The organism is Kitasatospora sp. NPDC059408 (assembly GCF_042751525.1).
Classification (GTDB): Bacteria; Actinomycetota; Actinomycetes; order Streptomycetales; family Streptomycetaceae; genus Kitasatospora.
In genome coordinates this window covers 1-41,619 of record NZ_JBHYWI010000037.1, presented here as the reverse complement: position 1 = coordinate 41,619, position 41,619 = coordinate 1, and the positions used below count along the sequence as shown (strand labels likewise).

The 41,619-nt window shown below is 75.5% G+C and carries 30 protein-coding genes and 1 tRNA gene; 14 read left to right on the top strand and 17 right to left on the bottom strand.

Annotated elements, in window-relative coordinates:
• Positions 1–141: 141 nt before the first annotated feature.
• The gene (locus ACFXDE_RS24025) at positions 142–2,922 is read left to right on the top strand and encodes a M4 family metallopeptidase (RefSeq protein ID WP_380496826.1); all 2,781 of its coding nucleotides are present in this window, start codon (positions 142–144) and stop codon (positions 2,920–2,922) included.
• Here ACFXDE_RS24025 and ACFXDE_RS24020 read toward each other — a convergent pair.
• Positions 2,892–3,215, bottom strand: a complete 324-nt coding sequence (locus ACFXDE_RS24020) for a DUF1330 domain-containing protein (protein ID WP_380443326.1) — start codon at positions 3,213–3,215, stop codon at positions 2,892–2,894. The two genes, ACFXDE_RS24025 and ACFXDE_RS24020, sit on opposite strands and share 31 nt — an antisense overlap.
• Positions 3,216–3,579: 364 nt before the next feature.
• Between ACFXDE_RS24020 and ACFXDE_RS24015 the strand changes: the two genes are divergently transcribed.
• The gene (locus ACFXDE_RS24015; protein ID WP_380496825.1) at positions 3,580–5,751 is read left to right on the top strand and encodes a trypsin-like serine protease; all 2,172 of its coding nucleotides are present in this window, start codon (positions 3,580–3,582) and stop codon (positions 5,749–5,751) included.
• 85 nt (positions 5,752–5,836) lie between these two features.
• Here the strand turns inward: ACFXDE_RS24015 and ACFXDE_RS24010 are convergent, their stop codons facing one another.
• The 4 genes from ACFXDE_RS24010 to ACFXDE_RS23995 form a co-directional block, all read right to left on the bottom strand.
• Entirely contained in the window at positions 5,837–6,763 is a 927-nt protein-coding gene (locus tag ACFXDE_RS24010; protein ID WP_380496824.1) for a hypothetical protein, read from the bottom strand.
• Between the two features lie 208 nt (positions 6,764–6,971).
• Positions 6,972–7,994, bottom strand: coding sequence for an SPFH domain-containing protein (locus ACFXDE_RS24005; protein ID WP_380496823.1), 1,023 nt, complete (start codon positions 7,992–7,994; stop codon positions 6,972–6,974).
• 83 nt (positions 7,995–8,077) lie between these two features.
• Positions 8,078–10,873, bottom strand: coding sequence for a penicillin acylase family protein (locus ACFXDE_RS24000; protein WP_380496822.1), 2,796 nt, complete (start codon positions 10,871–10,873; stop codon positions 8,078–8,080).
• Positions 10,874–10,987: 114 nt separating this feature from the next.
• The gene (locus tag ACFXDE_RS23995) at positions 10,988–11,899 is read right to left on the bottom strand and encodes a hypothetical protein (protein WP_380496821.1); all 912 of its coding nucleotides are present in this window, start codon (positions 11,897–11,899) and stop codon (positions 10,988–10,990) included.
• A gap of 162 nt (positions 11,900–12,061) precedes the next feature.
• On the opposite strand from ACFXDE_RS23995, the gene ACFXDE_RS23990 reads away from it, so the two are divergent.
• A complete protein-coding gene (locus ACFXDE_RS23990; protein WP_380496820.1) occupies positions 12,062–12,370 on the top strand; it encodes a hypothetical protein in 309 nt (102 codons plus the stop codon).
• 67 nt (positions 12,371–12,437) lie between these two features.
• Here ACFXDE_RS23990 and ACFXDE_RS23985 read toward each other — a convergent pair whose 3' ends face one another.
• Both ACFXDE_RS23985 and ACFXDE_RS23980 read right to left on the bottom strand, forming a co-directional pair.
• Entirely contained in the window at positions 12,438–12,752 is a 315-nt protein-coding gene (locus ACFXDE_RS23985) for a hypothetical protein (RefSeq protein ID WP_380496819.1), read from the bottom strand.
• A gap of 161 nt (positions 12,753–12,913) precedes the next feature.
• Positions 12,914–13,750 (bottom strand): hypothetical protein, encoded by an 837-nt coding sequence (locus ACFXDE_RS23980; RefSeq protein WP_380496817.1) that lies wholly within the window; start codon positions 13,748–13,750, stop codon positions 12,914–12,916.
• A 255-nt stretch (positions 13,751–14,005) separates the two neighbouring features.
• Here ACFXDE_RS23980 and ACFXDE_RS23975 point away from each other — a divergent pair.
• The 5 genes from ACFXDE_RS23975 to ACFXDE_RS23955 all read left to right on the top strand — a co-directional run bounded on the left by ACFXDE_RS23975 (position 14,006) and on the right by ACFXDE_RS23955 (position 18,503).
• A tRNA-Arg gene (locus ACFXDE_RS23975) sits at positions 14,006–14,082 on the top strand.
• Positions 14,082–16,316: a hypothetical protein gene (locus tag ACFXDE_RS23970; RefSeq protein ID WP_380496815.1), complete on the top strand. Its 2,235-nt coding sequence runs from the start codon at positions 14,082–14,084 to the stop codon at positions 16,314–16,316. The genes ACFXDE_RS23975 and ACFXDE_RS23970 overlap by 1 nt, the downstream gene beginning before the upstream one ends.
• 109 nt (positions 16,317–16,425) lie before the next feature.
• Positions 16,426–17,901, top strand: coding sequence for a hypothetical protein (locus ACFXDE_RS23965; protein ID WP_380496814.1), 1,476 nt, complete (start codon positions 16,426–16,428; stop codon positions 17,899–17,901).
• Positions 17,902–17,939: 38 nt separating this feature from the next.
• Positions 17,940–18,266 (top strand): hypothetical protein, encoded by a 327-nt coding sequence (locus tag ACFXDE_RS23960; RefSeq protein WP_380496813.1) that lies wholly within the window; start codon positions 17,940–17,942, stop codon positions 18,264–18,266.
• An 81-nt stretch (positions 18,267–18,347) separates the two neighbouring features.
• Positions 18,348–18,503, top strand: coding sequence for a hypothetical protein (locus ACFXDE_RS23955; protein ID WP_380443348.1), 156 nt, complete (start codon positions 18,348–18,350; stop codon positions 18,501–18,503).
• 99 nt (positions 18,504–18,602) lie between these two features.
• Here ACFXDE_RS23955 and ACFXDE_RS23950 read toward each other — a convergent pair whose 3' ends face one another.
• A complete protein-coding gene (locus tag ACFXDE_RS23950) occupies positions 18,603–18,986 on the bottom strand; it encodes a hypothetical protein (RefSeq protein ID WP_380496812.1) in 384 nt (127 codons plus the stop codon).
• A gap of 62 nt (positions 18,987–19,048) precedes the next feature.
• Between ACFXDE_RS23950 and ACFXDE_RS23945 the strand changes: the two genes are divergently transcribed.
• Positions 19,049–23,773, top strand: a complete 4,725-nt coding sequence (locus tag ACFXDE_RS23945; protein WP_380496811.1) for a hypothetical protein — start codon at positions 19,049–19,051, stop codon at positions 23,771–23,773.
• A 173-nt stretch (positions 23,774–23,946) separates the two neighbouring features.
• On the opposite strand, the gene ACFXDE_RS23940 is transcribed toward ACFXDE_RS23945, so the two are convergent.
• Genes ACFXDE_RS23940 through ACFXDE_RS23925 form a run of 4 tightly spaced genes read right to left on the bottom strand, consistent with a single transcriptional unit; the run spans position 23,947 to position 26,966 of the window.
• Positions 23,947–24,813 (bottom strand): biotin-dependent carboxyltransferase family protein, encoded by an 867-nt coding sequence (locus ACFXDE_RS23940; protein WP_380496810.1) that lies wholly within the window; start codon positions 24,811–24,813, stop codon positions 23,947–23,949.
• Between the two features lie 10 nt (positions 24,814–24,823).
• Positions 24,824–25,447 (bottom strand): allophanate hydrolase subunit 1, encoded by a 624-nt coding sequence (locus ACFXDE_RS23935; RefSeq protein WP_380496809.1) that lies wholly within the window; start codon positions 25,445–25,447, stop codon positions 24,824–24,826.
• A complete protein-coding gene (locus ACFXDE_RS23930) occupies positions 25,444–26,223 on the bottom strand; it encodes a LamB/YcsF family protein (protein ID WP_380496859.1) in 780 nt (259 codons plus the stop codon). Before ACFXDE_RS23930 ends, ACFXDE_RS23935 begins: the two co-directional genes overlap by 4 nt.
• 53 nt (positions 26,224–26,276) lie before the next feature.
• Complete coding sequence (locus tag ACFXDE_RS23925) at positions 26,277–26,966, bottom strand: GntR family transcriptional regulator (protein WP_380443358.1); 690 nt, start codon at positions 26,964–26,966, stop codon at positions 26,277–26,279.
• 159 nt (positions 26,967–27,125) lie between these two features.
• On the opposite strand from ACFXDE_RS23925, the gene ACFXDE_RS23920 reads away from it, so the two are divergent.
• Genes ACFXDE_RS23920 through pcp form a run of 3 tightly spaced genes read left to right on the top strand, consistent with a single transcriptional unit; the run spans position 27,126 to position 29,486 of the window.
• Complete coding sequence (locus ACFXDE_RS23920; protein WP_380443360.1) at positions 27,126–27,848, top strand: DUF969 domain-containing protein; 723 nt, start codon at positions 27,126–27,128, stop codon at positions 27,846–27,848.
• A complete protein-coding gene (locus tag ACFXDE_RS23915) occupies positions 27,845–28,813 on the top strand; it encodes a DUF979 domain-containing protein (protein WP_380496807.1) in 969 nt (322 codons plus the stop codon). The genes ACFXDE_RS23920 and ACFXDE_RS23915 overlap by 4 nt, the downstream gene beginning before the upstream one ends.
• A gap of 28 nt (positions 28,814–28,841) precedes the next feature.
• Positions 28,842–29,486 (top strand): pyroglutamyl-peptidase I, encoded by a 645-nt coding sequence (gene pcp / locus ACFXDE_RS23910; RefSeq protein WP_380496806.1) that lies wholly within the window; start codon positions 28,842–28,844, stop codon positions 29,484–29,486.
• Positions 29,487–29,551: 65 nt separating this feature from the next.
• On the opposite strand, the gene ACFXDE_RS23905 is transcribed toward pcp, so the two are convergent.
• The gene (locus ACFXDE_RS23905) at positions 29,552–30,568 is read right to left on the bottom strand and encodes an SDR family NAD(P)-dependent oxidoreductase (protein WP_380443366.1); all 1,017 of its coding nucleotides are present in this window, start codon (positions 30,566–30,568) and stop codon (positions 29,552–29,554) included.
• 30 nt (positions 30,569–30,598) lie between these two features.
• Entirely contained in the window at positions 30,599–31,792 is a 1,194-nt protein-coding gene (locus ACFXDE_RS23900) for a glycosyltransferase (RefSeq protein WP_380496805.1), read from the bottom strand.
• A 63-nt stretch (positions 31,793–31,855) separates the two neighbouring features.
• Here ACFXDE_RS23900 and ACFXDE_RS23895 point away from each other — a divergent pair, with 63 nt between their 5' ends.
• Positions 31,856–32,578, top strand: coding sequence for a response regulator transcription factor (locus ACFXDE_RS23895; protein ID WP_380443370.1), 723 nt, complete (start codon positions 31,856–31,858; stop codon positions 32,576–32,578).
• Positions 32,575–33,978 (top strand): ATP-binding protein, encoded by a 1,404-nt coding sequence (locus ACFXDE_RS23890; RefSeq protein WP_380496804.1) that lies wholly within the window; start codon positions 32,575–32,577, stop codon positions 33,976–33,978. Before ACFXDE_RS23895 ends, ACFXDE_RS23890 begins: the two co-directional genes overlap by 4 nt.
• Positions 33,979–34,623: 645 nt before the next feature.
• On the opposite strand, the gene ACFXDE_RS23885 is transcribed toward ACFXDE_RS23890, so the two are convergent.
• The 3 genes from ACFXDE_RS23885 to ACFXDE_RS23875 form a co-directional block, all read right to left on the bottom strand.
• Complete coding sequence (locus tag ACFXDE_RS23885) at positions 34,624–35,310, bottom strand: hypothetical protein (RefSeq protein ID WP_380496803.1); 687 nt, start codon at positions 35,308–35,310, stop codon at positions 34,624–34,626.
• A 345-nt stretch (positions 35,311–35,655) separates the two neighbouring features.
• On the bottom strand, positions 35,656–36,810 hold the full coding sequence (locus tag ACFXDE_RS23880) for a DUF6183 family protein (RefSeq protein WP_380496802.1): 1,155 nt from the start codon (positions 36,808–36,810) through the stop codon (positions 35,656–35,658).
• Positions 36,811–36,923: 113 nt separating this feature from the next.
• Positions 36,924–41,405 (bottom strand): polymorphic toxin-type HINT domain-containing protein, encoded by a 4,482-nt coding sequence (locus ACFXDE_RS23875; RefSeq protein WP_380496800.1) that lies wholly within the window; start codon positions 41,403–41,405, stop codon positions 36,924–36,926.
• Positions 41,406–41,619 lie beyond the last annotated feature (214 nt).

Sequence of the window (41,619 nt, the reverse complement as noted above, 5' to 3'; positions counted from 1 at the left end):
GGGGGGGGGCCCGCCGGGTTTTTGTTTTTGTAAAAAATTATAAATCGATTTTTTTTTTTTTGGTTGGGGGGCGGGGGGGGGCCCCCCCCGCGGGCCCCCCCACCGCCGATTCCCGTGTTCCCGTTCCGTGAGAGGAGCGCAGTGCACCGTCACGCCCGCACGCCCCGGACGCTCGGCGCCGGCATAGCCGCCGCCCTGAGCCTGGCCGCCCTGGCCGCCTACGCCGCCCCGACCGCCACCGCCGACACCGCGCCCGCCCAGGCCCCCGGCGACCCCGTCCCCGGCGTCGTCGCCGGCCAGGACACCGCCGCCCCGCAGCTGGTCACCGGCCTCGCCGACCCCGCCCCCGGCAACCCGGCCGACGCCGCCCGCGCCCACCTGGCCGCCCACCGCGACCGCTACCAGGTCGACCCCGCCCAGCTCGCCGAGGCCGGCACCGAGAGCGCTCCCGACGGCCGCCGCACCGTCCGCTTCCAGCAGAACGAGGGCGGCGTCCCGGTCCTCGGCGCCCAGTACCTCGTCCACCTCGCCGGCGACGGCGCCGCCCAGCACGTCGAATCGGCGGGCGGCAAGTACTTCACCGGCCTCACCGCCCCCACCACACCCACCGTCCCGGACGACCTGCTGCGCACCGCCGCGCTCGGCGCCCTGCCCGACGCCGCCCGCGCCAAGGCCACCGCCGACGACGCCGGCCTGGTGATCCTGCCCGACGGCGCCGGCCGCCTGACCCGCCACTACACCGTGCGCGGCGCCGGCGCCGACGGCACCCCGCTCACGCGCGACGTCTACGTCGACGCCACCGCCGGCGTCGTCGCCCTCGCCCACGACGCCCGCACCCCGTCCACGGCCACCGCCGCCGCCCGGCCCGAGGCCGTCGCGCCCAACGCGGCCGCCCCCGACCCGGCCCCGGCCACCGTCACCCCCGCCACCGGCACCGCCCCCGACGTCCACGGCAAGAGCGCGAACGTCAACATCGGCAAACTCCCCGACGGCACCTACCAGTTCACCGACCTCACCCGCCCCGCCGCGATCACCACCTACGACGCGGCCGGCCGCGACGTCGGCGACTTCGGCACCATCCCCGCCGACGCCCGCCCCGCGAGCTCCCCGACCCCCGACTTCCCGGCCGCCACCGGCACCGACGGCGCCACCGACGCGCACCTCAACGCCGGGATCGTCTACGACTTCTACCGCGACCGCCTGGGCCGCCTCGGCCTGGACGGCAAGAACGGCCCGATCGTCTCCGTCGTCGACGTCACCGCCGGCGGCCGTCCCTACCCCAACGCCTACTGGGACGGCAGCAAGATGATCTACGGCAGCGGCAACGACACGTACTACCCGTTCTCCGCCGCCCTCGACGTCTCCGCCCACGAGATGACCCACGGCGTCATCGCCAACAGCGCCAACTTCGCCTACCTCGGCCAGTCCGGCGCCATGGACGAGGGCCTCGCCGACTACTTCGGCAACGCCATCGAGGTCACCACCCGCGGCATCGCGATGAACGACCCCAGGGCCGCGCTGCTCGGCGAGGACCTGTGCCGCACCGGCACCCCGCAGGCCTGCGCCACCCGCCACCTCGACGACCACCACACCACCGTCGACGACTACGTCGGCGCCTCCCTGGCCTCCGACAACGGCGGCGTGCACCTCAACTCCACCATCTTCAGCGGCGCCCTGTGGGACATCCGCCGCACCCTCGACCCGCTCACCGCCGACCGCGTCGTCTACCGCGCGCTCACCGAGTACATGACCCCGCTCGACGACTTCGTCGCCGGCCGCAACGCCGTCCTGGCCGCCGGCCGCGCCGACGGCCTGACCCGCGCCCAACTGCGCACCGTCGCCGCCGCGTTCGACGCCCACGGCATCAAGGCCGGCTGGCAGCACCGGCTCGGCCTGGACAGCCGCACCCTGCTGCGCGACATCACCTCCACCATGGCCGCCCCGGTGGCCGCCGACGGCCACTGGGTGATGCTGGGCAACACCGACGCCACCCGCAGGACCACCGCCCTGTACACCGGCACCGTCACCGGCGGCGGCACCCCCGTGCGCCTGAGCCCGGACGACGGCCGCTACCACAGCTGGGCCGCCACCGACGGCACGAGCGCGGCGTGGCTGGCGGTCGGCAAGGACGCCCAGGGCGTCTTCGGTTTCGAGGTGCTGGCCGCGCCGCTGTCCGGCGCAGGACCGGTGCGCAGCGTCTACCGCTCCACCAACCAGCAGCCCGGCAACATCCGGACGGCCGGCGGCGACGTCGCCTTCACGCTCCGGGACTTCGCCACCGACACCACCCGGATCCACGTCGTCCACGCCGACGGCTCCCCGGAGACCGTGATCCCGCTGCCCGCCGGCCACCACGCCTCCGGCCTCGACCTGCGCGACGGCGTCCTCGCCTGGTCGGAGGACTGGACGTCCGGCCAGGACTACGTCACCGCGCCGACCGCCTACTCCCTGGCCGAGGGCAAGGTCACCGCCCAGTACGTGCCCGCCGACCCGAAGAACCTGGCCGACTCCGTCCACCTGGCCGGCGGACGCGTGCTGTGGGTCCAGAGCCCCGCCGCCGGGCGCGCCACGATCCGCTCCGGCGCCCTGGACGGCTCCGGCGTCACCGACCTCCTGCCGGCCGCCTCCACGGCCCCCGAGCCGGCCACCCTGACCGTCTCCGACCGCGCGGTCACCTACGTCTCGCGCACCGGACGGGTCACCGACAACTGGACCAACGCGCAGACGGCCAAGCTGTGGCAGCTCCCGCTCACCGGCGGCACCCCCGAGCGCGTCTCCTGCGACCGCGGCTCCCAGGACGCGCCCGCCGCCGACCGCGGCACCCGCGTCGTGTGGCTCGACGCCACCGCCGGGCGCACCGACCTCGTCACCCGCGAGCGCCCCGCCGGCGCTCAGTGCGCCAGCGAGTCCGCGCCCCGGTAACCCTCCGGGACCCCGTCGGCGAAGATGGCGTCGGCGTCCATGTGGCGGGTGCGCAGCGGGAGGATCTCCCGGTACGCGGGGGAGTCGTACCACGCGCGCACCCGCTCCCGGTCGGGGAACTCGATGACGATGACGTCGGTCCCCCAACTCCCCTCGACCACCTCGACGTTCCCGCCGTGCACCACGAACCGGCCCCCGAACGGCTCCAGGGTGGCGTCGATGCGCTCCAGGTACTCCACGATGTCGGGCCCGAACTCCACCGACCTGACCTGGGCGATCGCGAACGCGCTCATGAATTCCTCCTCGGCCTACCGCTGTTGTCGTCTGCTGTTCCGCGCTGACGTCGACGACGGTAGGCCGTGGCGTACCGTGCCCGAATCCGTCACGCATAGGTAGGGCGACCGGTCATGGCCCCCGTCGTCGGGACACCCGAGGCCCCGCCGGGACGCCCCGCGGAGCCCGCGCGGCACGTCGGGTTCGGCCCCGGTTCACCCGAGGTTGCCGATGTGGCGCTTTGGTGTCGATTTGCGCTTTGACGTGCAGGGATGGAGTCGATACCGTCCGGTTGATCATCTTCACGGCCGGCTCTGGGGGGCGTTGGCGTCTCCCCCGGCGTGTCCTTCCTCGGGAGAGTTCGTGCAGCGCAGATTGCGAAGAATGGCCTGGCCCGTGGGCCTGGCAGTGGCGATACCGGTGGTGGCCGGGTCGGTTCCGGCGGTGACGGCATCGGCTGCGGATGCCGTCGCACCGGCGGTGGTGGAGGACTACTCCTACCCGGGCGCCGCGAAGGTCCTGGCGGACCACAACATCACCCTCAAGGCGGGCGACGGGCACATCGTGCTCGCCGACTGCGCCTCGGGCCCGGGCCTGGTGGAGCTGTACAGCCGCTCCGCGAACCCGAGCCAGGTCTGCTTCAAGATCACCGGGCGGACGGGGTACCTGTCGCTGGAGATCCCGCAGATCTACAACATCAAGGGCGACGACCACGCGATCAAGGCCACGCTGAACACCGCGGGCACGGTCACCAGCGTCGACGTCAACAAGAACGCCTGGACCCCGGTCGGCGAGGGCGGCACCAGCGGCTCGACCACGCTGCTGGAGCTCAACGCCACCGACGGCCCCGCCGCGACGGCCCCCGCCGGCGCCTACCCCGCGGTCGGCGCCCTGACGATCGGCCAGCCCGGGCGCCCCGGATCGCGCGCCTGCACCACGACCCTGGTCGACCCGCAGTGGGTGCTCACCGCGGCCGCGTGCTTCGGCGACAAGCCCGCCGCCGGCGCGCCTGCGGCCCAGAGCAGCGTGACGATCGGCGGCCGCACCATCCCGGTCGTCGAGATCGCCCCGCGCACCGACCGCGACCTGGTGATGGCCCGCCTCGGCGCGCCGGTCTACGACATCACCCCGGTCGCCGTCTCCGCCACCGCGCCCGCCACCGGCGAGGACCTCACCGTCGCCGGCTACGGCCGCACCGCGACCACCTGGGTCCCCGCCGCGCCGCACACCGCCGCGCTCACGGCCGCCGCCGTCAGCGCCGGCGCAGTCGACCTCACGGCCAAGACCGCCGCCGACACCGTCTGCAAGGGCGACTCCGGCGCCCCGGCGCTGCGCGCCAAGAACGGCGGCTTCGAGCTCGCCGCCGTCACCAGCCTCGCCTGGCAGGGCGGCTGCCTCGGCGAGACCGAGACCCGCACCGGCGCCTCCGAGGCCCGCGTCGACGACCTCGCCTCCTGGGTGACGGCCACCGCCGCGTCCTCCGGCACGCTGATCAAGCCCGGCACCAAGCTGACCGCCGGCCAGTCGATCACCGGCCCCGGCCTCAAGCTGACGATGCGCGCCGACGGCGACCTCGTCCTGACCCACCGCCAGGCCGACGGCGGCGTCCTGTGGGACACCGCCACCGGTGGCAACAACGGCGCCTGGGCCTACATGCAGCCCGACGGCAACTTCGTCGTCTACAAGGCCGACGGCAACCCGGCGGCCGGCACCGGCGGCCTGTGGGCCACCGGCACCTACTTCAACAACGGCGCCTACCTGAAGCTGCAGAACGACGGCAACTTCGTCCTCTACAAGGGCAACGGCGGTGAGGGCGCCGGCGGTGCCCTGTGGTCCACCAGCACCTTCCGCGGCGACGCCACGATCAACGGCAACACCCGCATCTCGGCCGGCCAGTGGCGCGAGGGCCCCGCCTCCGTCCTGGAGGTCCAGAAGGACGGCAACGTCGTCCTCTACCGCCGCAGCGACGGCGCGGCCCTGTGGGCCAGCGGCACCGCGAACAACCCGGGCGCCTGGGCGTTCATGCAGACCGACGGCAACTTCGTGGTCTACAAGGCCGACGGCAACCCGGCGGCCGGCACCGGCGGCCTGTGGGCCAGCGGCACCTACATGTTCGGCGGCAGCCACCTCAAGCTCCAGGACGACGGCAAGCTCGTCATGTTCAAGAGCGGTGACGAGACCCTCGCCACCACCGTCTGGAGCAACGCCACCCTGCGCCCGATCAGCCAGCTCAACCCGGGCTACCGCCTGAACGCCAAGACCACCTGGCTGGAGATGCAGTGGGACGGCAACCTCGTCCTGCACCGCAACAGCGACGGCGCCGCCCTGTGGCAGAGCAACACCAGCGGCTGGGGCAACTTCCTGAAGATCCAGCAGGACGGCAACGCCGTGGTCTACAAGCTCGACGGCACCACCGCCCTGTGGAACTCCGGCACCTTCTGGTCCGGCGGCTCCTACCTGAAGCTCCAGGACGACGGCAACCTCGTCGTCTACAAGGCCGACGGCGGCGAGGGCATCGGCGGCGCCATCTGGAGCAGCAACACCTTCGTGAAGTAGTGCGGTAGTACCGGGCCCCGTTCCTCCCGCTCCGGCCGGGGGAGCGGGGCCCTCTTTTTCCTTCCGACTCAGCCCGGCAGGCGCATCAGCCCAGCAGGCGCAGCCTCGTGGCGGCGATGCCGACGCGCACGGTCTGGCCCCACGTGAGGCCGAGGGCGTCCGACTCGATGCCGTCGCCGAAGGCCACCAGGTGCTCGGACTCCACCGTCAGCGCCAGCCGCCGCCCGCCGTCCAGCAGTCCGTGGACCCGGCTGGTGCCGGTGGCCGGGGACGGCCAGGCCTCCCGGACGAACCAGGCCAGCACCGGGGCACCGGGCTCGGGCAGGGCCAGCGGCGCGCCGCGCTCCAGCCACGCCGAGCGGCACCAGCCGGTGGCGCCCGTCCCGGTGCCCACCAGGACGCCTGACGACGCCTGCGCCTCGGCGGCGTCCCCGGCGCTCCCGGCGCCCTCGGCGTCCCCGGCGCCCCCGACCGCCAGGCGGTAGCGGGCCGTCTGGTGGCCCGGCTGGCCGACGTACACCTCGTTGAGCGCGAGCAACCGCTGGCCGTCGTCCGCGACCGCCTCGACCATCGTCCGCTCCTCCACCGCCCCGCCCCCGCCCGGCACCGCCCGCAGCAGCGGCCCCAGCACCCGGGCGCGGTGGCGCACCAGCACCCCCGGATTGCGCCCCGGATCGGCGTCCACGCCGATCACCGGCTGCCCGGCCAGGTACTTCGCGGCGTTCGCCACCAGCCCGTCCTGGCCGACCACGACCACCACGTCCCCCGGCTCGAACAGGAACCGCGGCAGGTCCGCCCGCTCCACCCGGGTGCGCCGCCACTCCAGCGGCACGGCCGCCGCCGCCTCGGCCAGCGCAGCGCCCTGGCGCAGGTGGCGCTCCTCGACCTCCTCGGCCGAGCGGCCCCGGGAGGCCAGGAAGAACGCCGCCTGCCCGGGCGTGCCGTGCCGGGCCACCAACTCCTCGTACTCGGTGCGCCGGTGCACCAGCACCACGCGCGGGGCGAGCGTCACCGGTCCACCCCCGTCGTGGCTGCCTCGGCCGTGTCCGACCCCGTCGCGTCCGTCCGCGCCGTGTTCGCCCTGGCCGTGGCAGCCCCCGCCGCGTCCGCCCCCACCGCGTCCGCCCCCGCCGGGCCGGCCCCGCCTGGGCCACCGCCGCCGGGTGCGCCCGGCCGGGCGGGCGGCGCGTCCGGGGTGGCCGGCGCGCCCGGAACGGGCGTCATCGCTGCGCCCCCGCGGCTCCCGGGGCCCCCGCGCCCAGGCGGGCCAGCAGTCCGGTCAGCACGTCCGGGGTGAGCGTCACGCTGTCGATGCGCGGCAGGTGCTCGGCCAGCCGCATCAGCGCCAGCGCCCGCAGCACCGCCGGGTCCGCCTGCTGGTGGGCGCCCAGCCACGCGGCCTCCGCGGCCGCCCGGGCCTCGCCCAGTCCGCGCGCGGCCTCGGCCTCGGCGGTGGCCAGGCGGGTGCGGCGCAGCGCCTCGGCGTCGGTGCGCACCCGGTCGGCGGCCGCCTCCTCCTCGGCCTCCAGGCGCCGGTTGGCGCCCTGCCGGGCGAGCAGTTGCTCCTCGCGGCGGGCGAGTTCGATGCGGTTGGCCAGCTCGTTCTCGGCGATGCCGCGCTCGTGCTCGACGGCCACCGCGCGGCGCTCGAAGGTGGCCCGGTCGGCCTCCTGTTGGACGAGTTCGCGGGCCGGGGTGCGCAGCGCCCGCTCGACCTCGGGTTCGGGCCGCAGCGCCACGACGCGTACGGCGATGACGGCCAGTCCGGTCTCGGTCAGGCGCGGTTCGCCGGCCAGTCCGTGCGCCATGCGCTCGCGCACCGCGTCGACGCCGTCGGCGAGGGCGGCGGCGAGCGGGGTGCGGGCGAGCAGGCCGAGGGCGTGCTGCTGGGCGGTCTCGGTGAGCAGGGTGGCCAGCTGGTCCAGGGGCGCGGCCCGCCAGGCGCCGGTGTCGGGGTCGATGCCGAAGTCGACGCGGGTGGCGGCGGTGGCGGGTTCGGCGATCCGGTAGGTGAGGGTGGCCTGGACGGTGACGTCCTGGAAGTCGGCGGTGCGGGCGTGGAACAGCATGGCGAGCTCGCGGTCGTCGACCGGGACCTCGGAGATCGCGGCGGTCAGCGGCCGGAACCAGAACGCCAGGCCCGTGCCGTCGTGCGCGACCTTGCCGCGGCGCAGGTGGCGGATGTGCGCGGTGGGAACGGCGCGCAGGTGGCGCATGCCGAAGCGCCTGGTGATGTCGGCCATCGTGGAACCCCTTTTCGTCGTCTTGACGATATGGGGCGACCCCGCTTCTCGTCAATGCGACGAGAAGCGGGGTGGGGGGCCGGTCAGCGGTGGGCGGGGAACTGCACCACCTGCTGGTAGGTCGGGCGGTTCTGCCAGGTGGTCTTGGCGTCGGTGACGCCGCCGAGCGGGCGCTGGATGACGGTGTCGGCGCACCACTGGTCGCCGGCCGCGCAGTCGCCGTCGCCCGGGTAGACCTGGGACGGGCTCTGGGCCGCGGCCTGCTTGAGGGTGTCGGTCAGGACGGTGCGGCAGGCCGCGAGGTCGCCGCCGCCGCAGAACGGGCGGGCCAGCGGGCCCGCGACGCCGTCGCCGAGGACGGCGCGCAGGTCCTTGTCCAGGTAGCTCCACCAGCCGTACTGGAACGACGAACCCTTGTGCGGGATCGCCTCGTTGGCGCTGACCGGGCCGCTGCCGCCGCTGCGGCCCGAGGGGGACTCGTCGATCTGCAGCGCCCCGGTGAGCGCGGTGAACAGCTGGTCGCCCAGGCCCGGGCGCATCACGCCGTCGGCCAGCAGCGGCCACCACGCGTCCATGACGCGGATCGCGTCCGCGTCCGCGTACGCCCCGCTGCCGGGCGAACTCTCGTGCCGCGTACCGCCGTCGGCCAGCCACGCCTCCAGGTTCTGCAGCGCCGCCAGGGCGGCGGGGTCGGTGACGGGGGCGCTGCGCAGGACGCGGATCAGGTCGGGCAGGACGTCCTCGGCGCGCAGGTCGGTCAGGGCCGCGCCCTCCATGGCCCGGGTGAGCGCGACCCGGCTCACCTTCCCCTGCTGCACCAGGGACTTGACGCGGGCGTCCAGCAGGTTGGCGCGGTGCACCGAGCCGTTGCCGAAGCCGGCCGCCGTGTAGCCGGTGGCCTGCTTGTTGTTCCACGAGACGTAGTAGTCCTGGTTCACGGACTGCGGGTGCTCGGCCGGCGGGGTGTACCGCGCGGTGTTGCCCGCCGGGTCGAAGTCGGCCCACTCGTAGGCGGGTTGCGCGAGCACCGGCAGGCCAGGGTCGACGCCCGGGGCGCGCACCGGGTTGGACCCGGAGTTGTAGTAGGCGATGTCGCGCGAGTCGGCGTAGAACCAGTTGAACGTGTAGTTGATGTCCTGCGCCGCCTGCTGGAAGCTCGCCGCGTCGTGCACCGCCCCCGGGTCGTTGAACTCCTGGAAGCCGATGATGGAATCCGCCTCGTGCCGGTAGGTGGAGCGCAGCGAGGTGAACGCCACCGGCGCCCCGCCGACCGTGCCGCGGGCGCTCACCAGGCCGTAGTTCGTGCGGTAGGACACCAGCGTGTAGGAGCCGGCCGGGGTGGAGTCGGCGGTGGTCGGGCTCCACGCGTCCTTGCGCTCCAGGCGCTCGAACGGCGTACAAGTTCCGTGCCACAGGTATGAGTTGGACGCGGTCGTCACCGGCGAGCCGTCGCTCGTGCACAGCGGCACGGCGTAGGTGTCGGTGATGTCCTGCCCGGCCGAGGTGGCGCTCCACGCGTAGTCCTGCCCGCGCCCGAGCTCCACGTAGAAGCTCAGGCCCGCGAACGCCGCGCCGCGCGCGCTGATGCCCGGGCCCTGCAGCTCCTCCAGCATGAGCAGCTGCGGCGCGAAGTAGCCGGTCTGCGGCCCGAACACCGCCACCGGGTGCCCGTCGTCGGTGTGCGCGCCGGAGACCAGCAGCGCGTTCGACATGCCGTGCTTCGCGCTGAGCAGGTTGCCCGGCAGCACGCCCTTGGCACCGGTGGCCGCCGACTGCGCGGACCCGGTGGCGTCGTAGACCTCCGGCTCGCTCACCACCGACCCCGGGTCGGGCATCGCGACGCCCCGCGGGTCGTCGGGCACCGTCGCGTACGGGAACGCCTGCCCGTCGTGCAGGGTCTGGACGGCCTCCGGGTCCTCCGCCTCGCGCAGCGAGCGCCACACCGCGTCGCCGGCGTCCTTGCCGTAGCGCGCCTCGGCGGCCGACTTGACCTGCGCGGAGGCGAGTTCACCACCGCCGCCGGAGCCGAACAGCGCGCCGATGACGGAGGCGAGGGCCACGAGGTCGGTCAGGGTGAACGGCGCGATCGACCCGGCGTTGGTGATCGGGTCCACGTGCCCCGTCAGGTCGTACTCGCCCGGGAACGTCCGGGAGTCGTACGCCTGCTGGATGTACCTGTTGATCCCGTCCAGGTACGCGGAGGCGTCCGCCAGCGCCTGCGCCGCCCGCCCGCCGCGCGAGGACAGCACGTCGATCTGCTGCTGCAGCTCGGCCTCGGTGTACGGCGCCGCGCGCCAGAACGTCTGCTCCAGCTGCCGGTTGGCCGCCGCGCCGCCGGCGAAACCGGACAGCTCGCCGCGCCCGACGTGCCGGAACAGGTCCATCACCCACAGCCGGTCCTGCGCGGCCGCGTAGCCCGCGCCGAACTCGGTGCCGTACCGGGTGGTGCCGGTCACGTGCGGCACGCCGGTCGCCTTGTCGCGCACGATCGTCACGTCGGAACGCGGACTGGCCGTGCTCGCGACCTGGTCCGCCGGCACGCCGAACGACGCGTCGTTGAAGAAGCTCCGCAGCCCGGCCTCCGTCAGGCCCGGGTAGCCGGAGGCGAGCGAGGCGTACGGGCCGAGCTGGTCGTCGGTGTGGGCCGGGCGGGTGCCGAACACCCGGTTCAGCAGGATCTCGGCGAGCGTGGCGTTGCCGTTCTCGCCGGGCGGCAGGATGTCGTTGCAGCGGCCCGCGCAGTAGTCGGCCGCTGCCGCGGTGGCGGGCGCGGCGGCCGTGGGCGTGGTGGCGAGCGCGGGCACGAGGAGCAGCGCCACCGCCAGTACGGCGGCGAGCAGCCGGGGGAGGGGTAGGGGGACGTGGGGGCGTCGGGGCACGTCGAGCTCCTGGGTGGGGAAGCTGCGGGGGCCTCGACGGTAAGGGTGTTACCGGCCGGTTTTCTAGGGGCGTGCATGCCACTTCACCGTTTCGCCACCATGACTGACGGCACGTCAATTCGGGAGCGTCGTCTCCGTCAGCAGCAGGGGCACCGGCAGGCGGTTCCCGATCAGCGCCGCCAGACGCCGGGCCTCCGCCTCCGTGAAGCTCCCCGAGATCACCGCCGCACCGCCCGGCACCGCGGAGGCGACGGCCGGATGCGACACCACCGCGCCGTCCAGCACGATCGCGAACTGATTGGCGGGCGACGGCTGCGCCGCCAGCCGGCCCGTCACGTCCGCGAACGCCTGCGCCCCGACGGCGTCGAACGTCAGGTCGATCTGCCAGCCGGCCCCGTTCTGCGTGTCCTCGACCGCCTTCACCGCCGACACGTCCGTGCCGTCCACCGCCACCGGCCCCAGTGCGAACCCGTACCAGATCCCGTTCTCCGCGGCGTACCCGCACGCCACGGCCGGCTTGCCGGAGGCCGACTGGCGGTCCGTCCGCTGCGCGGCGTCCGAGCAGTTCGGCACCTGGAGCGTCGTGGTGGGGTCGGCGGACACCGCCCCCTGCGCCGGCGCGCCGTTCGGGACGGACGGCGCGAGCGCCAGGACCGGACGGAACCCGAGGTGCCCCTGCTGCGCGAGCGCCGCGAACTGCTCGCGCGTCGCCCCGGCGGCCGACAGCGAGACCGCCGCGCCCCTGACCTCCACCTTCGGTGCGGCCAGGCCCATTGTTTGCGCCCGGCGCTGCAACCGGTCGGCGACCTGCCGCACTTCGGCGGGGGAGGGGGAGCCCTGGAGCGTGTACGTGGCCTCCGGGGGCAGGCCGCCAGCGCCGCTTGGTCCGCTGCTTGCTCCCGCCGTCGCCGTCGGTCCGGGGGCCGTCGGCCCGGCCGTCCCGCCGCCCGCCCCCGTACAGCTGCCGAGCAGCACCGCACACGCCGCCGCCACCAGGACCCCCACGCCACCACGCGTCGCACTCATGCCGCACAGTGTCGACCCAACGACCCTGTGCACCGGCCGATTTGACCCTTCTGTGACAGACCTGTCGCTCTTTGGCCGGGTTCGTTCACCACCGCCCCGGGGTACATTCGGGCGAAAGGTGCCGGACACCGGCACGGGCGGGGGAGTCGGAAGGCCGGGGCAGTGCTGATCGTGCTCGTTCTGTTCGTCGCGGGCGTCGGCCTGCTGCTGCTCGGCGTTCACAAGCTGCACGCCGCGGTGCCCACCTGCTACGGCAAACCCATGTCGCCCGGCGACGTCTGCGAGCCCCACACCACCGGCTCGTTCTCCGAGGGCATGCCCGGACCCCAGACCTCCACCTACCGCGAGCAGCTGGACAACCTCACCAGCGGCGGCTGGACGGCGATCGTCATCGGCGCGGTCCTGCTCGCGCTCGCCGTCGTGCTCGCGATCTCCTTCACCGCCTCCACCCTCCGCGAGCGGGGCGACTGATCCCTCGGCCGCCGCGGGTGCGCGCAACGCTGCCCGGCCTGCGCGCACCCCGTCCCCCGCCGGCGGCTCAGCCCTCTTCCCACCACACGCTCGGCGGGTTGGTGGCCTTCTGCAGCCCGTCGCCGCTGTTGCAGCGCGCGAACGAGAAGTCGCCCCGGTTCACCCACGGCCCCTCGACGCTGTACGGCACGCCCGCGTGCACGCAGCCGATGACCACGTGGGACACGTCGTACCCGGGACACATCGTCGACCCGCTGTTCCCGGTCCACTGCCGGTAGCACGGCGGCATGGCGTCCGCCGTCCCCGCGCCGACGAACTGCACCCCCGCCACGCCGACGAGCATCAGCCCGGCCGACACCACCCCGGCGACCCTGCTGCGCACACCCATCCCCATCCCCATTTCCGGACGCCTCCGCTGAAAGAGCTGAAATGAACGGACTGGGGAACACGATGCATCCTGGCTGATAGCCCGTCAATGCCGCGGACACTCCTGGCATATACCCGTTCCAGTCTCGCGCGGCGGTTAGGGGAAGGCCGGCCTCGTCAGTGCACCTGCGAGGCCACGAAACCGTTCAAGTCCGTGAGCGCCGCGGAGAGTTGGCCCGCGCTCAGCTTCTGCCCCATCGCGCTGCCGGCGAGGAAGTAGCCGAGGGTCGCCTGGCAGGTGCTCGCCGCTCCCGGCCCGGGCACCGCGCAGCCGACCGACTGCGCCGTCCCGCCGGTGCCCGCGAGGGTGACCAGGGCGAACACCTGCCCCGGCGGCGTCCCGGCCGGCGCCTGCCCGCTCGCGGCGAGGTTCGGCTCCCGCGTGCCCGCCGGGACGGACACCGCCGCCGCGTACAGGTTCGGGTCCCCGGTGCGCACGGCGTGCACGACGTCGGCGGCCTGGCGCGGCGGCGCCAGGCACTGCCCGCCCCGCGCGGCCTGCGGGACGAACGGACAGGCCAGGTCGACGTCGGTCTGCACGCCGCCGCTGTCGAACACGGCCTGCACGAGCCCGGAGTACGAGGCGCCGAGCGGATCGGCCGCGTGCGGGCCCGGGTGGACGTACACCTGCTCGCCGCCGTCCGCGGCGAAGAACACGACGTCGCACGTCCAGCCGCCCGGCGCGACCACGTACTGCGCGTCACCGGGGTACCGGGCGCCGAACACCGCCGCGCCCGGCGGCAGGTTCACCCCGTCCGGGAGCGTGACCTGCGCCGCGAGCGCCTTGAGCGGCGGCAGTCCGGGCCCGGTCGACTCGTCCGGACACGCCTGCACCGTCACCGTCCGTGGCCCGTCACTCCCGGCCGCCACCGCCGGCGCGGCCCCGCAGACGGCGGCCGCCAACCCCGCCGCCGCCATGACGACCCCCGCTCGCGAACCGATCGTGCGACGCATGCGCGCACCTCCCTGGGCGTGCGGGGCAAGCCATACCGTCAGGCTAGATCCGCCCGCGCGGCGGCGCTCGGCGGCTACGCTCCGTCACTCCGGGAGCGCCGGAGGGGGAAAGTTGGGATGAGACCTAAAGCTGTCATTTAGGGTTACTGTTCGTCACTCCGCGTTGGGCCGAAGCGTGCGACGGGGGAGTTCTGACCAGCCGGAATATCCGCTTGCACCGCCGCCGCCCGCCCTCGTAAGGTCTGGCCGCAGCGACGACGTGTAGCTCAGCGAGACAGAGCACCAGGCTTCGGTCCTGGAGGGCGCGGGGGCAGGGCCCGCCACGTCGGCCATGGACAGAAACGCTGAGCAGCAGCCGTCAGGGGCCGCCACCATGGCCGCCGTCTCCACCGACTACGCCCACGGGCAGCTGGCCCGCGCCTTCGTCACCGCCGCCGCCCACTCCGACCCGGCCACCCGCGCCCGCGCCGAACAGCGCGCGGCCGGCTGGCGCGAGGTGCTGGCCGGCCTGCGCGCGGGCACCCTCGCCATCGGCTCGCGCACCCCCGCCGCCGACCTGCCCGCCTGGGTCACCCCCGAGGTCCTGCACGGCGGCTTCGCCACCGGCCGCGCCCGCGCCGAAGGCCCCCTCCAGCCCCACGAGACCGACGCCTGCCGCCGCGCCGGCATCCCCGAAGGCCGCGCCGAACTCTTCGCACACTCCCTCACCGAGCCCGGACTCGCCGACCTCTGGCACCTGCTCGACACCGGCCGCTACCGCATCGCCGTGCCCGAGGAGGCCGCGCTGCTCACCGTGGCCTGGCTGGTCCGCGCCGGCGAGCAGCAGGCCGCGCTCGACCTCGTCGACGTCCTGCGGCCCTTCGCCGCCCGCCTGCGCTTCACCCCGCAGCCCGCCGACGCCCCGTCGGCCGCGCCGGACACCGTCCACCGCCGCACCGCCGGCGAGGCCTCGGCCGCCCTCGCCCGCCGCACCCCCAACCGCGCGGTGGAGGCCCAGCGCGAGGCCCTCACCGTCTGGGCGCCCTTCGCCGACGACCTGCTCACCCACTGGCTGGCCGCCGGCGGCAGCCCGGTGCCGGACGGCCAGACCCTCGACGGCCAGACCCTCGACGGCCAGACCCCCGACGGGCCGTGGCACCGCCGCGGCGCCGAACTCCTCCTGCGCTACCGCACCCTCGCCGCTGCCCACCCCCTGTGCGGCAAGCACCGCAACCCCCGCGAGAACCTCGCCGTCCTGCGCACCGCACTCGAACTGACCGTCACCGGCCGGCAGTTGGACCCCCGCACCCGCGGCCGGCTGCGCCACGCCGTCGACGCGATGGTGCGCCGCCGCGGCCTTCCCGGCTCCGCCGAGCACACCACCCTGCGCCGCGCCCAGGCCCGCCAGGCCGCCCAGCCCTCCCACCACGCCGTCGCCCGGCTGCTCATCGCCCGCCTCGCCGACCACCCCCGGCACGACGGCCTGGCCGACCCGCAGGCCCTCCTCGCCCCGGTCACCGAGGCCGAGAGCACCGCTCTCCCGGCCGGCACCACGGTCCCGCCCGCCCTCCACAAGCCCGTCCTCGCCGCCACCAGCGCGAGCGTCGAAACCCTCATCGCCCGCGGCCTGGTGCCCTCCGCCGAAGTCCTCGCCGAACTCGCGCCCCAGCTCGCCGCCGTCACCGAGGCCTCCGCCCACCCCGACCCGGCCCTGCGCGCCCTCACCGCCGCCGGCCACAAGGCGTTCGCGGGCCGCCGCTCCCTGCTCCTGCTCCACTACGCCCGCCAGGTCCGCGCCGACGAACTCCCCTGGAACCTCGCCGTGCGCCCGCACCGCACCGCCGACGCCATCACCCGCGACGCCCACCTCGCCACGCTGCACCGCCTCGGCGCCCTGGCCGTCGCGACGTTCCCCGGCACGCTCCTGCCCAACCCGCTGCTCGGCGAACTGTCCGCGCTCGCCCGCGAGTCCGGCGCCGACCTGCCCTTCGTGGAGGAACTGGCCGCCGACATCTTCATGGGCGGCTTTAGCCCCAAGTTCCTCCAGGCCGCCCGCATCGCCGCCGAACTGCTCGAAGGATCGCTCTACGAGCGGTACTTCGGCATCGACTACGCCTCCGTCTACGCGATGGACGACACCTGGCAGTTCTCCGCCCTGTGCACCCGTCGGGCCGGGCGCACCGGCGCGCCCTGGTCGGTGACGGGCAACGGTGCCGTCATCGAACAGGCCCAGATCCTCACCACCCACAACCTCGCCACCCTCGCCGGGCCCGGCGCCCTCACCCCGCCCGAGGGCTGGGACGTCCTCGCCGAACGCGCCTTCACCACCGCCTGCGGCTTCGCCTCCCGCGGCCTCGCCACCCGCACCGCCCGCCGCAGCGCCGCCTTCGCGTGGCGCCAGATGCTCTTCCACCTCTCCCTGTGCCCGCCCCGCACCCGCGCGGCCGCCCTGGACGCCCTCACCGCCCGCCCCCACCCCGCAGCCCTCGCCGACGCCGTCGCCGACCTCACCCACCTCGCCCTCGGCGCACCACCCGTACACACCCCGCTCCTGGGCTGGACCTCCGGCGAGCGGTCCGGGGCCTGACGCCCGACCAGCCACGCGGCCCTACGCCCCTACCACCCCGGCCGCCCACGCGGGCGGGCCCGGCGAAAACCACGCGGCGCCCGCCAGGCGCCTGTTACGGTCCGCTGCCATGGCAGTCGACGCGGCGGACGAATACACCCGGAATGTCGAGGCACTGGCCCGGCGCTTCGACGTCGGCTGCCTGGTGGCGCTGCTGCCCCGCGCCCACCGGGCCGCCGCCCTCGCCGAACTCGTCGACGCCGACCCCGACTTCTTCTTCCTCGGCCACGACCACCCGCCCACCGTGACCGACAGCGCCGTCACCGACGCCACCCCGGCCGTGCGCCGCGCCCTGGCCCGCACCGTCCGCAACCCGCAGGCCCAGCAACGCCTGGCCGACCTCGACGACGCCGGCATCGACGCGCGCCTGGCCGACAACCCGTCCCTCACCTACCCGGTCGAATGCCGGCTGCGGCTGCGCCGCCCCGCCGTCGTCGCCGCCGGCAGCGCCTACCGCCCGGAGCACCACCGCGCCGCCCTGACCTCCCGCGACCCCGACCTCGCCGCCGCCGCCCTGACCGACCGCCGCACCTACCGCTGGGGCGACCCGATCCCGCCCACCGTCTGGGCCGACGCCTGGCGCACCGTACGCCTGGCCGGCGGCCCCGGCCGGGTCCGGCAGGTCCTGGCCGCCCTGCCGCCCGGCGCCGACCTCGACGAGGCGACCCGCCGGATCGCCGAAGCCTGCGCCCAACCCGACCCCGAACCCTTCCTCACCAGCGCCGAGGACCGCCTCACCGGCACCGGCGCCCTGCTGCGCCGCCTGCGCGGGATCCGAGCCGCGCCCGACGCCCCCCGCGGCCGGGCGATCCTCGCCGAGCCCTACCGGGTGGACTGGGCGCTGGTCGCGTCGGCCGGCCTGTCCCGCCGCCTGCCTCGCCTGGCGGCGCGGCTGCTCGCCCGCCGCCCCGACTGCCCGCCCGACGTCGCCCGCGTCCTGCTCACCGGCCGCCCCGCCCCGCGACACCTGCCTGCCCCAGGGCCCGCCCCCGTGCCCGCAGCTCCCGGGCCCGCAGCTCCCGGGCCCGCCGTTCCCGTTCCCGCCGTTCCCGCACCCCGCGCGGACGGACCGCCGCCGTCCGCGTACCACCGCCGCCCGCCCGCCCTCGGCCCCCTCGACGCGGCGGACCCGCTCGCCGTCCTGGCCGCCACCCCGATCGGCAAGGACGGCCTGGACATCCACCACGTGTGGTCCGCGATCGAACTGGGCCGGATCACCGCCCGGCAGGCCGTCGACCACGCCCGCCCGGCCTACGCCGTCGCCTGCCACGCCGGCCAGACCTCCGCCTTCCACGCCGGCACCCGGGAACCCGGCGGCGGCCGCGCCGCCCTGCACACCGCAGCCCTCGCCCACCTCGCCGAACACCTCGCCGCCCACCCGCCGGCACCGGGCCTGTGGCGCGAGGTCGACACCCTGATGCGCCCCTTCCCCGGCCCCCTCCCCGCCCTCCTGGCCGCCGCCGCGACCCGCGCCCGTACCGTGCCCCCGGCCGCGCGCTTCCGTCCGCGCCCCTGGTTGACGCCCCGGCCGCCGGGGGAGGCATAGCGGGACATCAACGCGCGCACGGACGGCAGGAGGCCGGGATGGACCCCGACATAGCGGCGATGACCAGGGCCGTGGGCGAGGCCAGGACACAGATCAGGGAGAACGCCCTGCCCCGCGCCCGCACGCGCCGCGCCGACGTCCCCCGGCCGGACGAGGCGGCCCTGCTCGGCGCACTCGCCGACCTGCTCGACACCGCGCGGGAACTGGCCGAGACCATCGGCCCCCGGATGACCACCCCCGACGCCCGCGCGTCCTACGGCTGGGCCGGGCGGCGCCTGCGCGAACAGGCCGAGAACCTGCGGGCCGACGAACGCAAACTCGCCGCCGACGCGGCGGACACGCAGGCCCCCACCGCCGCCGGCTGACCCGGACCCCGGGCAAACCACCAGTCGCCCTTTCGGGTGCCGAGGGGTTGGACGGCGCCCGGCGGTGGCAGAACGCCGGGCATGACCATCCACACCGCGTCCCCGCGCCCCCGCCGCCGCCCCTACCAGCGCCCGGCCTGCTGCCGGACCTGGCACACCGAGCACCGCCTGCCCGACGGCACCCCCGTGCGCACGACCTGGCACCAGCCCGCCTGCCAGGCCCGGCCCGCCCGGTGACAGTCCGCCGGCCCGAACCCTTCCGCCCCGGCGCCACGAGCCCAGGGCGTGTCCTTCGGGCCCGCCCGGGCACCGGACCGTGACTGGCCGCTGCCCGAACTACCGCTCGCCGCCCGTGACTTCGGGCAGGACGCGGACGGCTGAGGCGATCAGCGCCACCAGGTTCGGCGTCCAGCAGTCCGCCTCCTTGGTCGCGACCTCCGCGCCGCAGCCCGCACAGACGAGGTTCGGCCCGTCCAGGCCGTCGGGCCCGCAACACCCGTTGCGCCGCCCGCTGTCGGGGTGCCGGCGGGTGCCCGGCACGTCGTCGGGGTGCACGACGAACACCGCCCCGTCCCGCCCGGCCGAGAACGCGCCCTGCGCCATCCGCGGCCGGGCGATCCGGTGCCGGGCCGCCCGCTGCCCGCCATCGGCGGCCGGCCGGGCCTCGCGGAGCGCGCCGGTCAGCGGGTTGTCGCAGGTCACACAGGCGAAGACGGTCACCGGCCCCATTGTGCCCTGCCCCCTCGCGGGCCCTGTCACAGGCCCGTGCGACGATCCGGAGCATGATCGCCCCGCTGGAATCCCTCCTGCCCGCCACCACCCCCGACGCGTACGCCTCGACCACGTACGCCGACTGGGCCGCCGCCCACGACCCCGGCGCGGCCGCTGCCACGCGCGAGGCGGTCGAGGAGATGAACGGCCAGTTCAACCGGTACTGGGAGAAGCCCGGCGGATTCGTCGACCTGATGGCACGACGGGCCCGGCGGCTGCCGCCCGCACACCTGCCGTGGTTCTGGGACACCGTCGGCCACCGCCTGCTGCGCAACGGCATCCGCGCCGCCGCCCGCGGCTACGTCGCCGCCCGCGCGGCCGAGTCCGCCCACGGCCTGCCCGTCGACCCCGGCTACCGGCGGGCCAACGCCCTGCTGTTCGCCGGGTGCGGCGCCCTGCCCGCCAAGGAACTCGCCGCCCACCAGCGCTTCCTCGCCGAAACGCTGGACCCGTCCGCCGCCCACACCGCCCTCGACGAGCTGCTCACCGCCTGGGCGGCCTCGCCCGCCGAGCTGCCCGCCGACCTGGTCCGCCGCGCCCGCGCCTCCGCCAAGGCCGCCGGACACGGCGACGGCGAGGCCGCCCGGATGGCCGGCGCGATCCTCGCCACCGCACGGGACAAGGCCCTCCCGGCCGCCCTGCTCAACGACGCCGCGCCGCTCCTGAACGCCCATCCACCCACCGGCGCGCACCTCGCCGCCCTCGTGGAGCTCTTCCCGTCCGGCACCACCGACGGCGGCGCCTGGCTGCGGCTGCTGATCGCCTGCGGCGCGGTGCGGGCGATGGCCGAGGGCCGGATCGTCCCGGAAGGCGGCCTGCACCGCTGGCTCGGGCACTTCGCCCACATGTACCAGTACGCGCGCCAGTCCGGCGGCGGCGTCGCCCGCCAGCAGCTCCCCTCCGAACTCCTCGACACGGTGGGCCGGTTCGGGCCCCGCCTGCGGGCCGGCGGCAGCGCCGTGACGCTCCACACCACCCGCTACCACTGGCAGGGCCTGGACGCCGACCTCCTCGACGCCTGCCTCGCCGCCCGGGTACCCGTCACCGACCCCGGCCCCGAGACGCGCCTGCGCTTCTGGGGCGAGGACTCCCGCCGCGACCTCGCCGCCCTCGCCGCCGACCCCGTCTTCGGCCCCCGCCTGGAAGGCACCGTCCACGCCGGCCTGCTCCCGCACCACGGGTCCGCCCGCCGCCGCGCCGGCACCGCGATCACCCTGCTGCCGGGCAACGAGGGCATCGCCCAGGAGGTCGCCGCCCGCGTCGCCCGCCTCCTCGACACCGTCGCCGGCGGCGGCATGGCCGGAGCCGAGGAAGCCGTCACCGAACTGGAGACCGTCCTCGACCGCCCCACCGTCACCGCCCTCGCCGGCCTCACCGACGCCCTCGCCGAGGCCGGTACCGCCGGCGCCCTGCGGCGCTCCCTGGCCGCCGGACTGCCGGAGGAACTGGCCTGGCCCGCCCTGGAGTCGGTCCGCGCCGAATTCGAGGCGCAAGCGGACGGGGCCGACGGCCCGACCGGCATCGAGGGCATCACCTGCACCTGGCCCGTCCTGACCGTCTTCAACCGCGAACGCGCCGTCGCCGTCGACCCCGACGGCATCCGCGCCACCTGCCGCTTCACCGTCCCCGACGACGCCACCCTCTTCGCCGCCCACTACGCCGGCGGCTCCTTCCTGATCAGCTGGACCCTCAAGCCCAGCCCCTACCACTGCGACACCGCCGTCTGGGCCGACCGCCCCGACACCCCCTTCACCCCCGGCGAAGTCCGCGGCCTCGTCCCCTACGGCGGCAGCCTGGACGGCGCCTACGGCTTCCAGTTCGAGACCGCCGACGGCACCGGACGCCACAGCGGCGGACACGTGCTGCGCCCCGGCGACACCCACGGCATCGACGGCGACGAACTCCAGCTCGGCGACGGCACGCGGATCTGGACCAACGCCGTCTTCGGCGACCGCCCCTGGCGGCCCGTCGACCCCGCCACCGGCGAACCCCGCGGCGAGACGCCCCTGCCCGCCTTCCCCGGCCGCCCCGCCGACCCCGCCCGGCCCGCCGAAACCGGCATGACCGTCTCCCACGAGGACCTCCAGCTCGCCCCGCTGCCCGACACCCTCACCACCTCCCCGCTCGGCAGCCGCGACGGACTCGTCGGCACCCGCGTCCTGTACCGCACCCGCCACCGCGACCACGCCCCCGACCACTTCCTCCTCGAAAGCGTCGACGGCCGCACCGCCCGCTTCGACATCGACCGCCCCGGCCAGACCCCCTGGGGCCTGTGGGCACCCCCGGAAGGCGCCGCCGAGGACGTCGTCCTCGCCGAGTCCCAGACCCGCACCGGCGTCCGCGCCTACACCCCCGACGGCACCCTGCTGTGGGAACAGGACGGCCACGACACGCCCCGCCGCTCCCGCGGCACCCCCACCCGCGCCGTCACCGTCTGCGGCGGCAGCGCCCTGCCGCCCGCCTACTGGTACCTGCTGCGCACCCGCGACCGGGCCGCCTCCCGCGCCCTGCGCGCCGTCACCCGCCCCGCCGCCGACGCCCTGCTCGCCGCCGCCCTCGACGGCCCCGGCGCGCTGCGCGCCGCCGTCGCCCGCGAACTGCCCGCCGTCACCGACCCGGTGCTGGTCGAGGCGGTCGCCGCGGTCACCCTGCGGGCCGCCCGGGTGGAGGAGCGCCGCCTCGCCCTGCACCGGCGGGTCGCGATCCTCGCCGAGACCCCGCCCGTCCTGCCGCGCCGCTCCGCGCCCGACACCGAGCTGATGCCCGCCCTGTTCGGGCTGCTCCCGGAGGGCCCCGGGCGGGCCGACGCCCCGCCCACACCGCTGCCCGCCACCCTGGGTGCGCTCGCCGCCGACGGCGCCCACCTCGCGGGCGCCATCGGCGAGGAGGTCCGCCGCCTCTCGCCGCCCGCGCCCCCGCACGAGTGGCCGCAGCTGCTGGGCGCGATCGACGCCGCCGCCTGGCGGGCCGTGATCGCCCCCACACCCGGGACCGAACGCGCAGCCCTGCTGGCCCTGTTGGACACCTGGGCCGACCAGCCGTTCGCCCGCGCGGGCAGCCACTGGCGGACGGGGCGCACGGACACCGAGACCCTGGCCCGCCTGCGCGCGGACGGCCTCGCGGTGGCCTCGGCGCGCGTACGGGCGCAGGGGACGTCGCAGCACTGGTTCGTCACCGGCGCGGACTCGGCGCTCGCGCAGCCCGTCCCCGCCGCCCGGCTCGTGCGCATCGACCGCGACGACGCCGCCCGCCTGCACGCCCTCGTCGCCGCCGTCGAGACGGCAGGGCCGCTCGCGCTGTCCGAGGCGGCGGTCGCGCGCTTCGCCGAACTCACCGGAGTGCGGCGGCCGCTGGCGCGTCTGGTGCTCGCCGGCCTGCCCGCCCGCCCCGGCCGGGACGACCATCGCGCCCTCGTCACCAAAGCCCCGTACAAGGCCACCCCGATGACCGCCGACACCTACGGCGAGCTGTGCCGGCGCCTGGGCGACGAGGGCCGCCGGGCCGTCCTGGCCGCGGCCCTGCCCGAGGACCCGGCCGACCTGTGGCGCCCCGGCGGCGTCGAGGCGGCCGCGGAGCGGATGGCCGCCGCGTGGTGCGAGCGCCTCGGCGCCCTGCCCGCCGTCGACGACGCGGCCGCCGACGCGCTGGAGAGCGACCTGGGCCTGTCCGAGGTCTGGGCCCGCCGCCTGACCGGCGGCTACGCGGCCGGCGCCGACACGGCGGTGGAGGCGGCCGGCTGGGAGCTCGCGGCCGCCCCGTACGGGAGCGGCGTGGAGGTGCGGGCCGTCCCGCCGGGCGGCCCCGCCCTGCCCTACGGCACCCCGGTGGGCCTCGACCTGCGGCAGGCCGCGAGCGCCCTGGTGTGGGCGTGGACGGACCGCCCGGTCGGCGATCCGGCGGTGGCCGGCGCGTTCCACCTGTACGAGCGCCTGCGCGCCGAACTCGACCGCCCGGAGCTGCTGTTGGCGATGGGCCGGGCCGCGGTCAAGGACACCCCCGAAGGCCTGGCGCGCCGCTTCGGCCCCGAGCGCCTGCCGGTGGCCGAAGGCCGCCGCAAGGACACCGACGCCCCCCTGCCCGTCGCCTACGACTTCGGCCCGCTCGTCGTCAGCGCGCCCAGCGGCCAGGCCTTCCTGCGCCCGGCCGCGCTCAGCGACCCGCAGGCCCGCCGGATCGTACGAGAAATCCCGGAACTGGCAGCCGAGTTGAACGTCCTCATGCCCTACCTGCCCGGCGGCGGCCTGGAGCGCATGATGCATCGGGCCCGGACCACCCCCGTCCCGGCGGGCGCCTACGAAGCCGACCCGCGGCACTCCTGCCCCGACCTCGTCGCCCACGCCGCCCGCCACCTCGACGTCGGCCCCGACGCGGCCGCCCTCTACCTCCAGCTCGCCACGCTGGCCGCCCCCACCGACCGCAACGTCCGCCGCTGGAACGCCTGGACGGCCAAACAGCACACCGCAGCCCGCACCGAACTCCTGGCCACCGGCACCGTCACCGAAGCCAAACGCCCCCGCGCCGGCCGCACCCTCTTCCTCCCCGGCGAGTGGACCGACCTCAAGTCCCCCCACCTCCCCCTGGAAACCCCGAAACTCGCCACCCACACCGTCCGCCCCCTGTGGGGCAACGAAATCCACGCCCCCTTCCCCCGCATCCAACCCCCGCTCCCACTACACGAGTTGTTCACCACGACATGGACCGCCATCCACGGCGCCCCCGCCGGCAGCGCCCCGTGACCGGCCAGGGCCCGGCGGGAGCCCTCGGCCGCCTCGGCGACCTGATGGGCGACCCGGGCCGCCCGCCCGTCGAGGTGCGCTGGGAGGCGGCCGTCGAGCGGCTCGGCGTCCAGCTCCCCTCGGACTTCCGCGCGTTCGTGGAGCGCTACGGCCGGGCGTGCGGGGCGCCGAACTCACCGCCGCCGGCGTCGTACCGCCGTGAAGCGGACCGGGGTGCCAGGGGCGGCCTGGGCGGCGGCGGGTAGGGCGGCGGCGGGGACGACGCCGATGACGGGGTAGCCGCCGGTGGTGGGGTGGTCGGCGAGGAAGACCACCGGGCGGCCGTCCGGCGGGACCTGGACGGCGCCCAGGACCATGCCCTCGCTGGGGAGTTCGCCTTCACGGGCGCGCTCCAGCGGCGGGCCGTCCACGCGCAGGCCGATCCGGTTGCTGGTGGGGGAGACGCGGTAGCCGGAGCCGGTGAGGACGGCCAGGGAGCGCTCGGTGAACCAGTCGTCGCGCGGGCCGATCAGCACCGGCAGGAGCAGCGGGTCGGGCGCGGCGGGGGAGGCGACCACGTCCGCCCCGGCCGCCGGGCCGCACGGCGTGCCGAGCGCCAGCTCGTCCCCGACGGCCAGGGGCGCGGGGCCCAGCCCCGACAGCAGGTCGGTGGAGCGGCTGCCGAGCACGGGGGTGACGGCCAGTCCGCCCGCGAACGCCACGTAGCTGCGCACACCGGACGTGGCCGCGCCGACCTCCAGCAGCGCCCCGGCGGGCACCCGCACCGGCGCGGCCCACGCGGCGGGCCGTCCGTCGACGCGGACGGCGCACGGCGCGCCGGTGACGGCCACCGTCACGGCGCGCCGGGCGCGCACCGCGCAGCCGAGCACGGTCGTCTCCAGCGTGGCGGCCGTGGCGGGGTTGCCGACCAGGCGGTTGGCGAGCCGGTGGGCGGGCTGGTCGAGGGCGCCGGAGCGCGGCACGCCCAGGTGCGCGTGGCCGGGGCGGCCGAGGTCCTGGACGGTCGTCAGCAGGCCGGTGCTCACAACGGTTACGGTCATGCTTCCTTGATCACGCGTCCTCGATGACGAAGCGGACCCGGGTGCCCGGGCTGAACAGGGCGGCGCGCTCGCGGGAGGGGTCCCACAGCACGGCGTCGGTGTGCCCGATCAGCTGCCAGCCGCCGGGGGAGGGGCGCGGGTAGGCGCCGGTGTACGGTCCGGCGAGGGCGATCGAGCCGGCCGGGACGGCGGGGCGCGGGACGGCCCGGCGCGGTACCCGGTAGCGCTCGGGCAGGCCGGTGAGGTAGCCGAAGCCGGGGGCGAAGCCGCTGAAGGCGACGCGGAACTCGGTCGCGGAGTGGATGCGCGCGACCTCGTCCTCGGCGACGCCCCACAGCGCGGCGACCTCGGCGAGGTCCGCGCCGTCGTAGCGCACCGGGACGGTCACCGTCTCGTCGGACGTCGCCCGCAGCGGCGGCACGTGCCAGCCGGTGAGTTCGGCGGCCAGGGCGTCGGGGTCGACGACGCCGTCGAGCAGGACGGTCCGTTCGGCGGGCACGACCTCGGCGACGGGCGGGAGCACGGACGCGGCGCGCCGGCGCTGGAGTTCGGCGTGGAAGGCGGCGGTCTCCTCGGCGCCGTCGAGCTCGACCAGCAGCGCGTCCTGGCCGACCCGCAGGACTCGTGTGCTCACGCGAACGCCTCCACCCGGACTCCGGCCGCCCGCAGGGCCGTTCGGACCCGGCGGGCGAGGTCCGCGGCGCCGGGGGTGTCGCCGTGCACGCACAGGGAGCGGGCCCGCAGCCGGACGCGTTCGCCGGTGCGCGCGGTGACCTCGCCGTCGCGGGCGATGGCGACCGAGCGGCGGACGACGGCGTCCGCCTCGTGCACGACGGCGCCGGGTTCGCGGCGCGGGACGAGCGTGCCGTGCGGGGTGTAGGCGCGGTCGGCGAACGCCTCGGCGACCACCGGCAGTTCGGCCCGCCCGGCGGCCTCGTGCAGTCGCGAACCGGGCAGGCCGAGGACGGGAAGGCCCGGCGCGGCCAGGTGGACGCCCCGGACCACCGCCTGGGCCTGCTCCTCGTCGTGCACCGTCCGGTTGTACAGCGCGCCGTGCGGTTTGACGTACGCGACACGCGCCCCGGCCGCCTGCGCGAACACCTGCAACGCCCCGATCTGGTAGGCGACTTCGTTCGCCAGTTCGTCCGGCGGCACGTCCATCGCGCGGCGCCCGAAGCCGGCGAGGTCCCGGTAGGAGACCTGCGCGCCGATCCGCACGCCCCGCTCGGCGGCCAGCGCGCACACCCGCCGCATGGTGGACGGGTCCCCGGCGTGGAAGCCGCAGGCGACGTTGGCGCTGGTGACCACCGACAGCAGCGCCTCGTCGTCGGTGAGGGTCCAGCGCCCGAAGCCCTCGCCGAGGTCGGCGTTGAGGTCGATCACCGTCGAACGCCCGGCGTGGAGGTCGATGACCGTCGAACGCCCGGCGTTGAGGTCGATGACCGTCGGATCGGGCGGCGGCGTCACCTCACGCCCCCCGTCATCGCCCGGATGATCACCGCGCGCGCGTCGTTCAGGTACCGGGTCAGCTCGACCTCGGCGTCGTCGATCTCGCCCGACTCCAGCAGCCCGGTGAGCGTCTGGTTGCGCCGCAGGAACGGCGCGTGCAGCTCGCGCGCCGAGGGGACGGCGGCGAAGGCCAGGCGCAGTTCGGCGACCAGGCGGGCCATGCACTCGTCGATCCGCTCGCTGCCGGCGAGCCCGGCGACGGCCAGGTGGAAGTGCAGGTCGGCGGTGCCGACGGTGACCCAGTCGCCGAGCGCCTCGGCGCCCTCGGCCCGGGCGAGTGCGGCCCGCACCGCGGCCAGGCGCTCGGGCGCGGCGCTGTGCAGGGCGCGCACGCCGGCCGTCTCCAGGGCCAGGCGCAGCGTGTAGATGTCGGCGACGTCGGCCGGGTTGAGGATCCGGACGAACACGCCGCGGTTCAGCTCGTGTACGACCAGCCGCTGGTCGGCCAGCAGCCGGAACGCCTCGCGCAGCGTGTTGCGCGAGACGGCGAGCGCGTCGCCGAGGGCCTCCTCCGACAGCCGGGTGCCGGGGGCGAGCCGGCCCTCGGTGATGTGGTCGCGCAGCACGTCGGCCACCCGCTGGGCGGCGCTGGCGCGTTCGATCCGGCTCCGGTCGGCCGCGAGTGCGTCGAAAACCCCGGTCACGTTCCACCTCCTGAACTCTTGTCGGATTGTTCCACAATCCCCTAGCCTCTCGGCAACCCCCGAACGGTCGCGGCCCACCCGGCCGGGACCTCCTCCGCCCGCGGCGCCCCAGACGGCCACCCACAGGGGCGGAGGCCCCTCTGAAAGGCGGTCAGGAACATGATCGTTCTGATCGGCATCCTCGTCGTGGTGGCCGGGTTCGCCACCCGGCGAAATCCGCTCCTCGTCGTCGGCGCCGCCGGCGTCGTCACCGGACTCCTGGGCGGGATGAGCCCGATGAAGGTCCTGGAGGCCTTCGGCACGGGCTTCGCCTCCAGCCGCTCGGTGACCCTCTTCGCCGTCACCCTGCCCGTGATCGGCCTCCTGGAGCGCCACGGCCTGCAGGAGCAGGCCCGCACCCTGATGAACAAGCTCGCCAGGGTCAGCGCCGGACGCCTGCTCGCCGTCTACCTGGTGGTGCGTCAGCTCGCCGCCGCCCTCGGCCTCACCGGCCTCGGCGGACCCGCCCAGGCCGTGCGCCCGATGATCGCGCCGATGGCCGAGGCCGCCGCCGAGCGCCGCCACGGCACCCTGACCGAACGGGCCCGCGAACGCCTGCGCTCCTTCGCCGCCAGCGCCGACACCGTCGGCCTGTTCTTCGGCGAGGACTGCTTCCTCGCCGTCGGCTCGATCCTCCTGATCACCGGCTTCGTCAACGCGACCTACCACACCGACCTGGAACCGGTGCAGCTCGCCCTGTGGGCCATCCCCACCGCGGTCTGCGCCACCCTCGTCCACGGCGCCCGTCTGCTGCGCCTGGACGCCACCCTCGCCCGGGACGTTCAGGGCGCCCCCGCGGCCGACGAAGCAGCCGCCACCCGCGTCGAGGAGAAGACGAAGTGATCAAGGTCGAGTGGCTGTACTGGCTGGTCGGGGCCGTCTTCCTCGCAATGGCCGCGCAGATGGCGGTGGACCGCACCAACCCCAAGCGCCACGGCAGCGCCGCCTTCTGGGGCCTGCTCGGCGCGAGCTTCGTCTACGGCAGCCGGGTCGCCGACAAGAGCGCGCCCGCGGCCCCGCTGGGCGCCGCCGTCCTGGCGATGATCTGCCTGGCCGGTTTCGGCCTCACCGGCCGCGGCACCTCCACGGCCGCCGCCCCCGAGCAGCGCGCCGCCTCCGCCGCGCGCCTGGGCAGCAAGCTGTTCATCCCCGCGCTCGCCCTGCCGCTGGTCGCACTCGCCTGCGGCACGCTCCTCAAGGGCGTGCACCTGGGCGGGAGTCCACTGCTCCAGACCGGCAGCGAGACGCTCCTCGGCCTCGGCATCGGCTCGCTCGTCGCGCTCGGCATCGCCCTGCTGCTCACCCGCGAGCGCAACCCCGTCGTCGCCCTGCACTCCGGGCGCGGGCTGCTGGAGGCGATGGGCTGGTCGCTGCTGCTGCCCCAGCTCCTGGCCGTGCTGGGCTCGATCTTCCAGGCCGCCGGCGTCGGCGCCCAGGTCGGCAGGATCACCACCCACTTCCTGCCGGACGGCAGCAAGTACGCGGCGGTGGCGCTCTACTGCCTGGGCATGGCCCTGTTCACGATCATCATGGGCAACGCGTTCGCCGCCTTCCCGGTGATGACCGCCGCGATCGGCTGGCCGATCCTCATCACCCAGCTGCACGGCCACCCGGGCGTCGTCCTGGCCGTGGGCATGCTGGCCGGCTTCTGCGGCACGCTCGTGACCCCGATGGCGGCCAACTTCAACCTCGTCCCGGCGGCGCTGCTCGAACTCAAGGACCAGTACGGGCCGATCAAGGCCCAGATCCCCACCGCGGGCGCGCTGCTGGTGTGCAACATCGCCATCATGTCGCTTTTCGCGTTCTGACCTGATCCCTTCTCGGAAAGGCCCGCCCATGACCAGGGTCCTGCTCACCGGCTTCGAACCGTTCGACGGCGCCGACGTCAACCCGTCCTGGGAGGTCGCCCGCCTCGTCACCGAAAACCCGCCCGAGGGGCTGCTGGTCACCGCCGTCCGCCTGAGCTGCGTCTTCGGGCGGGCGGCCGAGGAACTGAGCGCCGCGGTGCGGGAGTGCGCCCCGGACCTGGTGGTCTGCCTGGGCCAGGCGGCGGGCCGCCCGGACGTCACCGTCGAGCGCGTCGCCGTCAACGTCGACGACGCCCGCATCCCCGACAATGCGGGCGCCCGGCCCGTCGACGCACCCGTCGTCCCCGGCGGCCCCGCCGCCTACTTCGCGACGCTGCCGGTCAAGGCCTGCGTGGCCGCCGTCCGGGCGGCGGGCCTGCCCGCCTCCCTCTCGCACACCGCCGGGACGTTCGTCTGCAACCACGTCTTCTACGCGCTGATGCACCTGCTCGCCACCGAACGCCCCGGCGTGCGCGGCGGGTTCGTCCACATACCCGCCCTGCCCGAGCAGGTCCTCGACCGCGCCCAGCCCTCCCTGCCGGCCGACGCCGTCGCCCACGCGCTGCGCGCCCTGCTCACCGCCGCGGCCACCACCTCCGCCGACCTGCGCGTCCCGGAGGGGGCCACCCACTGAAATCCCCTCCGTGGTGACGAATCTGACGATCCGTCACCACCTCACCACCTCACCAGCGGCCCCGGTCAGACCTGGTAGCGCTCCGGCGCGAGCAGGTGCAGGTGCTCGCCGACCCACTCCGACGTGCGGCGCAGCCCCTCGTCCAGGCCCACCAGCGGCTCCCAGCCCGCCAGTTCGCGCGCCTTGCGGTTGTCGGACAGCAGCCGCTCGACCTCGCTGCCGCCCGGGCGCAGCCGGCTCGGGTCGACGACGATCTCGGCGTCCCGGCCGGAGGCGACGATCAGCGCCTTGGCCAGGTCGCCGATCGACACCTCGCTGCCGGTGCCGAGGTTGACGACCTCGCCCAGCGCGCGGTCGGCGCGGGCGACGGCCAGGAAGCCCTCGGCGGTGTCGGTCGCGTAGGTGAAGTCGCGGGTCGGGGTGGTCGAGCCGAGCCTGATCTCCCGCGCGCCGGAGTGGAGCTGGGCCAGCACGGTGGGGATCACCGCACGCGCCGACTGGCGCGGGCCGTAGGTGTTGAACGGGCGCACCACCGCGACCGGCAGCTCGAAGGCGTGCCAGTAGGACAGCGCCATCATGTCCGCGCCGATCTTCGAGGCCGAGTACGGGGACTGCGGCTGCAGCGGGTGCCGCTCGTCGATCGGCGCGGTGATCGCCGTCCCGTACACCTCGCTGGTGGAGGTGTGCACCAGGCGGGCGCCGTGGCGCAGGCAGGCCGCGGCGACGTTCTGCGTGCCGACCACGTTGGTCTGCACGTACGCCTCGGGGGCCTGGTAGCTGTACGGGATGCCGATCAGCGCCGCGAGGTGGAAGACCGTGTCGCAGCCGGCGACCGCGTCCAGGACCCGGTTGGCGTCCCGCACGTCGCCCGCGACCATCTCCACCGCGCCGTCGGGGCCGGCCAGGTAGCGGGCGAGGTAGCCGCGCTCGGCGTACGGCTTGTAGTGCACCAGGGCCCGCACCCGGGCACCGCGCTCGACCAGCAGGTCGACCAGGGTGCTGCCGATGAAGCCCTCGGCGCCGGTGACCAGGACGGTCCGCCCGCTCCAGTCCTGCCGCACGGTGTCGTTGAGGTTGGTCATCACTGTCCTCCAGAAGTCGGTTCGGGTGTTTCAGAGCCCGTACGGGGCAGGGGCAGAGGCGGGGGCCGGGGCCGGCGCCCGCCCGATCACGCGCAGCACCTTCGCCGCGAGCAGGTCCGCGGCGACCGCGTGGTCACCCGGATCGGCCGCCGCCGCCATCGCCGCGAGCCGCCGCGGATCCGCGAGCAGCGGATCCACCAGCTCCGCCAGACGCTCGCCGGTGCACTCCCCGTCCGCCAGCAGCAGACCGGCGCCCGCGTCCGAGAGCACCCGCGCGTTGTGCGTCTGGTGATCGTGCGGCGCGTGCGGATAGGGCACCAGGACGGCCGGCATCCGCACGCTCGACAACTCGGCGACCGTCGCCGCACCGGCCCGGCACACCATGAGGTCGGCCGCCGCGTACGCCAGGTCCATCCGGTCCAGGTAGGCGACCGCGTGCGCCACCGGGTTGCCCGCCAGCGCCGCCCGCACCTCGGGGAGCGCGGCCGGGCCGGTCTTGACCAGCAGCCGCCGGTCGGTGCGGTGACGCCAGCGCCCGGCCAGCTCGACGGCCGCCGCGGTCAACCGCGCCGCCCCCAGACTGCCGCCGTTGAGCACCAGCAGCCCCGCGCCCGCCGGCACACCGAAGTGCCGCCGCGCCTCGGCCCGCAGCGCCGCCCGCTCCAGCCGGGCCACCGCCCCCACCAGCGGCATCCCGACCGTCTGCACCTCCCGCCCGGCCGGCAGGTGCTCCCGCGTGCGGTCGAAGGCGAGCGCCACGTGCGGGGTGAGCCGGGCGGCGAACCGGTTGGCCCGCCCGGGCACTGCGTTCGACTCGTGCACCACGCTCGGCAGCCCCGCCATCCGCGCGCCCACGATCACCGGCGCACTCGGATACCCGCCCATCCCCACCGCCACCTGCGCACCCTGCTCCCGCAGGATCTCCCGGCACCGCCGGCCCGAGCGCAGCAGCGCCGCCGGCAACAGGTAGCGGCGCGGGCCCAGCGAGGCGTCGAACGGGATCATGTCGACCGTGTGCAGCCGGTGGCCCGCCTGCGGGATCAGCGTCGTCTCCAGACCGCGCTCGGTGCCCACGAAGGAGATCACCGCCCGCGGATCGGCCCGCCGCAGCGCCTCCGCCAGCGCCAGCCCCGGATAGATGTGCCCACCCGTGCCACCCGCCCCGATCACCACCGACAGCGGCGGGAGCTCCTCGGCGGTCTCGTGTTCTGTCGTCGTCCACATGCCGACGAGCCTGCTCAGGCCGTCTAAGAGACTTCTCAGAGAGCATTTGAGAGGCTGACCCACATGATCAACGGGCAAGCCAACGGGCAAAGAGTGCTGGTCGTGGACGACGACCCCGAGGTGCGCGCCGCCGTCGAGGACGGCCTCACCATCGAGGGCTACCAGGTGCGCGGCGCCGCCGACGGCCTCGCCGCCCTCACCGAGGTCGCCTCCTGGCAACCCGACGCCATGGTCCTCGACCTCCTCATGCCCGTCCTCGACGGCCTCGCCGTCTGCCGCCGCCTGCGCGCCCTCGGCGACCGCATCCCCATCCTCGTGCTCACCGCCCGCGACTCCGTCAGCGAACGCGTCGACGGCCTCGACGCCGGCGCCGACGACTACCTCGTCAAACCCTTCGCCCTCGACGAACTCGCCGCCCGCCTACGCGCCCTGCTGCGCCGCAGCGCCACCGCCCCCGACGAGGAACCCGGCCTGCGCTTCGCCGACCTGGAGGTCGACCCGCACACCCGCACCGGCACCCGGGCCGGCCGCCCGGTGGAGTTCTCCCGCACCGAATTCGCCCTCCTCGACGTCCTGCTGCGCCACCCCGGCCAGGTCCTCCCACGCGAGGTGATCATGGAACGGGTGTGGGGCGCCGACTTCGGCCCCGACTCCAACTCCCTCGCCGTGTACGTCGGTTACCTGCGCCGCAAACTGGAGGCCGGCGGCGAACCACGCCTGGTGCACACCGTGCACGGCGTCGGCTACCGCCTCGGCACCCCCGACACCCCGGACCGGGCGACATGAGGGCGGCACACGCCCGCTGGCGACGCCGGCGCCCACTGCGCACCCGGCTCGCACTCGCCTGCACCGCCGCCGTCGCCGTCGTCGCCCTCGGCATCAGCGCCGCCGCGTTCAGCGTCGTGCGCTACGAACTCAACCACCAGCTCGACCAGCACCTCACCCAGCAGGCCACCCTCGTCCAGCAGCAGCACCGCGACCAAGGCCCCCAGGTCGTCTACGGCGAATGCAACTACCTCGCCGCCCCCGCCTGCGCCCAGATCGTCCCCGCCGACCCCACCAAGACGGCGAACGAGCCCTACCTACTGCCCGTCACCCCGGCCACCCGCCAGGTCGCCGCCCGCCAACGCCCCGGCTACTTCACCGACCTCACCATCGGCGGCCACCCCGCCCGCATGCTCACCACCCCGATGACCGCGGCACCACCCGGCACCCGCCAGGCCGTCCAGGTCGCCCTGCGCTCCGACAGCGTCGAGGAAGGCGTCCGGCAGGCCGGCGCCCTGATGGCCGCCGTCGCCGCGGGCGGCGTCCTGCTCGCCGCCCTCCTCGGCCTCACCGTCGCCCGCACCTCCCTCGCCCCCGTCACCCGCCTCACCCGCACCGCCGAACGCATCGCCGCCACCCGCGACGCCGGCCTGCGCATCGACCTGCCACCCGGACGCCGCGAGGACGAACTGACCAGACTCGCCGACAGCTTCAACACCATGCTCGGCGAACTCGAACAGTCCGTCGCCGCCCAGCGCCGCCTCGTCGCCGACGCCTCCCACGAACTGCGCACCCCGCTCACCGCGCTGCGCACCAACGCCGAACTCCTCTCCCGCGCCGACCGCCTGACGGACAGTCAGCGCGAGCGGGCGGCATCCGCGCTGCGCCGCCAACTGCGCGAGGTGACCGGCATGGTCAACGACCTCATCGAACTCGCCCGCGACGAGGAACCCCAGCCGCTGCTCGAACAGGTCGCCCTCGCCCCGCTCGTCGAACACTGCGTCGACACCGCCCGCGGCCACTGGCCGGCCGTCGCCTTCACCCTGGACACCCTGGACGCCCGGGACGCCCTCGACGCCTCCGCGGTCGAACGCACCGTCGCGGGCGTCCCGGCCCGCCTCGCCCGGCTGCTCTCCAATCTGCTCGACAACGCGGCCAAGTTCAGCCCGCCCGGCGGCACCGTCGAAATCCGCCTCACCCGGCTGGAGCTCACCGTCCGCGACCACGGCCCCGGCATCGCCCCCGAGGACCTCCCGTACGTCTTCGATCGCTTCTACCGCGCCTCCGCCGCCCGCGCGCTCCCCGGCTCCGGCCTGGGCCTGGCCATGGCCCGCCAGATCGCCCAGGCCCACGGCGCCACCCTCACCGCCGAAGCCGCCGAGGGCGGCGGCGCCCTGTTCCGCCTGCGCCTGCCGGCCTGAGCGGGGCGGCGATGCCGGCTGAACCCGGGAGGCTCGCGGCTCCGGTTCGCGCTCGGCCGGCCCGGCGAGTCCGCCCCGCCGCGCACAGTTCTGCCCGGCCCGCACCGACGCCCCGGCGCGGGGGAGCGGGCCGGTACGGCGGCTCGGGCCCGAGCAGGGTCACGTCCCCACGGGCTCGCCGGTCGGGCCCGGCCCGGCGCCGCACCGGATTCTGCTCGCCGCGGCCCCTCTGCGGGCAGGCTGGGCGCCGGGGCACCCGGCAGCGGCACGGGCCCGTCGACCGGACCTGGCCAGCGCCACGGCGCCTTGCCCGGCTGCTGGTGCCCCAGCGGGGCCGTCTGCGGCCCGGCCCGGCCTGCGGTCTCCCGCGTGTCCTCGCCGTGGCACATCGGCCGGGCAGGGCGCTCGGGTACCCGTTGCGGTGCGTGCCCGTCGCGTGGTGGGCGAGCTCCTGTCCTCCGTGGCCTGCCCGATCGGCTCCGGCCCGTGTCGGCGCCGCAGTGTCTCGCCGGCTGCGGGTGCCCCGGTGGGACGATTCGCGACCCGGGCCCGACCCGAGGACGCGCCGGGCCCCGGAGGGCGTACGGGCCCCTCGCCCCGGACACGCCGGGCCCCGGAGGGCGTGCGGGCCCCTCGCCCGCCCTCTCAGCCCGCGGTCTGCGACGGCCGGCCCGGGACCCACAGGGGTGCCGGGCCGTCGTGGGGCACGGTGCGGTCGGCGAGGTCCTCCAGCCACCGGCCGGCGCGGGCCGGGTCGCCGTCGCCCAGTTCGACCAGGGCGGTGGCGGCGATCCGGGCGCAGGACAGCAGCAGGGCCAGGGTGTCCTGGCGGCGGTGCCGCTCGCGGACGTAGGCCTCGCAGCGTTCGGTGATGTGCCGGCCGTGGGCGTCGCGGTCCTCCGGGTCCTCGGCGGTGATCGCCTGGACGCCGTGCCACACCAGGACGAGCGCGGCGGGCTCGCTGGGGTGGGCGGTGTCCGCCCAGTGCGCCCGTTCGCGGGCCTCGGCCGACCACAGGCCCAGCCACTCCAGCGCCGCGGGCCCGTCGTCCCGCCGGGCCCGCAGGACCAGCTCCGCGGCCCGGCGGGCGAGCGACTCCAGCACCGCCCCGGCCGGTACCCGCAGCCCGGGCGCCGGCGACTCGCCGTAGGCCAGCCACGTGTCCGCGAACGACGCCGCCCGCACGTGCCACAGCCATGCGGCGGCCCCGGTGGACCCTTCGGCGGCCCCGTCCGGCCCGCCCGCCCACTCGTCCGCCGCCAGCCGGACCAGACCCAGACCCGCGACCCGCGCCGCGTCCCCGTCCAGCCCGAGCAGCCATCCACTCCTCACCACGCACCCCCGTGCCCACCACCGGGCCCGTCGCCCGGCAACGGGGCACATCCCACCACACCTGGACGGGGACGAACCAGCCACCCCCTGTCACAACGTGATTACGGCATCATGTACAGGTCACCCGACCGGGCCCGCCCCCGGGCGGCCGGCCAGGGCCCCGGCGGCGCCCCCGGGGCGCCACGGCCACCGCCCGCCAGCCGGCGGGCACGAGCACCTCCCGGCCCTCCGCGACGTGCGTCACGGGGATGTCCACGGTGATGTGGGCGGCCGTCGGCAACGATGGCCCGGCGTTGCCGCACGGGGCTATTGACGTCGCGACACCCGTCGGCCGGACGGCCGCGGTCAGTCGGTGTCGGTGGCGGCCAGGACCGCGAACTCCTGGCCGCCGGGGCGCAGGGCGGCCAGGGCGAGGTCCCAGGCGACGTTGTGGAACCAGGGGGCGGAGGCGGTGCCGATGCGGAACCAGCTGGTCTGCCGCACGCGTTCGGCGGTCTCGGAGATCGGTGTGTCGGCGGGGCCGGCGGTCAGGGCGGCCAGGGAGCGCCAGGCGGCGAGCCTGCCGTAGGCGCCGTAGCAGCCGTGGCCGTAGGCCGGTGCGCGCAGCGCGGCGGTGAGCAGGGTGCGCAGCGCGAGGTCGGGGCTCGACGGGTGGAGCCTGGCCGGGGCCTCGTCCGCGGGCCAGGGGGTGAGCGGCAGGAGGGCGAGGAGCGCCGGGACGTCCTCGGGCGTGACCGGGTCCGGGAGCCAGAACTCCTGGGCGGCGATCTTTCCGTTGGACTGGGCGAGCCAGTGGGCGACGGCCGCGCCCATGGCCTCCACGGTCGCGGGCACGCCGGTCTCGGTGGGATCGGCGTCGGCCGTCCGCTGCCGCATCGCCGGCGTGGTCTCCAGCGCGTCGCCCGGCTCCGGCCAGACGGGGGGCACCGTCCAGGTCCAGTCGTCCGCGGCGTCCGCGGGGCGCCGCAGCCCGTGTTCCTCGGGCAGCAGGTCCAGTGGCAGCACGGCGAGGGGGTGGTCCTCGGCCACGAGGGTGTCGGCGAAGGCGCGCAGCGCGGGGTAGCCGTTGACCGCGTCGGAGACGAGCACCGTCTCGTGGAGCAGGCAGGCCGCGAACTCGCGGGCCTGGGCGGCCTCGGGCACCTGGCCGAACACCACGTCGGCGATGTCCTCGATGCGGTGCCCGTGGGCCACGACCGCGGCCAGGTAGCGCGGGGAGACGCTCTGGTGCGGCGAGTCCAGCACGCGCACCAGGGCGCGCAGGCTCTCCGCTCCGGGGCGGGCGGCCAGGGCGTTCAGCGTCCAGTACAGGACCGCGGCGCAGTGCCCCTTGCGGTCCTCTCCCGCGGCGGTGCGGGCGGCGAGTTCCGCCGCGAGGTCGCCGGCCCAGCCGAACTCGCCGGTGGCGACCCGCGATTCGACCTCGGCGCGCAGTACGGAGACGTCCGAGTCCTCGGCCTCGCACAGGCCGTCCACTGTGCGGGTGATGTCGTTGCCCATGGCGTGATTGTTTCCCAACGTCGGGTGGCCCTCCGCAAAGGGCTCGGCCCGCCCCGTTCGACGGGGCGGGCCGAGCCTTCCTCAGAAGGGTCTCATGGATGGAAGAGGGTGTCTCAGCACACGACCGGGTAGGCGGTGTTGATACGGCCGGTCGCGAAGTCGACCGCCAGCCGGATGCACTTCTCGCCGTTCGTACCGATCACCCTGCCCATGGGGACGTCCTTGGCCCACGCGTCGACGGGGATCCCCTTCGCCCTCATGGTCCAGGCCTCGTCCACCAGGTCCAGGGCCTTGATCGGGTTGCTCTCGAGGAAGACGGTGTGCGTCGCCCTGCCCTGGATGTTCGACATGTGTTCGAGGACGTGGGCGATCTTGCCGGGCGCGTAGATCAGGCCGGCCGGCGACATGTGCTCGCCGTTGCCGAGGATGGCGAAGACCGCCGGGCACCAGTCGTCGGTGTTGGAGTTGTGCACCAGCACCGGGGTCGCGCCCGCGAGCACGTAGTACGTGTGGACGTTGCCGACGGTGAGGTTGTAGGCGGGCTGGAGCGTGGTCCAGTGCCGGGTGGCGGTGATCCGGGCGGTCTGGCCGTCGGAGGTGCGCAGGGTGTCACCGACGGTCAGGCCGGCGGCGTCGCGCCAGTCGTGGGCGCTCTCCGACCAGTACGGGTGGTGGTCGGTGGAGGTGACGGGCGAGGTGGTGCCGTCGGGCGCGGTGATCGTGAGTTCGGTGAAGTCACGGTCGTCGGGAGTGTAGATGGTGTTCTCGACGCGCTGCGCGGTCGTGGCGCCGGTGGCCGGGTCGGTGGCCGTGACCGTGTCCCCGACGCGGATCTGCTCGATGGGACGGCGGGTGCCGTCGGCCATCAGTACGAGGGTGCCGGCCGGGAAGCTGTTGGTCTTGCAGGCCTGCCGGAGGTTCTTGACGGTGTCGGCCTCGTCCTGGAGCTCGTTGACCAGGGCCGGGTCGGCGTTCGGGTTCTGCTTCAGGGCCTGGAGCGCGTCGTCGGTGCCGACGCCGTCCTTGAGCGAGGTGCGGAACTTGGTGATGGTGTCGGCCATGCTGGTGAAGCTGTTGATCGTGGCCTGGCTGTAGCCCTTGAGCGTCGCCTGGAGGGCGAGCTTGGCGTCCTCGATGCCGACGCCGGTCTCCAGGGCGTAGCGGAAGGCGATGATGCCCTTGCCGGCTTCGGCGAGCTTGCCGACCGGGGCGAAGGTCGCCGCCGCCCAGGCGCAGGAGGCGTTCAGGCCGGGGTTGTTGAAGCACTTGACGAAGTCGTCGGTCAGCAGGTGGAGGAGCAGCCGCGAGCTGTCGCCGGTCGCGCACCCGCCTTCCGGACCGCAGTAGACCTTGTAGTGCTGGGCGTAGTCGGAGTAGCTGAGCTCGATGGTGGAGTCGTACGCGGTCTTGCCGTCGAGCTGCACGGTGTTGAGGACGACGGTGTCCCAGACGCTGTACTTGCCCTTGCAGGCGTCGACGGTCAGCCCGGCCTCGGGGCAGGTGCGCATGACGTAGTCGACGGTGCCCGTGACCTTGACCTTCACCGGGACGGTGCAGACCTGCTGCCCGGAGGCGTTGTTGTGCCAGGTCTTGGAGTCACCGAAGAGCCACCCGCCGATGGTGCCGGGGTCGTCGGTGATGCACTTGGACATGTCGTCCTTGACGATCTCCTGCTTCACGTCGTCGTGCGGGACGACCTCGATGTAGTAGGCCCGGCCGCCGCTCTCGCCGTTGCTCGTGTCCGAGCCGGCGGTGCCGGCCGGGGTCTGGGCGTTGGCGGCCTCGGCCTGCTGCTTCTGGAAGACGGCGGCCTGGGCGTCGGCGGCGGCCTTGGCGGCCTCGGCGGCGCTCTGCTGGGCGGCCGCGGCGCTGGCCTGGGCCTGGTCGGACGCCGCCTTCGCGGTGGCCGCGTACTGCTGGGCCTGGGCGGCGTAGCCGGTGGCCGCGGCCGCGGAGACGCCGGCGCTGCGGGCCGCGGCGTTGGCGGAGGCCGCCGACGCCTGGGCCTGCTGGGCGTACTGGGCGGCCTGCTGGGCGCTGGCCTGGGCGGCCTGGGCCGACTGCGCGGCCTGGTTGGCGAAGCCCTGGGCGGCCTGCGCGGACTGGCCGGCCTGGTTGGCGTAGCCCGCCGCCTGGTCGGCCAGGTTGCTGGCGGTGGCGTAGGACTGCCCGGCCTGGGCCGCGTACTGGCGCGCCTGGGCGACCGAGCCGTCGATGGTGGCGAGGTAGGACGCGATGGTCGCCACGTGGGCGGCCGTGACGGCGTCGCGCTGCTGGGCCTTCAGGATCCCGGTCTGCAGGAACGGCACGAGGCCGTCGGCGGGTCCGGACAGGACGGCCTGCGCGGCCGCCTTGACCTCGGGACCGCCACTGGCCAGGGCCTGGGTGACCAGGACGCGGTTGTCGTCGTCGCGGGCCTTGAACTGGCCGACCGTCAGGAAGGCGCGGACGTCGTCGATGGTGCCGTCCAGGGCCTTGCCGGCCGCGGCCTTCACGCCGGGGCCGCCGTTGGCCATGATCTGGGAGAGGGCGACGCGGTCGTCGTCGTCCTTGCCCGGGTACTGGCCGGTGGCGAGGAAGGCCTTCACCTGGTCGGGGGTGCCGACCGAGGCGGTCTCGGCGGCCAGGCGCTTCTCCAGCTTGCCCGGCGCCTGGGCGATGGCCATGACGCTGGTGCGGTCGTCCCGGTCCCGGGCCACGTTCAGGTTCGTCGTCAGGAACGCCTGGACGGCGCTGTCGTCGCCCTCCAGGGCTGTCTGGGCGGCGGCCTTGGTCCACGGACCGCCGGCGTCCAGCAGGCGCAGCGCGGCCTGACGGCCCTTGAGGACGGCGGTCTTCGCGTCGACGCCGGACGCGGTGGCGTCCTTGATCAGCTGGTCGGTGTCGGCGGCGAACTGGGTGACCTTGCCGGACTCCCACGCCGCGGTCCTCGCCTTGAGGTCGGCCTCGCGGGAGGCCTCGTCGGCGGCGGCCATCTCGACGGCCTGCTGCTCGTCCAGGCGCTCCTGGTCGGAGGCGCGGGCGATGTCGGTGACCTTGTGCGCCTGCTTGGCGGAGTTGTCGGCCGAGTTGGCGTCGGCGTCGGCCGCGGTGGCGGCGGCCTTCGCGACGTTGGCCCAGTTCGAGGCGTCACTGGCGTGCTGGCGGGCCTGCTCGGCCGCGGTGGCGGCCGCTTCGGCGTGCGCGGCCGCGTCGTTGGCTGCGCGCTGGGCGTCCCCGGCCGCGGCGGCGGCCTGGGCCGCGATCGCGACGGTGGCGTTGGCGGCGCGGGTGGCCTCGGCGGCGGCGCTGCGGGCGCGGGCGGCGGCCAGGCGGGCCTGGGCGGCGTCCGCGTCGGAGACGCCCGCGTAGGTGGCGGAGTCGGCGGCGGCCTGGGCGGCCGCGGCGGCGTTGGCACCGGCGGAGGCGGCGGCCTGGGCGGCCGCGCCGGCCTGGGTCGCGGCGAGGCCGGCCCACTGGCTGGCCTCGCCGGCGGTGCGCGCGTTGACGGCCGCGTCCCGGGCGGTGGCCGCGGCCTTGTTCGCGGCGTCGGCCTGGCTGGCGTCGCCCGCGGCGGCGGCCGCGGCGGCCAGCGCCTGGGACGCGGCGTTGCCGGCCTTGGTCGCGGCAGCGGCGGCGTTGGCGGCGGCGTTGGCGGCCTGGCGGGACGCCTCGTTGGCGGCCTTCGCCGCCGCGGAGGCGGTCTGGGCCGCGGTGGCGGCGCGCGAGGCGGCGTCGGCGGCGCGGCCGGCGGCGCTGGAGGCGGCACCGGCCGAGCCCTGCGCGGCCTTGGTCTCGGCGGCGGCCTTCTCGGCGGCCTCCTTGGCCAGCTTGGTGGCGTCGAAGGCCTTGCCCGCCGCGTCCTTGGCCGTCTGGGCCTGCTGGCCGGCCTGGTCGGAGGCGGTCTTGGTGAGGTCGGCCAGCTGGGCGACCGTCAGCTTCTCCTGGTCGTGCGCGGCCGCGGTCTGGTAGCCGTACTGGAGGAACTGCTGGACGTCGTCCATCGAGCCGTTGAGCGCGGTGTTGGCGGCCTTCTTGACCTCGTCCCCGCCGGAGGCCATCAGCTGCGAGAGGTGGACGCGGTCGTCGTCGTCCCTCGCCTTGAACTGGCCCGTGTTCAGGAACTGGTTGACGTCGTCCAGGCTGCCGTCCATCGCCTTGGCGGCGGCTGCCTGCACGCCCGGCCCGCCGGTGGCCATGAGCTGGGAGACCCGCACCCGCTGGTCGTCCTCGTAGGCCTTCTTGGCGCCCGTGGCGAGGAACTTCTGCAGGTCGTCGGCGGATCCGGCGAGCGCGGCGGTGCCGGCCGCGCGGACCCCGGGACCGGAGGTCGCGATCAGCTCCTCGATCTTGGCCCGCAGGTCCTGGTCGGCGGCGGTGGCCCGGCCCTTGGCCAGGAAGGCCGCCAGGTCGTCACCGGTGCCGGTCAGCGCGCTCTCGGCGGCGCGGCGCACGGCCGGCCCGCCGGCCTGCCAGGCCGCGACGACCTTGACCCGGTCGGGGTTCGCCGCGGTGGCGGGCGTGGTGTCCGCCACCGCGTGCGTCGAGAGCAGCCCGGTCAGCAGGCTGCCCGCCACGAACCCGGCCGCGAGGCGCGACCGGGTCCGTGCGGTCAATGACTGTTTCATCGAATGTCGCAATCCGTCAGTGAATCGGGCACCGGAGTGCCGTGACGGCCGCAGGCGTCCGCAATCCGCGCCGGCGGCCCTGGAAGTGGTCAGGGCATGCTTTAGGGGCGAAACCGGCGGCGGGGGGGGGGCTGGCGGGGCCCCCCCCCCCCCCGGGCCCCCGGGGCCCCAAACCCCCCCCCCCCCCCCCCCCCCCCGGAGT

Bases quoted from the DNA above. Each gene is read 5' to 3' on its own strand.
- ACFXDE_RS23970 (WP_380496815.1), top strand. From the start codon at position 14,082: ATGGACAGAAACGCTGAGCAGCAGCCGTCAGGGGCCGCCACCATGGCC.
- ACFXDE_RS23905 (WP_380443366.1), bottom strand. From the start codon at position 30,568: ATGACCAACCTCAACGACACCGTGCGGCAGGACTGGAGCGGGCGGACC.
- ACFXDE_RS24020 (WP_380443326.1), bottom strand. From the start codon at position 3,215: ATGAGCGCGTTCGCGATCGCCCAGGTCAGGTCGGTGGAGTTCGGGCCC.
- pcp (WP_380496806.1), top strand. From the start codon at position 28,842: ATGACCAGGGTCCTGCTCACCGGCTTCGAACCGTTCGACGGCGCCGAC.
- ACFXDE_RS23940 (WP_380496810.1), bottom strand. From the start codon at position 24,813: ATGACCGTAACCGTTGTGAGCACCGGCCTGCTGACGACCGTCCAGGAC.
- ACFXDE_RS23955 (WP_380443348.1), top strand. From the start codon at position 18,348: ATGACCATCCACACCGCGTCCCCGCGCCCCCGCCGCCGCCCCTACCAG.
- ACFXDE_RS23900 (WP_380496805.1), bottom strand. From the start codon at position 31,792: ATGTGGACGACGACAGAACACGAGACCGCCGAGGAGCTCCCGCCGCTG.
- ACFXDE_RS23890 (WP_380496804.1), top strand. From the start codon at position 32,575: ATGAGGGCGGCACACGCCCGCTGGCGACGCCGGCGCCCACTGCGCACC.
- ACFXDE_RS24015 (WP_380496825.1), top strand. From the start codon at position 3,580: ATGGCCTGGCCCGTGGGCCTGGCAGTGGCGATACCGGTGGTGGCCGGG.
- ACFXDE_RS23965 (WP_380496814.1), top strand. From the start codon at position 16,426: ATGGCAGTCGACGCGGCGGACGAATACACCCGGAATGTCGAGGCACTG.
- ACFXDE_RS23995 (WP_380496821.1), bottom strand. From the start codon at position 11,899: ATGAGTGCGACGCGTGGTGGCGTGGGGGTCCTGGTGGCGGCGGCGTGT.
- ACFXDE_RS23960 (WP_380496813.1), top strand. From the start codon at position 17,940: ATGGACCCCGACATAGCGGCGATGACCAGGGCCGTGGGCGAGGCCAGG.
- ACFXDE_RS23980 (WP_380496817.1), bottom strand. From the start codon at position 13,750: ATGCGTCGCACGATCGGTTCGCGAGCGGGGGTCGTCATGGCGGCGGCG.
- ACFXDE_RS23880 (WP_380496802.1), bottom strand. From the start codon at position 36,810: ATGGGCAACGACATCACCCGCACAGTGGACGGCCTGTGCGAGGCCGAG.
- ACFXDE_RS23920 (WP_380443360.1), top strand. From the start codon at position 27,126: ATGATCGTTCTGATCGGCATCCTCGTCGTGGTGGCCGGGTTCGCCACC.
- ACFXDE_RS24005 (WP_380496823.1), bottom strand. From the start codon at position 7,994: ATGGCCGACATCACCAGGCGCTTCGGCATGCGCCACCTGCGCGCCGTT.
- ACFXDE_RS23945 (WP_380496811.1), top strand. From the start codon at position 19,049: ATGATCGCCCCGCTGGAATCCCTCCTGCCCGCCACCACCCCCGACGCG.
- ACFXDE_RS23895 (WP_380443370.1), top strand. From the start codon at position 31,856: ATGATCAACGGGCAAGCCAACGGGCAAAGAGTGCTGGTCGTGGACGAC.